Here is a 57,671-nt window from a genome sequence, read left to right as displayed (position 1 = left end):
ATCAGAAGTCTCAAGAATTTTCAAATATCGTTAAGATTGGGCGTACACATTTACAAGATGCAACGCCGTTAACTTTAGGTCAGGAATTCAGTGGTTATGTATCTCAACTCGATCATGGGTTAAAACGTCTAGAGCAAGCTTTAGAGGGGTTATATGAATTGCCATTAGGAGGTACAGCTGTCGGGACAGGTCTAAATGCCCATCCTGATTATGCTATAAATGCAGCAAAGAAATTGGCTGAGCTTACGGGTTTACCTTTCGTGACTGCACCAAATAAATTTGAAGCACTAGCTGGACGTGATGCTGCAGTATTTGCTTCTGGCGCACTGAAAACACTTGCTGCGAGTTTAAATAAGATTGCCAATGATATTCGTTGGTTAGCGAGTGGTCCTCGTTGTGGTTTTGGGGAGATTCGTATTCCTGAAAATGAACCAGGTTCGAGTATTATGCCGGGTAAGGTGAATCCTACTCAAAGTGAAGCCATGACGATGGTTGTTGCGCAGGTTTTGGGTAATGACACGACAATTAATATCGCTGGTGCTTCAGGTAATTTTGAACTAAATGTTTTTATGCCGGTTATTGCTTATAATTTACTGCAATCAATTCAACTGCTAGGTGATGCATGTAATAGCTTTAATGAGCATTGTGCTGTGGGGATTGAGCCAAACCAAGATAAGATCGATTATTTCTTGCATAACTCATTGATGCTAGTGACTGCGTTGAATCCTGTGATTGGTTATGAAAACGCGGCAAAAGTTGCTAAGACAGCATATAAGGAAGGTAAAACACTTAAACAAGTTGCTGTAGAGCTGAATTTAGTCACAGCTGAGCAGTTTGATGAAGTCGTTGTACCTGAGAATATGGTTTCACCTAATGTGAAGTGATTTCGATTTGGTGAATTTTATGATTTGAATGTTGATAACATATATTGACAAGCAACTGTCTTTAATATATTGACCAATTATTCATTTCAGAATACTATTTATAAAACGACCTTTCATACGTCACTTAAGGCTTTTACAAAGGAGACAATCATGAATAATTATAAAGCTCGTCTAATCCTTGAAGAAGGCTATGGATTAGGTTGAGACTCATTTAAATTTGTGTAATAAAAAAGCATCCATTAGGGTGCTTTATTTTTGAGTAAAATAAAATTGAATTACTTTTATACTTATCTTCTGATAATTCCATATGTCACTGTAATTGCTTATTTTTATATTTATCGTAGAGATAATTTCTTTATTAAGATTAGAAGTAGTAATCAACTCCTTCTCATCTTAATTTTATTAGGTATCACGTTTGTAGAAATATTAATTTGGAAAAGTTTTTTTGAAGATTATAAATTTCTAAATTTTGATATAGAGAATACAGATGGGCAGTTTAAAACGACAGCATTAGTTACGGTTTTAGCAGCTATAGCTGCCGTTTTTGGTTGGATTTTTACTTCAAGGGTGCAAATTATAAACACTATAAGAAGTCATTCAGTACAAGTATTGATGAATAGTAGGAATTCTACTGCGTATATTGCTAAGGTTGATATTGCAACCAAAATAAGAAGGAATTTGGGGAAGGATCAAAACGTAGAGTCAAAAGATAAAGTGCAATTGACTAGAGAAAAATTTAATTCATTGGAAGATGAGGAAAAATCGGCTGTAACATATTTATTAAATTTTTTGGAATTTGTAGCAATTGGAATCAGGCATAACAACTTAGATGAAGACTTAATAAAAAGTAGTTTCAAATCAATACTTAAAGCTAATTACAACCTCTTCCAACCTGTAATTGAATATTTAAGAGATATTGATAGTCCTAAAATTTACAATCAACTCGAAATTTTGCATAAAAGGTGGGAAGAGAACAAAGAACCAGAATGTATCAATTGTAAGCAAGGTATTGATGATGAAGTTCAAAATAGAAAGAAACATAAATTTAATAATCTTCGGAACATTACATTAACAATTTTAACGGGCTCAGGGTGGCTAATAATGATAGCTATTATGAGATTAATAGAGAAATTAACGAAATATTCAACAGAGGAAGATTTATTATGCGATAACTGCAAAACATTAAAAAAATAAGTAAAAACTTCATCACATAGTCATGTAATTATTATGAGATTGATTAACTCGTCGCAATTGTTAAAATACACATTGCTTTTAATTGCTGTTGTATCAAAGTTCTTATCTTAGACTTAAGACAGCCAATCTACGGAAATTTTCAATGCTCGATATATATTTAACAGATGTTCAAAAAAATGTTCAATTTCAAGATTATCCAGGTGAACATCCTGTTAAATTTATTCTTAACTTTAAAAAAATCTTCCCAAGTATTATGGAATTACTACTTCCTGTTCTACCTAAAGATGAAAATCTAGAAGACATGACATGGGAATCAACAACAAAAGATTTTGAAACCTTCAAACTCCTAGTGACAGGTTGGGGTGTGATTGAACTGCGTCTGAATGCCATTACACAATTCAAAAATCGTGAATTTGCAGATCAGCTAGTAAAAACTGCTCAACAAAAAAGAGCAAAGTTTTCTAAAGAACAACCTAAGCTCAGTACGGTAGATTTAGACTATTTGTTCATGCATGAAGTTCATACGGCGATTGATGCTGAATTAGTAGAGTTAGGTGAAAAATTCTATTTGCCAACCTTACGCTCCCTATGGAAAAACCAAGTATCGGCTCAGGTTCTTGAGGCTAAATTTTAAGCTTACATATGCCAAGACAAGCCCTCTATTATGGAGGGCTTTTTACTGCTGGGTAAAAAAAATACGAATAAAATCAAATCTTCTAATTAGGGTTCAAAATGGATAGATGTTGGTCTGATAAATGCTTAATGTAACACTACAACATATTTGATTTGTTGAATATTTAATCTTAGGTTAAGTATTTCTAATGAATTAAAAGTCAGAGTATTGTATTTCCCCGAGGAAATATCAAAGGATTTCAGAAAATGTCGAATAAATTTTTAGATTTAATTAAAAAACGCCGTACGATTTATGCTTTAGGAAAAGCAGTTGAACAATCTCCTGAGTACTTAACAGATCTTATTCAGAATGCGATTAAACAAAGCCCATCATCTTTTAACTCTCAATCTTCACGTGCGGTGATTTTATTTAACGCTGAACATGAAAAGTTTTGGAGCTTTGTGAAAGAGAAGCTAAAGTCATATGCGAAGGACGAGGCGAGTGCAGCGAAAACTTCTGCAAAAATGGATAGCTTTGCTGCGGGCGTAGGAACTGTATTATTTTTCGAAGAAATGGATACGATCACTGACTTACAAGAGAAATATTCTTCGTATGCGGAAAACTTCCCAATTTGGGCGGAACATTCAACAGCAATGGCACAGTTTGCGGTTTGGACAGCTTTGCATACAGAAGGTTTAGGTGCAAACCTTCAACATTATAATCCGATTGTAGATGATCAAGTCCACACTGAATGGACTGTACCAGCTTCGTGGAAACTAAGCGCACAATTGGTATTTGGATCTAAAGAAGGTGAAGCTTTCGATAAAGGCTATATTGACGACGCCACACGTTTTAAAGTGTTTAAATAAAATATGGAAAAGCACTCATTGGAGTGCTTTTTTAAACCCATAAATAGCCTAAGCAATATTCATATTTCGAACTTTTTTCCCATGTAATACATAATATAAGACAATGCAAAATAACGTCCCAATAGCACTATATAAATAGAGTTGTTGGTAACTGATCAAATCTAAAGCTAAACCTAAGAAATAAGGACCGAATCCCAAACCTGCATCTAAAAAGATAAAGTAAGTTGAGGTTGCAAATCCCATTCGTTCCAAACTAGTACTTTTCACTGCAATCGTTTGGCAAATTGACTGGATATTACCGTAGCCTAAACCTAATAATCCTGCGCAAATCAACAAAAGGCCCGAACTGTTAGCTTGGCTCAACAAGAAGAATGCAAGTGCCATAATGAGAAAGGCCGGATACATAATTATATTTTCGCCTTTCTTATCCATTAGTGGTCCCGTAATAGGACGAGAGAGCAGAATCGTCAACGCATAAATGAGAAAGAAAAATGATGCTGCTTCAACCAGATCAATTTCTTTGGCATAAAAATTAATAAACGATAGAACACCAGAGTAAAAGAGGGAGCTTACCAACATGATCAGAGCAATGGGTAAGGCGCTCTTTTCAATATATTGAGATAGAAAACTATTTTGTGTATGAATCTGATCAGGTATAGAAGGAACCTGATGCACTTGAGGAACTTGAATAAATAATGCTGTAATTAAACATAAAACTGCAAGGATTGAAGATAGGGCAAAAATAATGTTGTAACTGACATGAAGCATTAGCCAGATTGCCAAAAATGGTCCAATTGCAGTTCCTAAAGTACTACTCATACTGTAGTAACCTATACCTTCACCACGACGGGTTGCGGGAATAATTTGAGCGATAATTGTGCCAAATACGGTGGAGGCAACCCCCATCATAAAGCCATGCAAGAATCGAACGATTAATAAAGTTCCAACCTCTAAATGGAGAAAATAAAAGCCTGAAAATATGAGAAATCCAGTGAGTCCGACCAGCATGGTGACTTTAGAACCGAATTTAACGAGGAATTTAGCCACCAATAAACGACCAATCAGTGTACCCACAATAAAAAGTCCTGATACTAAACCAGCCTGCGCCGTCGTCGCTCCAAGTTCTGCTATCGAAAATCCCACAATGACAATGACGAGAAGATAAAAAGTCAGTACCAATTGAAAGTTAATTAAACTGACCAAAATAAAGTTACGTGTCCAAAGAGGCTGATTAACTTGATTTGAGGAAGTACTCATAACTCCTCCACGATATTTAAGCTTTTATCACGCTCTAAAATAGACAAAAACAGTTGAAGTGTCTCAGCACTTTGAGCAATGTCTTCAGGATTTACTTGATTCAAAAACTGTTGTTCAAATTGATCAATCTGAATTGTACAAATTTGATAAAGATCTCTACCTTTTTCGGTTAATTGAATTAATTTTTGGCGTTTATCAGATGATTCTAAAAACTGAATAACATCTAATTTATGTAAAGTATTAATGCGTTTTGCAATTGATGGTTTAGAAACATTGAGTTCATGAGCCAAATCAATTGAAGTGACGGAGTCATGATCATAGATATGATAAATCAACTGCCACATTGAATAGTTCAGTTGGTATTGAGCCAAGATATCATTTAAACGGTCACTAAAGAGTCGCGCACTTCGCAGCAATACGACACGGAATTTGAGAGAGTTTTGCATATAGTTAACCAAGCTAACTAGTTTGTTGGCTTGAATTTACGCTCAATTATTAGACGAATCAAGCGTAATGCACTTATTGATAATCAGGGTACTGAAAATATTAGCTTTTTTGTTTTCTAAAAGTACTTGGTCGAATAGGACGGGTCCCGCGCCAGAGACCTCGTTTATTGCGTTTTGCACTATCTTGTAGCGAGATCATATATTTTAATTGCTTTGGATCACGTATGTATTCTTCGTAAACCCACGCACCACCACGCCTCACTAATTCTTCATTCATATTCTTGCGATAGCGGTAGACCACACCCACGCAACGTCCATAACGATCAATATCCGTGATTTTTACACGAACAATTTTACCTTGAACCATTTTCTTAACTAAGCGTTGGGATTCAAGCCCGTAACTTTGATTAGATTCAGGCGCATCTACAAAAGCAAAGCGTAATTTAGTTTTAGAACGTCTTAGATTCAAACGATGGCAGGAGAGAGTGTCACCATCACTCACCGCTGTAACACGGCACCAATAAGTTTTTCCTTTTTTAAAAGGTTTAAATACTTGAAGAAGATAAATTCTTACTTGTCTAAAAATGATAAGAAGTAATAAGCATAAAATCGCACCTAGCCCAATAAGCCATGATGCAGGGAGTTGATCAAACATAGAAAACGCAAGAAAAAACAAGCCTTAATATGATAAATCAACTCGAAGTGAGTGTTTGATTCAATATTGAACAGATGGTATTTACACATATTTTCAAGAAAATAGCCTAAGTTTCATCTTCTATCACCGCTACAAATAGCCTAAGCATAAATTTTATTAATTTCTGAAATTAAATACTGAAACTTTTGATGCGATGCTAATTGTGAATTCCAATAAATTCCCATTTTCATTAAAGGCAGTTCAATAGGGAGTTCAGAAATTTTTAAATCTTGAGGTAATTTCAAATTTTTTAAAATACTAAAAGGTAAGGTTAGCAATGTGTCAGGATACTCCTTCAAAATTTGTAGTGCTGTTGAATAGTGTTGACAGCGTAAAAAAATATCACGTTGAATATTCAACTTTTTAAAATGTAAATCTTCAATAAGCACACCAGAATGCCTTGATGAAACACCAATATGTTGGGCATGTTTATATTGTTCTAAATTTTCGATGGTTGTCAAACCACATATGACAAAGCGATCATTCACTAAAGGGGTAAAATAAATTTTCTCATCAACTTTCTGTTGAAGATCGACCACTAAATCAAGTTGCTGTGATAATAAATCTTTTGCCCAGTTAGTTCGATCTAACTTGATACTTTGAAACCGTGTCGCCAGTCCAAGATCACGAAAATGACGAATTAACTGCGGAAAAATCAAAGGCTCAATTTCATCATGAATTGCTATACGAATAGATTGAATCGTCAGTGGATCAAAAGATATATGATGAGTCGAGATATGCTGAATTGCGATTAATGTTTCTTTTATTCGTGGATAAATTTGATGTGAAAAGGGCGTCGCAACCATCTTTATACCACTTCGGATAAAAAGATCATCTTTCAATTGTAATCTTAATCGCTGTAAAGCGTGACTAGCTGCAGATTGTGTAATACACATCAAATTTGCGGCTTTGCTGATACTTTGATGTTCGTATATCGCAATAAATAATGGATATAGATTGATATCAATGTGTGAAAAAGCGCTCAGATCCACAGATTCCTGATGAATTCTATTCATAAAGTAATATTTAAATAAATCATTTTATTCATAGTAGATTTCAAGCTATGTTGATGTAAAGCGTGATGAGAATATAGTTTGAGGGATTAATGTTTGAATTAACGGAAAAAGCTAAACACTTTTACGATTTAGCACAACGCTTTATTCAAGACGAAATAGAGCCTATAGAACAAGAATTTTGGCATAAAGTTCATCAATTAAATCCAAGTGATGATTGGACATCATGGACGTGGCCAGCAGAACTTGAAGTACTCAAACAAAAAGCTAAATCACAAAATCTGTGGAATCTTTTTTTACCAGACCCAGAATTTGGTCAAGGTTTAACAGTTCAAGAATATGCACACATTGCTGAGTTAACTGGCCGTAGTTTATTGGCTCCTACAGTTTTCAATTGTAATGCGCCAGATAGCGGTAATATGGAGTTAATTTGGCGCTATGGCTCAGAACAACAAAAAGAACAATGGTTAAAACCTCTCTTAGAAGGAAAAATTCGATCCGTATTTTGCATGACTGAACCAGAAGTTGCTTCTTCAGATGCAACGAATATGCAAGCTACTGCTGTAATTGAGGGAGACGAAATTGTTCTAAATGGACGCAAATGGTGGTCGTCGGGCTTAGGCGATCCTAATGCAAAACTCATTATATTTATGGCACATACACCAGACGCACATAAAGGTCGACATCAACAACATTCAATGGTTTTAGTTCCAGTTGAAACTGAGGGCGTAAAAATTGAAAGAATGTTACCTGTATTTGGTGATTATGATGCGCCACACGGTCATGGAGAGGTGACCTTTAATAATGTTCGTGTTCCAGTCACTCATATTATTGGTGGAGCAGGTCAAGGGTTTGAGATTGCACAGGGGCGACTTGGTCCAGGACGTATTCATCATTGCATGCGTTGTATCGGTGCTGCAGAGAAATCATTGGAATTAATGATTGATCGTGGAATGCAAAGAAAAGCATTCGGCAAGGAAATTTTGAAACTTGGTGGTAATTTGGAAAGAGTCGCGGAAGCGCGTGTTGCCATCGATCAAGCACGTCTCTTGACCTTATATGCGGCATATAAAATGGATAAACTGGGCAATATGGCTGCACTCACTGAAATCTCTGCAATTAAAGTCGTTGCACCTAGTGTTTTGGAAAAAGTTGTCGATATGGCAATGCAAATTCACGGCGGTGCAGGTTTATCTAGAGATACGCCATTGACAGGTTTTTTTGCACAAGCGCGTGCATTACGTTTGGCAGATGGGCCAGATGAGGTGCATAAAGGCATGATTGCAAAATTGGAACTTGCGAAACGTGGTTTTTCAACTCGTCATTCTCAATAAGATGAGTACTCGATTTAAGGAAGAAATATGTCAGTTATAGATACAGCAGGGCAAGTCAGACGTGGTGAAGAGCTCGATATCGTTTCAGTCACAACCTGGTTAAATCAAAATGGCGTGGAAGTGATTGAACCTGTAGAAGTTACACAATATTCTGGTGGAGCTTCGAACTGGACATACCGGCTCAAATATAGCAATGCAGATCTGATATTAAGAAGACCACCCGCAGGAACCAAAGCCAAATCTGCTCATGATATGGTTCGAGAACATAATGTTCAGAAAGCTTTAAAAGATCTATATCCAGTCGTGCCCAAAATGCTGGCATTATGTCAGGATGAATCTGTACTCGGATGCGATTTTTATGTGATGCAGCGAATAGAGGGAATTATACCAAGGGCAAAGCTTCCACCAGAACTAAAACTCACTGAATTTGATGTGCATCAGCTTTGTATAAATGTTTTAGACAAATTGATTGAATTGCACCAAGTTCCTTATCAAGGAACACCACTTGAAAAAATTGGAAAAGGTGAGGGTTACTGCCGTCGTCAGGTCGAAGGTTGGGACAGTCGCTACGAAAAAGCCCATACCATCAATGTACCGACCTTTAAGTTTGTACGAAATTGGCTTAAAGACAATATTCCTGAGGATTCAACCAACTGTATTATTCACAACGATTGGCGTTTTGATAATGTCATTTTGAATCCTCAACAGCCTACTGAGGTCATTGGGGTCTTGGATTGGGAAATGGCGACAATTGGTGATCCACTTATGGATTTAGGATCAGCCTTAGCATATTGGGTTGAAGAAAACGACAATATGATCTTTAAATCGACACGTCGACAACCTACACATCTTAAAGGCATGTTTACACGTAAAGAAGTTGTGGATTATTACCTAGAAAAAACAGGACTAAAGCCATCTAACTGGACGTTCTATGAAGTATTTGGAATCTTTAGATTAGCGGTCATAGCACAACAAATTTATTATCGTTATTACCATAAACAAACGGATAATCCTGCATTTAAGGATTTTTGGATTGTGATTCATGCATTACATATTCGTGCTTTAAAACTCATAGGTATACAAAAGCTTGAAGCAAATGAAATTGCAAAAACTTATCTCGCAAAATTACAGGATATTCTGCCAAGATGACGACAATATATTTGGTCAGACATGGTCAAGCTTCATTTGGTGCTGAAAGTTATGATCAGCTTTCTCAGAAAGGTGAAGTTCAAGCACGAGTATTGGGACAATATTTTCAAAAGTTACTACAGGAGCGACCCTATGTCTTAGCTGGCTCGATGAAACGTCATCAGCAGACGGCGAATATCTCTTTGAATGAGTGTTTTCCTGATAGTCAGATTGATATCGATCCACATTTGAACGAGTTCAATCATCAACAAGTGTTTGCAAAATATGAACCACGTTTTGCAGATCCTGCATTACTTAAAAAAGATGTTGGTCAAGCGGTAGATCCTCGTGCCTATTTAGGAAAAATTTTTGAAGGTGCAATTCAACGTTGGACCAAGGGTGATCATCATCATGATTATGATGAAAGCTGGCCTCAATTTCAGCAAAGAGTACTTCAAGGCTTGAACAAACTATGTGTACAACTTGAAACAGAAAAACCTCGTTATGCCGTAGTTTATACGTCTGGTGGTGTCATATCTGTCGTTGCAGGGCATTTACTTGGTTTAAGTGCAGACAAAATTTTTGCATTGAACTGGGCAATCACCAATACCAGTTTTACCACCTTGAGATTGGTTGGTACAGAACCACAATTACTCAGTTTAAATGAACATCATTATTTAAAAGAACAAGATCGTGATTTGCTCACTTGGATTTGATCAAGGCTATATGCCATAGAGAGAAAATGGAATGAACAAAACTATATTAATTACAGGTGCAAGCTCAGGTATCGGTGCTGGGATGGCACAAGAGTTTGCAAAAAAAGGATATAACCTAGCGATCTGTGCTCGTCGTTTAGAAAGGTTGTATGCTTTAAAAGATGAAATAGAACAACGCTATCAGGTAAAAGTAAGTGCGAAGGTATTGGATGTCACGGATGATGAGCAAGTCTTCCGTGTATTTAAAGAGTTTAAAGATGAGCTAGGCAATATCGATCGAGTGATAGTCAATGCTGGTGTGGGCGAAGGACGTCGTATCGGTAAAGGTAATTTTGCGATTAATAAAGCAACAGTTGAAACTAATTTTATTTCTGCGATGGCACAATGTGAAGCAGCGGTCGAAATTTTTAGATCTCAAAATTCAGGACATTTAGTTGTAATATCATCGATGAGTGCTTTGCGTGGTATGCCAAAACATCTTACAGCTTATGCTGCCAGTAAAGCGGGAATTGCGCATTTAGCCGAAGGGATTCGGGCTGAACTTCTTGGAACACCAATTAAAGTTTCAACGATTTATCCTGGTTACATTCGAACTGAAATTAATGAAGGTGCTGGAAAATTACCTTTTGAGGTCGATCAAGCCACAGGATCACGACTATTAGCTGAAGCAATCGAAAAGCAACCAGTCAAAGCATATGTACCAAAGTGGCCATGGTTGCCATTGGGTTTTGCAATGAAGGTTTTACCGCTTCAGCTCGTCAATAAGCTGAGTTAAAAGAACGTCTTATAAATCCCACATTTAGTGGGATTTATTTTTAAAGAAATATTTCAAAGCATCTTGTATGACGATTTGCCAAACGGCATATGAATGTCCGCCTATATATTCTTGATAGTGAACATTGTGTCCCTGATCGATTAAATCCTGAGCGACAATCGGAGAGGTTTCTAGAATGCTTAAGCTATTATTTTGTCTCGAATATTCATAGCTATTGGCTGAAATATACCAATTGAGTTTCTTTGTATTGTCTAATGTTGAAGCTCTGATGAGTTTACTCATACCATTGATTGTATCGTTTGGATCAGATTTCCACCAAAATGAACCAGAAAGTGGCACGACGTGACTAATATCATTGGACGTTTTTAACGCCAAATAAGCAGAACTCAGACCACCTAAACTTGAACCCAATAAGACTGTTTTGTTGTGATCACGTTGGTAGGGCAAATATTGACTCATCCAAGGCAATAATTCTTCTTGAAAAAACTGTATGTATTCTGGATTGGGGCTAAGTTCTTTAGCACGTAATTGATCATTAGGATGTCCCACAAAAACAGCCTGTATAGGTGGGAGTTGCTGTTGTTGAACCAACTGATCTAATATCTGGGGAACTTTAACTAAATGCGCATATTGCTCACCATCAAAAAAAATCAGAGTGATATATGATTTTCCGACTTGAGGTGGAGTTGCATAAATCTGAATAAGACGATCATTTCCCAAAACTTTACTTTTCAACACGGAAGAAGTTAATTGTTTTTCACTTTTTTCAGCCATTTGAGTTGGATCAATAAAATTGGGCGCTCGACTGAGTTTTGCGATATTTTCATTCCTCAGCGTGGTATTCGTTTTTAAGGCAATGTTTTTAGAATCAAACCACTTATGAGGATTGAAAGGGTCGAGTTGTTGTACCTTTAAAATAGATCGACGCTGATCTCGTGATTCTTTTAAATTTGGGTTTAAATGTGGGCAGTAATTTGATAAATATCCATCGATATTCGGCGAATCCACAGCAAAACTATAACTTCCGATAAATCTTGAATCAACAATACTTTCTTTAAACCAAATATCAGTACCTTTAAGTCGAGTTAACCACTCATGATCATTACTCGGACCACCGATTAATCGCACATTGTGTTTTGCACCACGATATAAATAAATGACACGTTGGTGTGTTTCATTAAAATGTTCAATTATTGGGGTTTGATTTTTACGAATTTCCGACCAAAATTGATCGAGGAGATGATTTTTTTGATCAGGATGCATCTGAATCTTGTTTTGGATTTGCTGAAGCACCTTACTTTTGGGATCCATATCCTCACATGCAGGGGCATAAGGTTGAGTGCTGACTTGTAATGAATGATTTACAGATAGATCAGCACTTACTGCGGAACTCATTAACATCAATATAGAAAAAAATTTGATAGGATGATTCATGGATTTTAGCTTTGAATTAATCATTGTAAATGATAATTATTTTCAATAATAAATAGCAATGAAAATATTAAAAAATCGTTTAAAATAGGAAATATCAAAACCTAAAATCAAATACATGTTTCTTAAATTAGCGACAATCGCACTCATTCCAGCTTTACTTGTGCAAGGTTACCAAGTCAAGAAAAATACACCTCGTTTAGCAGAAGCTTTGGGGGAAAGAAATGGTTTGGTTGGGAATGGCCCTCAAATATCAATTTTAATTTTAGGTGATTCAGCTGCTGCTGGTGTGGGTGTGCAATTTCAAGAAGATGCGTTAAGCGGAACATTATTACAGGAACTTAGAGATCATTTTCAAATTCGCTGGTCATTAATCGCAAAAACTGGAAATTGTACTTCAGATGTGATTCGAACTATACATGCTATTAATGACGATCAGTTTGATATTGTAGTAACTTCGATAGGGGTCAATGATGTAACACAGCTCATCTCACCGCAAAAATGGATCTGCCTACAAGAACAATTATATTCACTGATCGCTGAGAAATTTTCACCCAAGCTCATTATCGCGACTGGAGTTCCACCGATGAATGAGTTTACTGCATTACCAAATCCTTTAGCTTGGTTGTTTGGAAAATATGCCCATCAAATGAATGTTGAATTGGAAAATTGGATTGAACCACAACCAAAATTTGAATTGGTTAAATATGATTTGGATGAGTATAAACAACTCAATTTGAAGATGGCTGAGGATGGATTTCATCCAAGTAAAGAAATCTATCAGCTTTGGGCAAAAAAAATTAGTTCGATTATTCAAAATCACTTTAGATCGAAAAGTTAGACCGAAATTTGATATGACTGATATCGAAACACATCCACTTGAGCCATTTGTACCTCATCAAGCCAAATTGCTCATGCTTGGCAGTTTTCCTCCGCCGAAAGCAAGATGGAAAATGGATTTTTATTATCCGAATTTTCAAAATGATATGTGGAAAATATATGGGTTGATCTTTTTTCAAGACTCTCATTATTTTCTAGACCGTGAAAATAAACAATTCAAAGAGCAAATGCTGAAAGATTTTCTAAATGAGTTGGGCATTGCAATATTTGATACAGCCTATCAAGTACGGCGTTTGAAAGACAATGCCTCAGATCAATTTCTAGAAATCGTTACACCGACAGATATGCTTCTATTGCTTAAAAAAATTCCATATTGTCGAGATATTATGACCACAGGTGATAAAGCAACTGAGACCTTATTAAAGTCAATGAATGCATCTGTACACACTAAAGTTAAAATGGGTACAGTCGTGGATCTGCAATTTGATAACAAAGATATCCGAATCCATCGTATGCCATCTTCTTCAAGAGCTTATCCTTTAGCTCTTGAAAAGAAAGCCGAATACTATCGTGAACTTTTCCAGTCAATTGGATTAATTTAACAACCTGTTAAAGTCAATCGAGATGCTTATTACACATCATAATCTACATAATCCCACAAGTTTAAACGTGATTTAATTTCTTTACGAATATGTGGAAGCATATTGAGTAGAGTACCATCAATCCATAAAGATAATGCTTGAGCAGATAATTCTTGTCCTTCTTCATCAACTAAGCGGGCACCCTTCACAATCACGAGCGTTTGTTCTGAGACAGAGGTTTCAATGCCTTTGAACAAAACTTGTAACTCATGACCATTGTCTAAAATTAACCAAGCCAATTCAATTTGAACATTATGGTTAGATTTTAACGTGATAGAACCTTCAACTAAGTCTTCATCAGTAAGGCAATCATAATCAACACTAATTTTAGCTAAATACCATTCATGCTGAGATAAATCTTCAAGTGATAAAAAAGGGGTGAGTATGTCGTTCAGATTATACTGTCGACTAAGATCAAAAAATTGCATGGGAGTAGAGTAGAACCAAGGGTTCAAAAAATAAAACGTGAATAATAATGCAATTTATCCTGGTTGTACAAACCAGTCACAACAAAGAATTTACATCATCCATTCGATTGGGAGATAGGACAAAGACTTGAACATAAATCTCTGAAAACGAGTCGTTTCAGGGTCATGATCATGTATTAACTTTTCTTCACCTCGTTGTTCTTCCCATCTTAAGTTTTGATGGGCATCCAAATGTAGTTGATAGGCAACTTTGGGAAGATTTTCATCTAAAGATTGAGATATCTCTGTTTTAAAATCGGCTGACTCAATGATCAGTCCAAGTTCAGTATTCAAATACGCTGAACGTGGATCAAAATTGAATGTTCCAATAAAAACTTTATCATCTACAGTAAAAAATTTAGCATGAAGCCGCGACGCATTTTTTCCTTTCGCAGGAATAACATTACCCATCATAATTTCATACCAAGTCCGATCAGACCGTTCAATATAAGGTTTAAACTCGTAAAGTTTTACATCTGACCTTAAGAGTGAGGTTCGATATTTTTGATAAAATGCATGAACAATCGGGACATCATTTGCCAAATATGAGTTTGTTAAAACTCGAACTTTGACATTCTGCTCACTCAATTGTTTGAGTAAAGACTCACCATGAACAGTAGGAACAAAATAGGCAGACACCAAGTTTATTTCTTGAGCAGGTTTCCCCATAATGGATTTGAACTGATTAATCAGCAGTTCATGAGATTGAGCTTTCGCTCTGATTTTATTGGGGCTGTCTGCAACAAAATGAGCTTTAGACCAACGAATAGGATGTTTTTTTAAATTTTCTTCTAAAAAACGTTCTGCTTGATCAATACGTTTTTTAGTTTCAGCACCTTGAAAATTTTGCTTGGTTGAATAATGCGATCTTAAATGCGCTAATTCTTTTTGAGACTCAGGAATTATTTGCTGAATATCATAACTCAGCTCATCATTCCAAAATCGGTGAAACACCGTGTTTGCAGCTGAAACTGATTGACCTGCAAATAAAATATCCATATCCGCGAATTGAAAATTGTCACTGGCATCAAAATATTCATTACTGATATTACGCCCCCCAGTAACAGCAATCGCTCCATCAGCAATAATCAATTTGTTATGCATTCTATGATTGATTTTATTAAAGCGAAACACATAATCCAAAACTCTAAAGCTGCGAAATTTGTAGGGATTGAATAGTTTAATTTCGATATTAGGATGTTTAGACAATGCACTTAAGGTCGAGTCTAATTGAGTGCCATTTTGATCATCAATTAATAGTCGAACCTTCACATTACGATCAGCTGCTTTGAGTAGGTCAGACAATAAATGCTGACCTATCACATCATTTTCCCAGATATAATACTGTAAATCGATCGTATGTTGCGCTTCACGTATTAAATGAACACGTGAAGCCATACTCATAAAAGGATCATGAAGCGGTAAGAATGCAGTTAAACCTTGTTCAATATTGCGTTTTGTTTCTGGTGTATTGCTGAGCCAATGTGTGGTATGAGGTTGGATTGGGGCTTGTTTTATACTTGTATTCATCGCCAAATTACATCCAGTTAAAATAAAGAATGTGAGTAAACACAATATATATCGCAACATAAGCATCAAAGCTGTCGTTCCTAAATCTTATTATTCAGTTGTATGGCTATAATATCATCAATCAAATAGTTGAATGTTTTTATCAAAAGCGGTTACTGTAACTTATCTGTTAAATCTTAATTTACAAAGGAAGTTTTCATCATGAAATCTCGTGCAGCGGTGGCATTCGGTCCAGGTCAGCCATTACAAATTGTTGAATTAGATGTTGCTCCACCACAAGCTGGTGAAGTATTGGTGAAAATTACGCATACAGGTGTTTGTCATACTGATGCATTTACACTTTCTGGTGAAGACCCAGAGGGCGTATTCCCTGCGGTACTGGGTCACGAAGGTGCAGGTATTGTGGTTGAAGTTGGTGAAGGCGTAACCAGTGTTAAACCAGGTGATCATGTCATTCCGCTTTATACTGCAGAATGTGGCGAATGTTTGTTCTGTAAATCAAATAAAACAAACTTATGTGTCTCTGTACGTGCCACTCAAGGTAAAGGTGTAATGCCTGATGGAACGACTCGATTCTCTTATAACGGCGAACCTATTTACCATTATATGGGGTGTTCAACATTCAGTGAATACACAGTTGTTGCCGAAGTATCGTTAGCAAAAATTAATCCTGAAGCAAACCCTGAACACGTTTGTTTATTGGGTTGTGGCGTAACGACTGGTATTGGTGCGGTTCACAATACTGCAAAAGTACAGGAAGGCGACACTGTTGCTGTATTCGGTTTAGGTGGTATTGGTTTAGCAGTTGTTCAAGGTGCTAAACAAGCCAAAGCTGGCCGAATTATTGTAGTGGATACTAATCCAGAAAAATTTAAATTGGCTGAGCAGTTTGGTGCTACAGATTTCCTCAATCCTAAGGACTATGATCAACCTATTCAACAAGTCATTGTAGAGATGACTGGATGGGGTGTTGATCATTCATTTGAGTGTATCGGTAATACAAACGTAATGCGTTCAGCGCTTGAATGTGCACACCGTGGTTGGGGGCAATCTGTCATTATCGGTGTGGCTGGTGCAGGTCAAGAAATCTCAACTCGTCCATTCCAATTAGTGACTGGACGTAAATGGATGGGTACAGCATTTGGTGGTGTAAAAGGTCGTACTCAATTACCAAAAATGGTTGAAGATGCGATGAAGGGTGACATTCAATTAGAACCTTTTGTTACTCATACTATGGGGCTAGAAGACATTAATAAAGCCTTTGATTTAATGCACGAAGGTAAATCAATCCGTACTGTTGTACATTTTTAATTGAGCAATAAAAAACGGGCGATATGCCCGTTTTTTGTTTTTAAGCGGTAGCTTTCAAAACTTCTGCAATTGATTCAGCCACATAATCAATATTATTCAAGTTTAATCCTGCTGCGCACATACGACCACTACGGACTAAATAAATACCATATTTATCTTTCAGAATGTCCACTTGTTCACCAGTCAAACCTGTATAACTGAACATACCTTGTTGTTTCACTAGATAGCTAAAGTCACGTTCAGGTAGAGCCGCACTCAATTTAGAATTTAACAATTCACGCATTTTAATAATACGTTCACGCATTTCTTGTAATTCAGCTTGCCATTGAGCGGTTAGATCTGCATTGTTTAACACGTTTTCAACCAATAATGCACCTGTGCTTGCTGGACTAGAATAAATACGGCGTACAGTTGCTTTTAATTGTCCAAGGACTTTTTGAGCAGTAGCTTGATCATCACAGACAAATGTTAAGCCGCCGACACGCTCACCGTACAGTGAGAAGATTTTTGAGAATGAATTACTCACAATGAAATTCATACCTGATTTATCTAAAGCACGAATAAGATAAGCATCTTCTTCAAGACCTTTACCAAAACCTTGGTAAGCAATGTCAAGGAATGGAATAAGGTCATTCGCCTTAAGCACTTCGATCACTTGATCCCATTCTGTTGGCGTTAAATCTGCACCAGTTGGGTTATGGCAGCAAGGATGAAGCAAAACAATACTTTTCGCCTTAAGTGTTTTTAATTCCTCAAGCATTGCTGGAACGTTAACGCCATTTGTTTCAGCATCAAAATAAGGATAGAAGTGAGACTGGATACCAGCGCCATTAAAAATTGCGATATGGTTATCCCAAGTTGGCTGACTTACCCAGATATCTGACTCAGGAAAATATTTTTTCAGAAAATCAGCACCGACTTTAAGTGCGCCTGAGCCACCAAGTGTTTGAATCGTGACAGCACGACCATCTTTACGCGCTTGACTATCAGGACCTAAAACTAATGCTTGAGTCGCTTCGTTATAAGATTTCAAACCATCCATTGGTAAATAAAGTTTAACTTTATCGTTGCTTGGTTCAATATTTTTGTACGCAGCTTTGACCGCATTTAACTGAGGTACAATACTGTCTTCATTATAATATAGACCAATACTCAAATTCACTTTTTGAATACGCTCATCTTTACTATATTCTTCCATGAGTGAAAGAATAGGGTCACCTGCATAAGCATCTACATGATGAAACATGGTCTAAATTTCCTAAAATGTTCAAAGTAAAAAGTTTAATCGGATAATATATATAATTTCCGCACGATCACAAGATCGAATTACAGGACTAATTTTTATAAAACTCAATACTTTTACTTATAACCGAATTTTTTTAATTGTCTTTAATGTGCTGAATTATATAAATAAAAATTAAATTAACACCAAAATACAAACTCAACTGTTAGAATTTGAATCACATTTTTTAAAGCTATTTGAGTATATACATGCGACTAAATGCTGAGATCACCAAATCAAATGCGAATCAACGTCAACCTGCTCTTGTTCTGATTCATGGTCTTTTTGGTAGTTTATCCAACCTAGGCATGCTCGCGAGAGCATTTCAGGAAACGCATGATGTCATCCAAATTGATTTGCGTAATCACGGTATATCACCTCATTCTGATCAAATGAGTTATCAACTTATGGCGCAAGATGTTATAGAAACTTTAGATGATATGAATGTGCAACAATTTCACGTCATTGGTCATTCAATGGGGGGAAAAGTTGCCATGTGCTTAACAAACCTTGTACCACATAGAGTAGTTAAATTGATTGTACTTGATATGGCACCCATCGCTTATGAACAATCTCATCATGATCAAATTTTCTACGCTTTAGAGGAAGTTCAAAAAGCTCAAGTTGTTTCAAGAAAGGAGGCAACCGAGGTGATGCAGAAATATATTAATGAAATTGGCGTTATTCAATTTCTGCTCAAATCTTTCCGCAATGGACAATGGCTATTCAACTTAGATGCACTTAAACAACAATATTTTCAGATTTTGTCATGGGAACGTCTTAATCCGCAATCGAATGAAACTTTGTTTTTAAAAGGAGAATTATCAGATTATATCGAGCGCGATACCGATCTGATCAGGTTCCAATATCCTCAAGCTAAATTTATGACGATTGATGGCACTGGACATTGGTTGCATGCAGAAAAACCAAGTGAGATCATCCAAAACATCAAAGATTTTTTATAATAATTTAATAATAAGTTTAGATTATTTTTGTATTAATCCATACCTACTTAATATAAGTAGGTATTTTTTTAATTAAAATCAGAATTATTTAATTATAAGATATCAAATTATCAAATAAATTCATTATTGTGTCGTATTTCATTATTTTTTATGCATTTTGTCTATTTAATATTCACAAGTGAGAAAAATTATGTATCATGCAGAAATGGTATTTGTATTAATTTAATCTATTTAAGTGTTATTATTATCACGTATTTTTAATTTAATGATGATTATTAATCACTATTAAACCAATTTAAATACTGATTAATTAAATACTAAAATTTTACGCTAATTTATGTATTCGTCATTTTGATGGGTTGTTATTTTCGAAGAGGTGAACTATGAGCATTCTGGATCTGAATAGAGCTGATCATTTACAGTCCAAAGCTGTGCCTTTACATCTAACACTGTCAGATGACTTTAAATTTGCACTCGATTTACTGCCCAATTTGATATGGGTCAGTCACACCAACTCAGGCTATTGTAATCTAGCGCTCAAGCAGTATATCGGTGCCGATACGCAAACCTTGCGTGACGTAGACTGGCTTAAATTTGTGCACCCTGATGATGCTGAACATCTTTATCAGATTTGGAACGATGCTCAAAAAAATGGTCAGAAATTTGAAAAAGAGTGTCGTATAAAAAATAAATCAGGTGAATATCTTTGGTTCTTAATGCTTGCTGAACCTAAGGTGATTCAATCCAACCAGCAAAATTGGATGATGAGTTGTACAAATATCCATGATCGTACAATCAAAATGCGTGAAACTGCCGAAGCCTTGCGTGCCAATACAGATATGCTCGATGTCAGCGTGGACTGTATTAAAATTATCACACCAGATGGCAAGCTTGAACACATGAACAAATCTGGATGCATGGCATTACTGGGTCAAGATCGTGTTAAGAAATTTGGAATGGATTGGTTAACGCTGTTACCACCTGAAGTACGCGAGCAAGGGGCAAAGGCGATTAAAACAGCAGCTCGAGGGAAGAACGCCCGTTTTGCGGGGATGAGCACACACGGCGATACTGTGATGTATTGGGATAATATTTTAACACCTGTGCATGATGAACAAGGAAATACGACCAGTATTCTCTGTGTATCACGTGATATTACCCGTCAACGTGTTGCCGAAGCTAAACTAAAAATCAGCAGTGAATATGATGATCTAACTGGTCTGATGAATCGTCGTGCCTTCATAAATAAATTAAAAGCGGCGATTTCACAAGCAAATCGTGAGAAAACACTTATTGGTATGATGTTTATTGATCTCGATCATTTTAAAAACATTAACGATACTTTAGGTCATCCTGCTGGAGATCATCTACTTAAAGTCTTATCTAAACGTCTGCAAAAGAGTTTGGATCGCAAGTGTATTGTTTCACGTTTAGGTGGAGATGAATTTGCAATTATTGTCTCAGGGATGACCTCAGAAGAAGAATTGCATAAAACCACACAAAAAGTGCTCAAACAAAATATCGCACCCATCACTTATGCAGGAAAAGTGATTAATAGTGGGATGAGTATTGGATGTGCCATTTATCCTAAAGATGCTCAAGATGTATTCGGATTGATGAAATGTGCGGATACCGCATTAAATGATCTTAAAGAAAAAGGTCGTGGTGGGTATCGTATGTATGATAACGAAATGTTTGCACTTGCTGAAAAGAAGATGCAACAACTTGATACTGCTCGCTATATCATTCAGGACAATTTAATCGAACCGTATTATCAACCTAAAGTTCGCTTAGATAATTGTCAGTTAATCGGATTTGAAGCTTTGATGCGTTGGCATGATGCACAGCAGCAACTTCATTATCCAGCTTCAATCTCAGAAGCGTTTAACGATTATGAGCTGGCCAGTAAAATCAGTGAAATCATGCATGAAAAGATTTTCAGTGACATGGCGGATTGGATGTCTAAGGGCGTTCAACTTGTACCGATCTCAATTAATGCCTCTCCAGTTGAATTCATGCGTGACAATTATGCAGAATTGTTGATTCAACGTTTAGAACGACATCAAATTCCTGCTCATTTAATCGAGGTTGAGATTACAGAACATATTCTGTCTGAGCGTGGAGTGGAATTTGTGATTCGAGCACTACAAAAGCTCAAAAATTATGGTCTTCGAATCTCATTGGATGATTTCGGAACCGGTCATTCTTCAATGACGCATTTAAGAGATTATCCTGTCGACTGTCTCAAGATTGATTATGCTTTTGTGAATCGAATGAATGAGGAGAAGTCAATCAATTCAATTGTAGAGGGCATTGCTAAGCTCGGACCTATTCTGTCATTGGATGTGATCGCAGAAGGTGTCGAAACATGCCAACAGCTCTTAAGTCTTCAGGATGTTGGCTGTGCATATGGTCAAGGCTTTTTATTTAGCCAAGCGATTTGTAAGTCTGAGGCTGAGCAACTGATGCTCAAACAAGTATGTGCTATAAAAGATTGGCTTCCTACAGATAAGCAATAAACCATTGATATATTTGAGTTATGATTGATATAACGATATTTTTTATATAAATTGCTTGTCAATCAGTCTATTTATGCGTATTTTACTTTTAAGGGTTATATTTTAGATAATTTGATGAAAACGACACACTTGATTACTAACGCTTATTATTATTTTTGGCAATTTAACATCTAGTTGCCTAGACGCGTTCGGGCAACAAAAATGTTGCCCATCAAGTTTATACCTGATTGGCAACACCAATCAGGTTTTTTTTCATCTCAACAAATATAGGAGCATCTCATGAAAACATTGAATACTTTTTATTTTAGCAACGGTTATTGGTTCTATTTTAGTCAAGAACAAAACCCAGCCAATAGACACCTCACGCTCAAATAAAAGATAGGGCAATTGCTGCCCAAAGGAATTCAAGATGAATGCAATTAATTCTCAGCTTATAACCACGGCTCAACATACTTTAGAAAAAAAATTAAGCTTACCATTAGAACTAAAATCAACTTTATCTGTTAGTCCGATAGTTTCACTTCAAATTCGTCAACATCGCCAAACCATACAAGATATTTTAGCTGGTCATGATCCACGTTTAATGGTCATTACTGGTCCATGTTCGATTCATGATCCTAAAGCAACCCTCGAATACGCACAAAAATTAAAACAACTGCAAGAACAAGTCAAAGATCAGATTTTCATCGTGATGCGTACTTATATTGAAAAACCCCGCACCACTGTAGGATGGAAAGGCTTTTTATATGATCCAGATTTAAATGGTTCAGCAGATATGCAAAAAGGACTTGAACAGTCTAGATCGCTCTTCATTCAAATTGCTGAAATGGGTTTGCCATTGGCTACAGAAATCTTAAGCCCAATGGCAACAGGATATTTTGATGATTTGATTTCATGGGGTGCGATTGGGGCGAGAACAAGCGAGTCGCAAATTCACCGCGAAATATCTAGCCATATGCCTTATAGCATTGGGTTCAAAAACGGTACAGATGGATCAATCCAAATTGCATTGGATGCGATTCAGTCCGCTTCACAGCCGCATCAATTTCTTGGTTTAAGCCAAGATGGTGGTCCAAGCATTTTATCTTCAAAGGGTAATCCGCACGCACATTTGATCTTACGTGGATCGAATCAGGGTACAAATTACCAATTCGCTGAAATTAAAAAGATTCAAGAAAACAATAACCATGTATTACCAGCTTTGATTATTGATTGTAGCCATGGGAACAGTGCTAAAAATCCATTGAATCAACCTGCTGTATTAAAGCAAATTGTGAATGAACGACCTCAAACACAAGTCCGTGGCGTCATGCTAGAAAGCTTTTTAGTCGATGGCAATCAGAAAATTTCTGATCACATGACTTACGGTCAATCAGTGACTGATGGATGCTTGGATTGGTTAAGTACAGAGCAATTGATTTTGGATGTTGCTCAACAACTCTCCTAATATAATTCGTAAAAAAGAACCCATGAAATATGGGTTCTTTTTTTTGCCTTTAAGATTTGAATGTTTGTTTAAAGCATTAAATATTTGATGAAACAGCTGAAATAACCTTATATTTCTATTAGTATTTTAAGTATTTAATATTTATAACTTGGGGAAATTAATGTTCAGTAATGAATTACTTAGCGAAGCTCGGCAATTCATGTTCAGATTGCTTAAAAGCGTTTTTGACCATGAGGGATCAGATTTATTTATTTCAGCTGATTTTCCTCCAAGTATGAAACATCAAGGTTCAATGAAGCCTTTAAGTTCTCAAGCTTTGACTGCAGAAAAAACAAAACTATTCGCTTATAGCTTAATGAATGAAAAACAAAGAGCAGAATTCGAGAGTGAATTAGAATGTAATTTTGCCATTAATGTCCCAGATGTATCGCGCTTTCGCGTGAATGTTTTTCAACAGCAACTTAATGTAGGGATGGTCATTCGTACCATTACCTCTGAAATTCCAAACTTTGAAAAGTTGAAATTACCAGAAACATTGAAAGATGTGGTGATGGAAAAGCGAGGTTTAATTCTAGTGGTTGGTGGCACTGGATCGGGTAAATCTACCTCACTTGCTGCCATGATTGATTACCGTAATGAGAACTCAGCAGGGCACATCATTACTGTAGAAGATCCAGTTGAATACGTGCATAAACATAAAAAATCAATGGTCACTCACCGAGAAGTCGGAGTGGACTGTCACTCATGGCATAATGCGCTTAAAAACACACTTCGTCAGGCACCAGATGTAATTTTAATTGGCGAAATCCGTGATACGGAGACCATGGAGCATGCGATCGCTTTTGCAGAGACTGGTCATTTGTGCCTAGGCACGTTGCATTCTAATAATGCCAATCAAACCTTAGATCGAATTATCAACTTTTTCCCTGAAGAACGGCGTAATCAGTTGCTTATGGATCTTTCATCAAATATGAAAGCCATTATTTCTCAACGTTTAGTTCGAACTGAAGATGGTGTCGGACGTAGAGCTGCTGTAGAAGTCATGCTAAATACACCTTTAGTTTCGGATTTGATTTTGAAAGGTAACTTTCATGAGTTGAAAGAAATTATGACCAAGTCTCGAGAACTGGGGATGCAAACATTTGACCAAGCATTGTTTGATTTATATAACGAAAGTGCGATCAGTTATGATGAAGCCATTCGTAATGCTGACTCTAAAAATGAATTACGTCTACAAATTAAACTGAAAAGTACACGCATCCGAGAGAATGCTGAAACGTCTTCACAAACCTTCAGTATGTTTGATGAAGATGCAGAAAGCTAATTGAATAAAAAAAAGCCTTCATCTGAAGGCTTTTTTTGGAAAAATTTTTAACTATCTAGACCGCTTTTACTTTAGTTTGAACAACGAAGCGGTAAAACAGCAAGCTTAATAGCGTCAATATTGCGCATAATATATATGCAATCGAATACTGATAGTGTGTGATCACAATCCCTAAAATAAAAGAACCTAATGCGATGCCAATGTCGTAAAAGGTGTAAAAAGTTGAACTCGCATGTCCAACACGTTCACGTGCTACAGCTTGAATGGCTTGCGTTTGAAGACATGGCTGAGCAGATCCAAAGCCTATACCAATAAAGACAGCAGATATCAATAATCCGGCAGCAGAATGAATTTGGCTTAGAATGAATAGCCCAATGCTAAAGCTCACAATCGCTGGATAGACAACGTAGGCAGGACCCTTGGAGTCATATAACTTTCCTGTGAAGGGTCTTAGGAGCATCATGGAAACTGCAAAAACAGCAAAAAATAAACTCGCATAGGTCAATAAATTTTTTGATTCAGCATATGTCGAGATAAAAGACATGATACTTGCATAAGAAAATGAGATGAGCATCGCCATCATCGCAACAGGTAAAGCTTTAATCTCAACAAAATCATGAAGACTAATTTTTGTTTTGCGCTTAAAAGTTTGAAATTGTGTCTGGATCGGAATCAAAAAGCAGAACAAATAACCAATAAAAACAATTGCAGCTAAAAGGGTAGCCACTGGAATATATCCCCATGGTTGAATGAGAATCAAGCCCAACATGGGTCCTAGTACAATGGCAAGATTGACTGACATGACAAAATAGCCCATGCCTTCACCTTTACGCTGATTTGGAATGAAGTCATTGACGATTGGTATCATGGCAGTGGTCAAAATACTAAACCAAATTCCTTGTAGTAACCGAATGACCAGTAATAGGGTTAGATTATCAGCAAAGATATAAGCGAAAGAGAGCAGTACAAAAAATGACTCAGAGATATAAAGTGCTTTTTTAAGCCCAATCTTCTCGATAATGAGACCGGTAAACGGTCGTATTGCGATCGATGAAGCTAGAAATAAAGTCAGTGCAAGCCCAGCTTGGGTAATATTCCCATTTAAATCATTCAGAATATAAATTGGCAATATCGTTGTCTGAGCAAAATAAAAGATGAAAATAAATAAGTTATTAATTAGACACAGAATAAAAGATTTATTCCATAGATGCTCAGCATGTATAGAAGACATAGACAACCTTGAAATATTGAACCATTAAAAGCTTCAATCTGTGCCAAATAAAATTATTTTTGGTTTTGGTCAGCAATGAAGTAGGGAGAGAAGTTGAATTAATTATAATCAAATTACATGAAAATTACAGCAAAAAGTGAGCCATTCATCCGAAAATGTATAAATAAAAAACCAGTCCGTAGACTGGTCATAAATATTACAAACCTGATTCATAATCTGTATTTGAGAGAAGTTGTTCTACATCTGCCAAATTAGATGGTTTGATTTTGTAGATCCAGCCTTTGCCATAGGGATCATCATTTACAAAATCTGGATCATCTTCTAGATTTTCATTAATTTCTACAACTACACCACTTACAGGAGCATGAATATCAGAAGCTGTTTTCACAGACTCAACTACACCCGCTTGTTCACCAGCAGTCAATTCACGACCTACTTCAGGTGCTTCTACATAGACAAGATCACCCAATGCATCTTGTGCGTGATCTGAGATCCCAGTAACAACGAGATCACCTTCAATACGTACCCATTCGTGTGTGCGAGCATATTTAAGCTCTGAAGGATGATTCATCACGACTCCTCAATTCGATTTGAAAAATTTTCTTGTGTTATACAGTGTTTTATTTAAAAACGAAAGTTCTATAAATATGGATCTTTACGCCAACTGCTTGGACTTCGACCACTCCAACGTTTAAATGCACGACTGAAATTCGCAACATCTGAATAACCGAGTTCATCTGCGATTTGTTCAAGTGAATAGTCAGTACGTGACAGTAGGGAGGTTGCATGACGATATCGAACTTCATCCACTAAGGTTGAAAAAGAAGTTCCTTCTGCAGCCAACTGACGTTTCAGTGTACGATCAGACATATGCAGGCGATCTGCCACATTTTCAATACTTAAATAGTGCTGTTCAGAATGTGTCAAAATATCGCGAACACGCATTGAAATTCGACGGCGTTCTCCAAGCTCTGATAGTTCTGCTTCACACTGATTAATTGCAATTTGACTGGCAATCGGATCTGCGTTAACCATCTTCAAGCCTAAATAACTTTTATCGAAACTGGCAAGAAAATGAGTCTGGTCAAAATGAATAATCGTTTTAGGGTGTAGACGACTGATGTATTTGTCAAAGCCTTCAGGTTTAGGAAAGTCGAAATTAATTTCGCCATACAAATCATTTATGCCTGTCAGTGCTTTTGCCATGGTAATGACACCAAAAGTCAAAGCCATGACAATTTCAGTTCTCAGCGGTTCAAGATCAATATCACATTGTAACTGCAAAGAAACTTGTTCTGTAAATGTCGAAAAATGAAATTGCAGAAAAGGCATACGCAGTTGTATAAAGCGGTTGGCTAAAATAAGTGCATCAGTAATCTCATTCGAGGTCATAATGGCATAGCCAATAAAACCATGGATAGAAATCCGCATTTGGTTACCAAGATGATAACCAAGAGAACTTTCACCTGTCATTTTGCGCGCGAGAATAATCATCTCATTCGCTACATGGAGTGGAATTCTAAATTCAGGATCGGCAAGTTGCTCGTTGGTGAATCCAAAGGGAGCGAATAGCGACTCAGCACTATAACCCCAACGAGAAACAACATCTAAAAGTAAGAGTCCGTAAACACCTGGAATGCCTAAATCTGGGCGAACTGAAACTGTTTTCATGTGCGATTCATTGCTTTACACAATTTTTTTCATAATTTTTGGTGAAAATAATACTGACATAAATTCCAGATAGAAAATACCAATTTTGTCGGACAAATCTAGTGTGAAACCAATGTTTAAGCCTTAAAAACGACAATTTTTGTGGTTGAAATCAACAAAACATCACCATGCTGATTTTTTGTTTGTGTGACATAGCTCACAATTCCGCGATCTAGCTTTGTTTTAGAAGGATTGATAGCAACAATTTCAACTTCCACATGCAAACGATCACCTGCACGAGCTGGTTTTGGCCATCTTAAGCTTGACTCTGAACCGATAAGCCCCTTGGCAATTGGAAAACATTCAGTCCAGAGACGCATGGTAATGGCTGAAGTTTGCCAACCACTGGCTGCGATACCTTGAAAAATAGGATGATCTTTTGCAGCCTCTTCATCAGTATGAAAGACTTGAGGGTCATATTTTTGTGCAAATTCTTTAATTTCTTCGAGTGTTAACTCATATTCACGACTTTTAAACTGATCACCCACTTTTAAATCATCAAGATAAAGCATCTTCGTCTAATTCCTTGTCTTTCACTTTTTGTTCAACTAAAAATCCACCCGTTTGGCGTTGCCAAAGTTGGGCATAAATTCCATTCTGTTGAATCAGCTCATCGTGAGATCCTTGTTCTACGATATTTCCTTGATCCAAAACAATTAATCGATCCATTTGAGCGATTGTTGAAAGGCGGTGTGCAATTGCAATTACCGTTTTACCTTCCATCAGGTCATCAAGGCTTGCCTGAATCGCAGCCTCCACTTCTGAATCGAGTGCGCTGGTTGCTTCATCTAAAATCAAAATTGGAGCATCTTTTAGGAATACCCGTGCAATTGCTATACGCTGTCTTTGCCCACCAGATAATTTTACACCACGCTCACCTACATAAGCGTCATATCCTGTCTGACCACGTAGATCTGTAAGCTGTGGAATAAACTCTTCTGCTCGAGCTTTACGGACAGCTTCATACATTTCTTCATCAGTCGCTTCAGGTCGACCATATTTAATATTCTCAGCAACACTTCGATGCAGCAAAGAAGTATCCTGCGTCACGAGAGCAATGTTTTTTCTTAAACTATCTTGGGTGACTTCATCAATCGCTTGGCCATCGATATAAATTTTACCTTGTTGGGTTTGATAAAAATGAAGTAGTAGTTGGATCAGTGTCGATTTTCCAGCACCAGACCGACCGACAATTCCAATTTTTTCACCCGGTTTAATTTCTAAATTCAAGTGATTAATAACATTTTTTTGATTATATGCAAAGCTCACATTATCAAATTTAATCGCACCAGAGCGTACCTCGAGTGGCAGTGCAGCTTCTTTGTCTTGAATTGCTATTGGTTTGGCTAGCGTGGTCATCCCATCTTGGATGGTACCAATATTTTCAAATAAGGCTGAAGTTTGCCACATCATAAAAGAAGCCATACTATTCAGCTTTAAAATCATGGCTGTCGTTGCGGCGATCACACCGATGTTTGCTTCACCAATAAACCAAAGCCAAACTGCTGTACCTAAAACGCCAAAGAATAAAATTGCGGTCAGTAGATTAATGCTAATTTCATAAGCAGTTCCCAGACGCATCTGGGTATACACCGTCTTCATAAAAAGTTGCATAGACTCTTTGGCATATTGGCTTTCACGACCAGCATGTGCAAACAATTTTACTGTTTGTATATTTGTATAAGCATCAGTCACACGACCAGTCATCACCGCGCGTGCATCAGCCTGCTTTTTTGAAATTTTTCCAAGTCGCGGGATAAAGAAGGATGCCGCGCCAATGAATAAAATCAACCATGCCATCAGGGGAATAAGGAGAAGAGGGGAGACGTTTCCTAAAACCACACTGATGGTAATAAAATAAATCACCACATAAGTAACGATATCCCCCAAAATTACCCAAAATTCACGAACTGCAAGTGAAGTTTGCATGACTTTAGCTGACAATCGACCTGCAAAATCATTGTGAAAAAAGTCTAAACCTTGAAGAAGTAATAAGTTGTGAAAACGCCAACGCAAGCGCATTGGAAAGCTACTGAATAAAATCTGATGCCTTATGATTGATTGCAAACTTGCAAAGAAAATATTAGCAAGTAGAAAACCAGACAAAATCATCAGATTTGTTTGGTTATTTTCGAGAAAATTTTGAGGCGTCGATGCGGACAACCAATCAACTAAATGACCAATTTGAGAGAAGAAAATAGCTTCAAATGAAGCTGTTGCTGCAGTAAATAACACCAACACCAAGAGATAGCGCTTAACTCCTGATGCTGCTTGCCAAACAAATGGAAAAAATTTCTTCGGCAAGGGCTGATTTAAATCTTTGGATGGATATGGATCAACGAGTCTTTCAAACCACTGCAGCATACGACTAATCTTAATTCATCTAATCAAAACTCAGTTTACTGTGTCTTGAGGAATCTTGAAATCATTCCCAGAAGGAATCTGGAATATTTTTAATCCAAACTCAGGAAGAATCGCCAAAAGATGATCAAAAATATCGGATTGGATCGCCTCATAAGCCACCCAAGCTGTCGTATTTGTAAAAGCATAAATTTCTATAGGCAAACCTTCACCTGTCGGTTGTAATTGACGAACGATTAAGGACTGATTTTGTGCAATACCTGGATGATTTTTTAAATAGTATTCAATATATGCGCGGAATGTTCCTAAATTGGTTAAACGACGTTGGTTATTGACCCCATTATTTGCATATTGCTGATTAAAGTTTTTTAACTCAGTTTGTTTCTCATCCAGATATTTTTCTAAAATCAGAAATTCTTTAAGTTTGCTGTATTCCATTGCAGATAAGAAGTGAACACTATTTTGATCGATATAGAGTGCACGTTTAATACGACGAACACCTTGCTCTTGCATACCTCGCCAGTTCTTAAAAGTATCTGTCACCAAACGATTGGTCGGAATAGTGGTATAGGTCTTATCAAAGTTTTGTACGGTCACCGTATGTAATGACATATCAATGACATCGCCATCCGCATTTAAGGTTGGCATTTCAATCCAATCACCAATCCGAACCATGTCATATGAAGAGATTTGAACTGAAGCCACTAGAGATAGAATTGTATTTTGGAAAACCAGCATGAGCACTGCTGCCATTGCCCCGAAACCTGCCAATAGCGTGAAAACATCTTTTTTAAGAAATGTTCCTATGACCATCAGTGCACAAACAACAAAAATAATGAGTTTAACTAACTGTAAATAACCCTTAATTGGCTTATTGTGAGATTTAGGATTACGTTGATAAATAATATTAAAAATGGTGAGAAGCTGACTAATTGCCAAGGCAATGGTTAAGAAAATGAAGGCTTGTGCAAACATCTGAATCAATGTAATGACTTTTTCAGACAGGTGAGGAACCGTCACAATTCCATTCATAATCACCAATGCTGGGACAATGTTTGCAATTCTTCGAATAACGCTATGTTCCGCTAAGACATCACTATAACTAAAACGTAGTTTGCTAATAATTTTGCGAATACCACGGACGACCACTTGTTTAGCAATAAAATTTGCGATAAATGCAATGAGAATAAGAATGCTCAGAGAGGTCAACATCTCTAACCAAGGAAATTGATCTGACCATTCTTGGATTTGAGTTACAAAATTTAATCTGTCCAACTTGATCACCTCTAAATGAATTGGTATTAGCTTAATGGTTTAAGTTATTAAATTTATTAGAGTTAACGTTTATCAAACAGAATAGATTAAATTAATTACTTGAAATAAATTTTATGAACTTCTATTTTAAATAAAATTAATGTGAATTAAGTCACACTATAAAATTTCCTAGATTATCGTCATTACATTTTTAAATTATAAAGCTTATCTTGTAACCAGATTTTTTTTCATTCTCAATCTCACTGTATTCTTAACCTACACGAAAGGTCCTGAAAGAAGCATTATTGAGCTTGTTCATTTTCAGCATTTTGAAAATGAAAAAATAATATGAGAAAATCAATCCATTATTTTTTTTAAGCTCTCCAAAACAACATCGATTGAAAAAAATCAAATCAGAGAATAAAAGACGAGCGCAGAAAATTGATAGAGTCTTCTCGTGATGGTTGGACGCAGCAATATGACCTAAAGCATCTTAATCATGAATTTATACCCGCTACACCGCAATCTGAATCACACATCAAGCGTAAAAAAAGCCTAATAAATTAGGCTTTTGAGGAATTCACCACATTAAATCATCTGGAATAACATAAGCTGCATATGGATCTTCCTCATCTGTAATAGCCTCATTTTTCTCAGCATTATTCACAATAATAAATCCTTCGACTTTTTCATTAATCCGCTCAGATAACGCTCTTGGTAGAACAGCATAACCTGTTTGATCTTTGGCGATAACTAATGTACCTGCCACGAGTGCATTGTAAACTTGTTGATTAATATAAATTTTCTTAATTTTATTTTCATCAACGAACTGGTAGCTGATTTCACCATCAATATCTTTGATTTTATGCTGACCAATCATTTGCACTACTGCTGCACGTAATGCTTTTTCATCTTGCTGGCGTTTGATTTCAAGATTAAGACTCTGATCTTTTTCTAATTTTTGCTTTAAATCTTGTTCAATCTTAGCTTTAATCTCAGCTTCATTGCTTTGACCCGTGCGTTGCTCATGCACAGCTTGTTTAGAAAGTTTTTTAGCCTTTTTTTGATCGACTAAACCAGCTTTGAGCAATTGTGCTTGCAAGGCATTTTTTACCATGAGTAATACCAACTACGATTTTTGAAAATAACAATGACGGAAATATAAAATCCAATAGATCAGGGTCAGTAAAAAACTTAAACCTGCAGGAATTAAAAACGCTTCTAATTGTAAATAAGGATAGCTGAATGCCGCAACAGTACTGCCAATAATAAAACCAAATAAAATCACTAAATGCAAAATAACTTTTCTGGATTCCGTTGTAAGACCTCTTACAAAATATCCAAATGCTAGACCAAGATCGGTTAAGACACCAGAAAGGTGAGTCGTGCGAATAATCGCACCTTTATAATGACTTACCATGGCATTTTGTACACCCATCGCACAACATGCCCATAGCAGTGCATAACGAGGATAATAGGGAATAAATACCCAACAGAGCAGAATAAAAAAAGTCACTAAACTCAATGGTAGACCATATCTGCGTCCGAGTTTAAATTGACTATTCCCCAATATCAGACCGCTAAAACTAGAGCCTAAAACATAACTCAGGATAATAAGAATCAGAAAAAATACAGCTTTGAAATCATGGTCAATAATACCGATCGCAAGCAGACTTGCATTGCCTGTCATATGTGAAACTGACTGATGTAATAGAGAAATGAGACCCAAAACGTTGATCATGCCTGCATTTACCGCAAGCATGAAAGCCCCAAATTGTACCCAGTTTGGAAGGAATTGAAATGGCATATCTTTCATTCTAAAAGTTTATGCCATGAATATATTATTTTGAAGGAGCGCGATCAACCGCAGCAGTAAACAATACATCTGTAGATGAGTTGAGGGCTGTTTCAGTTGAATCTTGTAGAACACTGATCACCATACCGATGGCTACAACTTGCATAGCCACATCTGGTGAAATATTGAATAAGCCACAAGCGACAGGAATCAATAACAGTGAACCACCCGCTACACCTGAAGCACCGCAGGCAGAAACAGTAGCCACAACAGAAAGAACAAGCATTGTAGTAAAGTCAACGGAAATACCAAGTGTATTCACCGCTGCTAATGTTAATACAGTAATCGTTACTGATGCGCCCGCCATATTAATTGCAGCTCCCAACGGGATTGCTACACTCGCTGTCGATTCATTCACTCCCAAACGCTTGGCAAGATCCAAGTTCACCGGAATATTTGCTGCTGAACTACGGGTGAAAAATGCGGTGATCCCACTTTCACGTAGACATTGAATAACCAATGGATAAGGATTTGAACGCGTAACAAATGCCACCATAATTGGATTAATTACAAGTGCAACAAAGAACATAGTCCCTAATAGAACAGATAATAATTGTGCATAACTTGCTAAGGTTTTAAGACCTGCATCTGCAAAAGTAACCGCAACAAGTCCAAAAATACCGAAAGGTGCAAAACTGATGACAAGACGAATCACGTGATTCACGGCATTCGCAGCATCCGTCAGACACTGTTTTGTGGTGTCTGTGGCATGACGAAATGCTATACCAAGTGCAACAGCCCAACCCAAAATCCCAATAAAGTTTGCTTCACTTAATGCAACGATAGGATTCGCAACAAAACTGAGTAATAAATTTTTAAGAATTTCAGTCAAGCTGCCAGGTGGCTGTAAATCAGCTTGCGCAGCGACATCTAAGAAAAGAGTGCTTGGAAATAAATTACTCACAATGACAGCAGTTAACGCAGATAAAAACATACCTACGGCATACATCATCATAATGGGTTTGATTTTCGCACTGCTGCTATCACCAACTTTAAAGTTTGCAATCGAAGAAAGGACCAAAACAAAAACTAGGATTGGTGCAACAGATTTAAGGGCTTTAATAAATAAATCACCCAGCAAGCTTAATTGTGGTGCAACTTGAGGGAAAAATATAGCCACCAAAACGCCCAGAATAATGGCGATAAGGATTTTGGTGACTAAACTCAAACGTGCTAGAGCAGTGAACATAACTGAACCTAATAATGCCGAGTCTGGCTTAAAATCGGATAAATAAGTCGGGTATTCTATACTTAAAAATGATTTTAAATATAAAACTTATTCATAATAAAAATTAAGTGAATCAAATCACTGGATTTTTTTTGATAATTCTTATTTAAGAATATCAAATTCTTATGCAAAAGATGATTTATTTTCGCTGAAATGCGGGTCTAATTCATATACTGCTTGGAAATGAGTGAGGTATATTTTACCTGTCAGATGTTGTATCCAGTTGGTTGAATTTAAGCGATCCATAACAGGACCTTTGACTTCGCTTAAGTGTAGTTGAATATTGAGTTTAGATAACTCAGAATTCATTTCCTCAAGAGTCTCTAAAGCTGAGTAGTCAATATTACTGATACTGGAACAGTTAATGACAACATGTTGAAGCTCATCATGTTGGCTAACTTCTGAAATAATAAATTCCTTCAGGGTGTTTGCATTGAGAAAACTCAAATTTTCATCAATTCTCACCGAAACGAGCCTTTTACTGGTAATGACTTGGTGCCTTGAAATATTTCTAAAATGCTGCGTGCCTTCAATGAGACCAATCACTGCAATATGTGGACGGCTAATTCTCCATAACAGCAACACAAATGTTGAAATAATACCCACCATTAAGCCTGTCGTAATATCTACACACAGCACTCCTAAAAATGTGAGTGCCATTGCTAAACCATCTGCTTTAGAATATTTCCAAGCCGCTATAAAAGGTTTAATTTCAACAAGTTTCCATATCGACACAATGATTGTTGCAGCCAATACTCCTAAAGGTAAATATTCAAATAGGCTTGTAAAATATAGACTGACCACAATAATAAGTAGCGAGGATAAAACCCCAGCCATAGGTGTTTTAGCACCAGCATCAGCATTGACCACTGTACGTGATAAGCTACCAGTGACAGGAAATGCGCCACTGATTCCAGCGCCAAAATTTGCAACACCGAGCGCAACAAGCTCTTGATTACTGTTCAAATTGCTACGTGATTGAAAAGCCGTAGCTTGCGCGATCGAAATAGATTCAACGAAACTCACCATAGCGATCATTGCTGCACCAGGAAGCAGTATTTTCACCATGTCCCATGTCCAGTACGGCATTTGAATAGGGGGTAATCCACTTGGAATTTCACCTACTGTTTTAATTCCATAGGCAGTTAAATCAAAGGATTGAACCAGTAAGATTGAAAATAGCACTAAGCATAACGGTAATGCTTTTTGTACAAATTGCATTAATTTTTGATGATTTGAAAATGCTGGAATTTTAAGTAATTGTGGTAAATAAATGAGCGCTAAAATTGAAGCTAAACCCAAAGATAAGCTGGCCAAATCATATAAAGAAATGTATTGAGCCAAACTCGTAAAAAATTCGATTAAATTACTGGATTGCAATGGAATATTAAGAATAAATTTTATTTGACCTAATGCAATTAAGACAGCTGAAGCAATGATAAAACTCTTAATCACAGGATGGCTAATGAGACGAATCAAAAAACCAAATCTAAATAGCCCCAATAAAAATGAAATTATGCCAACCATTACTGCTAGCAAATAGGCAGCTTGAATATAGACTGGTGAACCCACTTCATATAATGGCTGTAATGTAGCAAAAGTCATCATGGAGATTAATGCAACTGGACCAATTGAAAGGGTAGTACTCCCTCCAATCAATGCATAAGCAATCATAGGGATAATACTGGCATATAACCCCATAATTGGAGGTAAGCCTGCAATCATGGCATATGCCATGCCTTGTGGTACAAGCATTGCAAGCACGATCACAGATGCAAGAAAATCAGATTTAAAATCTTGAGTATTGTATTTTTTTAACCATTTCCAAGCTGGGATGATTCGTTCCACAGAATGCTTCGTTAAATCCATACAAATCTCTAAATCACATTTATATATATATTATGCATAAAAAGTGATAAACAAGCACTGAGTATTGTTGATAAGGATCATCAAGAATTTGATTAATGATCCTTAGCGTATGAATTTAATCGAATATTTTTTTAAAAGGTTGTATCTGTTCAAGCTGATAAGCGAGATCTATCAGTAAACGTTCTTGTCCCAAATCAGCAGAAAGCTGAATACCTATCGGTCTTGAATCTAATTTGGTCATACCCATCGGCAATGATATCGCTGGAGCACCTGCGATATTTTGAATAGGTGTGAATGCTACATAATTCCTTAAATGCTCAAATAAAACATCAAATTCGAGTTGAGGTGAAAGATATCCAATTTGAGGCGAAACATGCGCTAAAACTGGCGAAAGGATGACATCATATTGTTGGAAGATTTGTTGATAGATGCGCTGGATTTGCTTTAAACGGTACAGAAATAAAGGGGTTTTATAGAAATTTTTCTTGTACAAGTTTGCAAGCCCAACTGTTAGATGATCTAACTCATTCACGTTAAAATCTTTGCCAAGTAGCGGTTTTCCAAACTGTTGAATCATATATGATAAAAAACCCCAATAGTGGCTGAAATCATCTACAAACGAATCTGGAATAGGAAGTGAAAATTCTTCAATATGATGACCTAAATTCCTGAGTAATTGAGCAGTAGACTCAACAGTTTGACGGGTCTCAGCATCAGTATTGGTTTGTAATGAATCATAAACAAGGCCAATCCTTAAAGGTTTGTTGGATGGATGCTGGATTAAGCCCATTTCGGGTAATTTTTTTGGCTTATATTGTTTTTCCATTTCAGTAAAGAAAAAGGCGGTATCCCGCACAGAACGTGTTAAAACACCATCTGAAACAAGGTCAATTGGTAAATACTGCGAACCTTCATTTGGATACCAACGACCACGTGTCGGCTTTAAACCAACTAAACCGCAATTTGCTGCAGGAATTCGTATCGAACCACCACCATCATTAGCATGTGCAATTGGTACTACGCCTGATGCAACGAGTGCCGCAGCTCCACCTGAAGAAGCTCCACACGAATAATCAGTATGCCAAGGATTGCGTGTGTAATCCCCAGACTTAAATTCTGTTGAAGCATTTAAGCCAAATTCAGGCATTTTGGATTTACCCAGTGCAATTAAGCCTGTATCTAACATTTGTTGAGTAATTTTAGAGTTTTTGATCTTTTCCTTGGATTTGAACGATGTTGATCCTTGTTGCGTAGGAAAACCAATTAGATCCAAATTATCCTTAATAAATGTAGGGATTGCAGAAAAAATCTGATTTGGTTTAAAAGTAGGCGATTTAAGTATTTGTTCGAAGTTTTCGAATTCAATTGCATTTAGCAGAGGATTTACGAATTTTGCGCGTTCAATCGTAGCTCTTAAAACTTCATCAATTGAGATGTCTTTAGATTGAATTCTGTTTGAGAGCTCAATCGCATCACTTGTACCTAATATATCATCCGTGAAAGCATGAATTCTTTTTTGATTATCCATAATCGTTTTTCTTTAAAATTGACTAAGCATATGTATACACATGAAATATTGATTTGTCGATTGACCAGAGATTGATTCGTCACAATTTCGCATAATGTATATTATGTTAAATAGGATATCTTAAACAGCACACCAATACTACCTATCGTCTTGTTACATGACATAAAACAACTAATGATTAGAATTCAATTTGAAAAATTAAAAAAACTAAAACACAATCTGTAATTTTGAATGATTAATTGCGCATAGAAAGCAATGCTCTCAATTTTTAACTAGCTCAGGTTATAATGCTCATCTTACACAATTCAGTTGATCTACTATGAACACTTCCAATGACCCTTTACATGGCAAAAAACTTGCTGACATTTTAGATGAGTTATTGGATTACTACGGAGGCTTTGAAGGATTAAGTCGTAAAATTGAAATTCGTTGTTTTTGCATCGACCCAAGTGTTAAATCATCTTTACGATTCCTACGGACTACACCATGGGCACGTGAAAAAGTAGAAAGCTTATATTTGTATGTTCTCCGTCAAAAAGCTAAACAGAAATTGTAGCCAACAAAAAAACTCACGCTATGTTTAATCTTTTAGACCCAATCGTAGAATAGCCTTAATGAGTATCTATCGTTTTGTTGACAGCGTGTAGTTATGGGTGGAAGCCCCACTCTCCTACTACATAGGACAACGATCAATCATCTAAATCCAGTCTTATCAAGTCTAGAGCTAAAAGCTATAATATGTTTTTAAAAAGTTTTAGATCATATGCTCGAACTCATTCACTCATATCCTCAAGCCAAATTGGTGAATACTTTCCAAGCATTAGCGAATGAAGTTTTTGAAGACCCTGTCAATGCTTTATGTTGGTATAGGCATTTAGATTACAATTTCAAAGAAATCGTTGAAAAACTTACACTCATAGAAGATATTACTGAAATTTCCATCGCACAATTAGAGCAACTCAAACTTTCAGACTCTGCAAGCAAAGCGAGAGACGTTATTATTAATGATATAATGTTGCTCACCGAATTGGGTGCATCGCCGTCTTTAAACTTAGTCAAAGAATATCAGCGTGATGAAGAATTGGATTTTATCAGCACTGATGTATATTCTTTTCATGTAGATCGATCGCCATTAGCAACGGATACATATCTATGTACCTATTACGGGGCGGCTAGCGATATCATTTCCAATGATGAGGTTGAACAAAAAATTCATATTCCAGAAATCCGTCAAAAAATTAAATCATTGTTTGATGGCGAAGACCATGAGTTTGAGGATTTTCTTGAAGAGACCTATATGGATCTTCACTATCAACCTAAAAATGGTGCAACACCTTTAAATTTAGGAATTGGTCATCTCTGGCGTTTGGCTGTAGATCATCCTGATCAGAAAGTACTTCCTTGTGTTCACCGTGCTCCAAAAGAAAATGCAGGAGAACTCAGATTACTCTTAATTTGTTAAGGAATTCCTTGCTCAATTTAGGCGAGTAATTCTTTTTCAGCTTCAAATGGATTAAAGAAATTACACCAAACGATTGGTCCTAAACTCATCTCCGAATCAGTAAGTAAACATTGATCAAAATTTTGGATTAATTGCTCTTTATCCATCTCTTGTCCAATTAAAACAATTTCCTGTCTAGCATCACCCGTTTCTGGATGCCAACTCGATTCAATTTCCTGAATAGATTGCGTATCTTGTGGCCATTCCTCTTGTGGTACCGAAGCCCACCAATATCCTGCTTGACCATGCCGAGCCATACCTCCAGCTTGTGACCAAGCCATAGCCATTGTTGGTTCCGCAGCAAGCCAAAAAAATCCTTTTGAGCGTATAACACCTTTCCATTCTGAATGAATAAAATTGTAAAAACGTTGTGGGTGAAAGGGTCTTCTTGCTCTATATACGAAACTTTCGATTCCATATTCTTCAGTTTCAGGCTTATGCTCTCCTCTCAACTCTTTTAACCAACCAGGTGCTTGTGAGGCTTCATCAAAATTAAAAAGCTGTGTGTTGAGTATTTTATCGAGTTCAACCTGACCAAATGTAGATGACTCAATTTTTGCTCTAGGGTTAAGCTTTTTGAGAATCGCATAAAGCTGGGACTTCTGATGCTCATCGATTAAATCAGTTTTGTTTAGAATAATAACATCACAAAATTCGATTTGATCTATCAGTAAATCCACAACAGTACGTTGGTCAAATTCTCCAAGTGATTCGCCACGATCATGAAGAAGATCATATGAACGATAATCACGTAAAAAATTGAATGCATCGACTACGGTCACCATGGTATCTAAACGAGCGTACTCATTTAGAGATACGCCGTCTTCATCTTCAAACGTAAATGTTTCGGCTACAGGTAGAGGCTCTGATATTCCGGTAGATTCAATGACGAGTTGATCAAATTTTTTCTCTTCCGCTAATCGTCTTACTTCTACTAATAAATCTTCTCTCAAAGTACAGCAAATACATCCATTACTCATTTCAACGAGTTTTTCTTCCGTTCGTGATAATTCCGACCCACCTTCTCTGACTAAAGCAGCATCAATATTGACTTCTGACATATCGTTCACAATTACTGCGACACGTTTTCCTTCTCTATTATTTAAAATATGATTTAAAAGTGTGGTTTTTCCTGCACCAAGAAATCCAGATAGCACAGTGACAGGTAATTTATACGGTTGTGAAGAATCAATATTTATGGTGAGTTACTCGTTTTCATGTTCAACCACATCATTTGATCGCTTATTGCAATCAATGAATGATCTTGATTTTTGATGTAACTAAATCATAATTGTTATGTTATAACATTTCAAAATGTTTAATGTTTAGTTAAACTTAAATAAAATTTATTTATAGTGATTCTAAATTGTATTCATCACTGTAGAATCATAAGTAAAACTAAAGAATCTATGTCTTAATTTTTATAATCATATGAGCATATAACAATGAATTTAATCAATCTTATTATTCGTACCACTTTAAGTACTTCTCTGTTACTTGGAGTTTCGAATACGTATGCCGTGGTTGCAGGCGGAATGGTTTCTACTGACTACCATTGGAACAATATTCCTGCTAACGGCTTTGCAATACTTGAAAATCAAATCATCATTACCAATGAGCCAGGAAATGATGGTAATACATTTTGGGCCAATCAATTTTCTATCAAGCATGGAGATGGTGGCTATGTTGGATTGCAACAACGAAGCAATGATCAGAAATATTTAAATTTCTCAATCTGGAAAGCGACATCTTGGAAAACAGGATACCCTGCGTATTGCAGACAATTCGATCACGAAGGTGATGGCGTTCAATGTGACTTACCTTATGAATGGAAGGAAGGAACGAAATATAATTTTAAGATAGTGAAAAATAATGACAGTACAGTCTCAACCTTTGTTAAAGACATGAGTACTGGTAAACAACTTGAAATTGCAAAAATCAATGTGCCACAATCTTGGGGTGGTTTTGACAGCCTAACTACATTTACCGAAAATTTCAGACAACACAAACAAGCCAATGGCATTTATGGCTATAACAGCTGTGCTGATGTTCATACATCTGTTTCTGCGACCTATCCTGCAATAGCAAATTCTTCAATCAAGTCTAAATCACAAACGACTAAAACTTATGGAAACTGTGTACAAGTGGCATCAGCGCATTGCACGGATGATTATACTTGTATTTCTACTGTGAATAATGCCAATTATACCCAGCAAAAACCTTTCATTTTGAAAAATGGTGCACGAGGTTTTTGTGCAGATAGCTTGAATGGTGGTCAACAAATGGGATTGTATTCATGTGATCTCAACAACGGTAATCAACGTCTGAGTACGGATCACACCCATCGCTTATATTTAACTCATCGGGATGCGTGTTTGATGGGCGATGATAAAGATAATTTTGTTAAAGTTGCGCCGTGCAATAATGATAGTAGTCAACGATGGATGTATAGCCCCCATACAAGCCAATATATCAACTTAAAAACAGGTCTATGCCTTGATGCCTCTGATGGTGCAAATAGTATGGCACGCCTACAAATGATTGGATGTCAAAGCAATAATTCATATCAAACGTGGAAAATTACACGTTAACTTATTAAATTCAGAGCTTTAGCATTTAAAGCTCTGAATTTTAATGCTGAAATTTTAATTTTTTTGCTTTCTTTGAGTGACTCGTACTAATTTTAGTACAATTTGATATCTAAATTAGAGATTTTACTCATAGATAAGCCAGCTCACTCAGGTTAAAAGCATTCTTAATACTGGCTCAAAAAGCGAAATAAGTTCAATGATTTTAGGGAGATATTTGTCTAAGGTATATTTGTAATATTGATGACAGCAATAAAATAAAAACAATTAAAAATATTCTTCATAAATCTTTGCTATTTTTCCGATAGCGCCGTTAATGATGAGAACAAAATTCTTCAAAATATTAAAACTTAATAAATGAGATTAGACGTTTAGTTGTTTATCTCTTAAGATAGAAATCAAAAGCCCTATTTTAATATTGGAGAGAATCAAATTCTAACCTCATGTATAATATGAACATTCATAGTTCTATTTTTTCAGTCCATTGTCCTTCATGAATTATAAATTATAGGATATCTAGTTGATTTATGAATTTGGCTGAAATCAGTTAATACTTGAGCATAGTCATCTATGTAACATCAAAAAATCTTAGTGAACTTTTTTCACAAGAACTATTTCTAAATAAATTCTTGAAAAAAAATTGCGTAAAATTTTACTCTCATCGTCATATCCATGAACTATTTTTGGTCAATCCTTACTTCTATCACTCATTAAATAAATAATAAGTTGATAAGTTTTTTTACTAATAATCTTTGATATGCCGATATTTTATTTATTGATGAGTCTAATTTAAAAATTACACTTTTGCTTAGGCTATTTTGGTATTCAAAATTTAAGCCTAAGCATTTGAAGATTTTCTTAAATTAGAAACTATAGGTGAAAGCCACAACACCTAAATTCTTCTGTTTTTCGTTATAGCGGTTCTTACCACCAAAAATATATTGTCCACTCAATCCGAGTTCTGGTGTCAAGGCATAATCTAGCCCGATAGATGAGAAGCGATAAGCAAATTCTCGTTTTGTATCACCGAGCTCTAGACCTTCATATTTCCCATTATCATTAAAATAGCTCGCTGCAGCACTTGCTGTAGCAGATAATTTATCATTGAGTTGGTGGGTATATATTACGTTTAGATAAGTATCCCCTTGGTTTGCATACACGACATCATATGAATATGCAGATAAACTGGTTGATAAAGAGTTTTTATCATTGAATTGGTGTGTGGCAGTTATCCCCATTTCATTGGAAGTTGTATTTGACGCGTTCGGATAGAAATAAGTGGCATTCCAAATATTCCAATTTGTCCTACCAGTATCAAAACTGTAGCCGACAATAAAGTCGTGCTCTAATTTATCAGTTTTACGGCGCTTATCACCTTGAAGTTCAGCATAAGAGTAGCCTAGTGTAGAACCCCAATACCCGACATAGAAGTTGTTATAACTGAGGTTTAGACCTGTTTGAATTGCGAGGTCATCATTTTCTGGTGCATTTGTTAAACCACGTGAAATGTATTTGGAGGTTAATGTGACATATCCATCAAATTGAATTGGTGAATTTGTTTCTTGATTCGTAGAATTTGCATAACTGGGTAAAATAATAAAGCTAGCAGTGCTCAACAACACTGCTTGAGTCGTTTTAATCATCATAAAATTTATAATTAAGAAAATGAGGGTGAAGTTTCTGCACGATAAAATGGTGCATCTGAAGGGGTTAAAGCAGGTCGATTACGAATGTGATCTGCAATCTTCTCGGCCATCATGATCGTCGTTGCATTGAGGTTACCAGTAATAATCAGCGGCATGATAGAAGCATCGACCACTCGCAACCCATCTATTTCATGAACATGACCGTAACCATCTACAACAGATAAATCATCTTCACCCATTTTACAGCTACACGAAGGATGATACGCTGTTTCTGCATGATTTTTTACAAATTCATCAATTTGCTGATCTGTTTTTAATGCTGAACCTGGACTAATTTCTCTACCTCGATACTGATCTAGTGCAGGCTGATGCATAATTTCTCGTGTAATTCTCACTGCATCACGGAATTCGCGCCAATCTTGTTCAGTGCTCATGTAGTTAAATAAAATGCTCGGATGATCAAAAGGATTTTTCGAGGTTAAGCGAATTCTTCCTCTTGACGGCGATCGCATAGATCCAACATGTGCTTGAAAACCATGTTCATTGATTGCATTGGTACCATTGTAGTTAATTGCAATTGGTAAAAAGTGATACTGGAGATTCGGCCACTCAAACTCATCACTAGAGCGGATGAATCCACCTGCTTCAAACTGATTGCTTGCACCAATTCCTTTACCCAAAAACAGCCATTCAGCGCCAATTTTAGGTTGATTATACCATTTTAATGCAGGGTAAAGACTGATGGGCTTCTTACATTGGTATTGAAGATACATTTCTAAATGATCTTGCAAATTTTCACCCACTCCCGGTAAATCTTGCACAACCTTTACATCCAGTGACTCTAATAATGACTTAGCTCCTACCCCTGAACGCTGTAAAATTTGAGGTGATGCAATAGCACCTGCGCACAGCAATACTTCTCGCTCAGCATAGACCTTGCGTAAATTAGTTGCATCTTGACCAAGAATGTACTCAACACCGATAGCTTGTTTTTTTTCAAATAAGATTCGATTGGTTGTGGCAAGCGTAATAATCGTTAAATTCTGACGACCTTTAGCCATATCTAAATAGCCACGAGCGGTGCTGGAACGTCTGCCTTGAGGTGTCACCGTACGATCCATTGGACCAAAGCCTTCTTGTTGGTATCCATTTAAATCATCCGTACGTGGATATCCAGCTTGCACACCCGCTTCAACCATTGCATGAAATAACTCATTATTGTCTGACTTTGGCGTAGCAACACTTACTGGGCCTTGATCACCGTGATATTCATTTGCACCAATATCTCTAGACTCTGCTTTTTTATAGTAAGGTAAACATTCAGCATAGCGCCAATGACTGAGTCCTTTCATTTGAGACCATTGCTCTAAATCCATGGCATTCCCACGGATATAACACATACCGTTAATTAATGATGAACCACCTAAACCTTTACCACGTCCACATTCCATACGGCGGTTATTCATATGTGGTTCTGGATCAGTCAAATATGCCCAATTATAACGTCGACCTTGTAAAGGATAAGCCAAAGCAGCAGGCATTTGAGTTCTAAAATCTAAACGGTAGTCAGGACCACCCGCTTCAAGGAGCAGAACTTTAATATCTGGATCTTCGGTGAGTCTCGCTGCAAGTACATTCCCAGCAGAACCTGCACCTATGATAATGTAATCATATGTCATAGTGTTCTCCTTAGGCTTTAAATACAGATTGAAATGGACTTAATTCCACTTGTACCGATTTGATTTGCGTGTAGTGTTGTAAAGTCGTTAAACCATTCTCTCTTCCTACACCAGAATGTTTATAGCCACCGACTGGCATTTCAGCTGGCGATTCACCCCACGTATTGATCCAACATATACCTGCTTCAATTTGGTGGATGATTCGATGTGCTTTGACAATATCAGGGGTAACCACGCCAGCAGCCAATCCATAAGAAGTATTATTAGCGCGACGAATCACTTCTTCTTCTGATGTATATGTCAAAATACTCATCACAGGACCGAAGATTTCTTCTTGAACAATGGTCATCTCATCTCGACAATCACTGAAGATTGTAGGCAGTATAAAAGCACCATTTTTTAAATGATCATCTGTAGCTCTAGAACCACCACACACTAAACGTGCTCCATCGCTTTTAGCAGAATCGATGAATGCCAAAATTTTATTCATATGCGCAAAGCTAGATACTGGTCCAAAATTTGTTTCTGGATCGAGCGGATTACCTAAGCGGATATAAGGAATACGTTCTAATAGCTTTTCTTCAAATTTTGGCTGTAATGATTCTGGAATAAACACTCGTGTCCCATTCGTACATACCTGTCCAGAACTATAGAAATTTGCCATCATTGCAATATCTGCAGCTAAGTCTAAATCAGCATCTTCACAAATAATTAATGGTGACTTCCCACCCAACTCCATCGTGACTTCTTTAAGACTCGATTCAGCAGCTTGAGCCATCACTTTTTTTCCAGTGCTCACACCACCAGTAAATGAAATTTTCGCAATATCTACATGCTGGCTTAAATAGGCACCAATATCACCGCCCCCTGTTACAACATTGAATACCCCATCTGGCACTCCAGCTTCGGTATAAATTTCTGCCAATTTAAAGGCTGTTAATGGGGTAATCTCGCTGGCTTTGAAAATCATTGCATTCCCCGCCGCCAAAGCAGGTGCTGACTTCCATAAAGCAATTTGAATTGGATAATTCCATGCTCCTATACCAGCTACAATTCCCAAAGGTTCACGGCGTGTATAGACAAATGAATCTGTTCTTAAAGGAATCTGTTGACCCTCGAGTACAGGTAAAATTCCAGCGTAGTATTCGAGTACATCAGCACCTGTCACAATATCTACAGTCGATGTTTCACTATAGGCTTTCCCACTATCTAAGGACTCAATGGTGGCAAGTTCATCATTTCTTTCACGTAAAATAGCTACAGCTTTATTTAAAATTCTTGAACGCTGCATAAAAGTCATTTCTGCCCAAATTTTCTGTCCTTGTTGGGCAGATAGAATGGCTTGATCCACATCCTGTTGAGAACATGCTTGAATGGTCGCAAGAACTTGACCCGTGGCTGGATTAATCGAATCAAAAGTTTGACCTGATTGAGCATCGACGAATTGTCCATGAATATAAGGACGTTGTAACGGGAATTTATTCATACGATTAGCCTCAGATATAGTAAATATTAAAAATTATTGTGTAAGTTGCTGCTGGATAAAGGCATGGCAAAGACGGATAGAAAGATCGGTATCAATCTCACTTCTTGTTAATGCGCCCCTTAACCAGAACCCATCAATTAATGCGGCCAACCCTTGGGCTGCTTGTTCAGCTTTTATGGGGCTTAAACGTTTTAAAAACTCATGTTTTAAATTTGAATGTAGCCGACAGTGATTCACTTGCTGTAATCGTTGTAGATCGGGTTGATGCAAACTAATAGCCCAAAACGCGAGCCATACTTTCATCGCGGCTTGATTGGTCTGAGGAGTTGCAAAATTCGCTTTAACAATCGCCATTAAACGATCTTCTGGAGAATGCCCAACCTCTGATTTTAGATCCCTTACACTTTCTCCAAGTTGCTGTAGTAAATAGCGCATGGTTGCCTCAATCAATCCATTCTTGCCACCAAAATAATGACTAATAATGCCCGTGGAGACACCTGCTCTTTGCGCGATCTGTTGAATGGATGCATCAGCAAAACCGAGCTCATTCACAGTGGAGAGAGTGGCATCAATCAATTGTTGACGACGAATGGGTTGCATACCAACTTTTGGCATAAGATGACCTAAACCTACAGGAGATTATAATCAGCGTTTATCAATAAGAACGCTGTAACATTAGTAAACGTTTTTTTAATTGAACGTTCAATTAATAAAAATTATAGTACTATTACTTCCATGATGTACAGCTCAGTTTGTTTTGTATTTGCAAAAGTTTGTAATTGTGGATCAAGCAAGCTTCTATCAGGATATAAATCGAACTGCGCTGTAGATCATTTCATTACTCATTGAATGGTCACTGATTTATGCATAACAAAAATGATCAAACGCAGGATAGTTTGAATAAGGTCGTGTTCTATGTATCAGCATCATTGATACTTTTGTTTTCGATCACCACAATTTTGTTTAATGAAGCTGCTAATAACGTCATTACACAAACCCTCAATTGGGTAAGCAGAACCTTTAGTTGGTATTACCTGTTGGCTGCGACACTCTATTTTGTCTTTATTGTATTTATCGCATGCTCTCGATATGGCGAAATTAAATTAGGACCTAAACACTCTAAGCCTGAATTTAGTTTATTGAGTTGGTCTGCAATGCTCTTTTCTGCGGGTATTGGTATTGATCTCATGTTCTTTTCCGTGGCTGAACCTTTATCGCATTACATGAACCCACCTGTGGGCGAAGGACAAACCTTTGAAGCAGCACGTCAGTCTATGGTATGGACCTTGTTTCATTATGGTTTAACTGGTTGGAGCATGTATGCATTGGTTGGTGTAGCCTTAGGTTACTTCAGTTATCGTTATAACCTTCCCCTTACGATCCGTTCAGCTCTCTACCCTATTTTTGGAAAAAAAATTAACGGCCCTATAGGTCATACTGTAGATACAGCAGCCGTCTTAGGTACAATTTTTGGTATCGCGACTACCTGTGGTATTGGTGTCGTACAACTCAATTATGGTCTTCATGTTCTCTTCAATCTACCTGAAAATTTGTGGATTCAAGCTGGTCTAATCGGGATCGCAGTGGTTATTACTGTCATCTCAGTAACGGCAGGTGTGAATAAAGGGATTCGCGTACTTTCTGAAATCAATATCTATGTCTCGATTGGGTTACTCCTCTTTATTCTTTTGATTGGTAATACAGAATTCTTACTCGCAGGCTTAATCCAAAATTTAGGTGATTACCTCAGTCAATTCCCGAAATTGAGTTTAATGAGTTTTCCATTCGAACAACCTAAAGAATGGATGAACAGTTGGACGCTTTTCTTTTGGGCTTGGTGGATTGCATGGTCGCCATTTGTCGGTCTGTTTTTAGCACGTATTTCTCGTGGTCGTACCATTCGTGAATTTGTATTTGGTACATTGATTATTCCTCTACTATTTACACTGACTTGGCTATCCATCTTTGGAAATAGTGCGCTTCACAATGTAATTTTTGATGGCAATGCGCAACTCGCAACAACCGTTTTAGAAAATCCAGCGCATGGTTTCTATGACCTACTTGCACAATATCCTGGTTTTACCTTCTTAGCCGGTATAGCAACAATTACAGGATTATTATTTTACGTTACTTCTGCAGACTCAGGCGCTCTTGTTTTGGGTAATTTCACGACAAAATTCACCAATATCGAGCATGACTCTCCAAGATGGCTCAGCGTATTTTGGGCTATAGCCATTGGTTTACTCACCTTGGCGATGCTGATGGCAAATGGTATTACTGCCTTACAGAACACAACCATCATCATGGGTCTGCCTTTTAGCTTTGTCATATTCTTTGTGATGGCGGGTTTATACAAATCCTTGAGATTGGAAGATTTCAGACAAGCCAGTACTAGCTTAAATGCCGTGCCAGTCGTGGGCAATGTGGATATTCTCAATTGGAAAAAGCGACTCAGTCGCGTAATGCTGCATCCTAGCCATGAACAAACATTAAAAATGTTAGATGATGTGTGTAAACCTGCAATGGATGCCGTGGCACAGGAACTTTTATCCAAAGGTGTCAAAGTCGATGTGAATACTAAGCCTCTTGAAGATAATGCTGAGCTTTATCATTTGGACCTCATTATTCACTTGAATGAAGAAGAAAATTTCGTATATGAGATTTGGCCCGTTCGTTATGACACCCCTAACTTTAGTACCCGTGCTAAACGAACAAAGCGTTATTACTATCGTTTAGAAAGTTACTTGTTTGAAGGTTCGCAAGGTAATGATTTAGTCGGTTACAACAAAGAACAAGTGATTAACGACATTTTGGACAAATATGAACGTCATATGATGTACCTTCATATTAACCGCATCAGTCCAGGTAAACGTCCACAATTTCCTGATCGTGACATTTAGTTAGTAGTAGCTCATCTAAACAAGGAAAATGACCATGTCAGAAAGTCTAAACGCCTTTGCTCTATTTTTTTCGTTGCTTAATCCCTTTTTAATGAGCATTTATATGCTTGGGATTATTCGAAATTCAGATGCAAAAGTTTTTAATATGGCGCTGATCCAAGGTAGTTTAATTAGCTTTGTGGTTTTTGTCATTTTTGCTAAAACAGGTGAAGCTTTTTTTAATGATGTACTTCATGCACGATTTGAATCTTTCCAAATTTTTGGTGGGATCATTTTCTTGGTGATTGGTTATCGTTATGTATTTGAAGGTGCTGATACGATTGGGGTCATGCGTGGAGCACCAAACCATTTGGCTGGTACGATCGCCATGCCATTTATGATCGGTCCAGGAACGATTTCTGCATCTGTGATTACAGGCATTCAATTAAGTTTATGGCAGACGATCACAGTCATCTTTATGACCTTATTCTTAACCTGTAGTCTTTTGATATTAATGAAATATTTGCATGATAATTTACAGCATAAATATTCTAATTATATCGACTTATATGTAGATATCGTGGGTCGTGTTGCTGCATTGCTTATCGGTACGATTGCCATTGATATGATCGTAACTGGTGTTACTGGGATCATCTACGGCTAATTGAAAGTTGTTGTTAATATTTATAAAAAAGGAGTCTTAGCATTGACTCCTTTTTTAAACCCTAATATTTAGAATCTATATCCGATATTTAAACTATACACCGTTGGATCTACATCCACACTTCCTACCTTTTCTCCATTTACTTTTACATCAGTTTTGATATCCGCATATCGGATATCAGTACCAACACTCCATTGAGGGTTCAATTGGTAATCTACGCCTATTTGACCAGCCCAACCAAAAGAATCTGAGAGATCGAACTTATCACCACTATATAATCGGTCATTAAAAAAATAGGTGTAATTTAAGCCCAGACCCACATAAGGTTGTAACTTTTCATTGGGTAAGAAGTGATATTGCACACTGAAAATTGGAGCTAAATGTTTTGTTTTTGCGACTTCATTACCAGCAACATTAATTTTATGCTCTGGTGGCAAACCGACTAATACATCAAATGCGATATTTGGTGTATAAAAATAAGAGATCGTACCAGTGACTCCCCAAGCATCATCTATTGTGACGGGTGCTGTTCGATTAAAAATACTACCTGGAGAAGATGTGGGATCAATATTGCTAATCGCACCTCTTATCTTCCATTTATAATCTGCGCTGTGCGCATTAGTACTCAATAAAATCGCGAATAAACCAAAACTTAATTTATCATTCATATCATTACCCATTTTTTATAAATATCTGAAATTTTGAAGATTGTTAATCAATTGAATTGAATGCTTTAGATCATATCGATAATTCTTTTTGATGGTTATTTTTTATTCTGATTTGTTTTGATGATTTTTTATTTAAGAAAATTTATTCAATTTAAATGGATTTTTGGAATATTGTTTTTAATTTAAGTGAGGAAAGAACATACGCCTAATTTGGATTCCAATCAGTAATGATGAAACAAGAAACAAATCTTATTGACCTTACCACAATGGGAAGGTTTAGAATGATCATGACCTTATTTCAATCAGCATATGGAGTTAAGTATGTCATCTACTTCAACTAAATCTATTCAAATCAAAATTGAAGGAATGACCTGTGCTGCTTGTGTAAGCCGAGTTGAAAACTCATTAAAAAAAGTCGAAGGTATTCAAAATGCCAGTGTGAATCTCGCCACTGAAATAGCGCAAATTGAGTTAACAACAGATGTACAAAATCAACAAATCATTCAAGCCGTAAATAAAACAGGTTTTAACACTAAAAAATGGGCAACAATAAAATTAAAAATTTTAGGCATGACTTGTGCTGCATGTGTGAGTCGAGTTGAACGTTCTTTACTAAAAATACCTGGTGTATTAGCAGCACAAGTAAGTTTGGCGACTGAGACAGCACGCATTGATCTACTTTATCAAGTTCCTGTTGATCAAGTTATTGAGCGAATTGAAAGATCAGGGTTTGAAGCTGTACTTGAACAAAAAGCAATCACAGCACTTCCAGATCGCGAACTTGAATCAAAAAAAATTCTCAAGCATTTTATTATCGCACTTGTACTCAGTTTACCTATATTTATCATTGAAATGGGGTCGCACCTCTTGCCTTCATTTCATCATTTTATAAGTACTTACATCAGTCAAAATCAGAGTTGGTTATTCCAATTTATTCTTGCGACTTTAGTTATTTTTATACCTGGACGGCATTTTTTCACACAAGGTATCAAGTCACTGATAAATTTACATCCTGACATGAATTCTTTGGTGAGTTTAGGATCAGGAGCTGCCTATTTATATTCTATTGTTGCTACGTTCTTTCCAAGTTTATTGCCACAACAGTCAGTACATATCTATTACGAGCCTGCAACACTCATTATTACATTTATTTTGTTAGGCAAATATCTAGAAGCACGAGCTAAAGGTCGAACTTCTGCAGCGATTCAACATCTGATTGGCTTACAACCTAAAACAGCGCGAGTTAGAGTATCTGACCTCCAGACTAAAGATATATCGATTGATAAAATTACAATCGGTATGCAGGTTGAAGTTCGGCCTGGTGAAAAAATTCCTGTAGATGGCGTGGTTATTTCAGGTGAAGGCTTTGTAGATGAGTCAATGATCAGTGGAGAATCTTTTCCAATCCACAAATTGATGGGTTCAGAAGTTGTTGGTGGAACCCTCAATCAAAATGGATTTCTTGTCATTGAAACCAAACATTCTTCTGAAAGTAGCATTTTATCTTCAATTATTCAGTTGGTTCAAAATGCTCAGACACAAAAGCTCCCCATACAATCTTTAGTCGATAAAGTCACCTTATGGTTTGTTCCAGTTATCCTCTTGATTTCGATGATTACTTTCATCGCGTGGCTGGTGATTGGACCTGAACCTAATCTGAGCTATGCTTTGATTAACGCCGTTTCTGTTTTGATTATTGCATGCCCTTGTGCGATGGGACTTGCAACCCCGATGTCGATAATGGTTGCGACGGGACGTGCTGCTGAACACGGAATTTTATTTAAAAATGCGACTTCACTTCAAAAACTTCGAGAAATTTCAACATTTGCATTTGATAAAACTGGAACATTAACAATAGGGCAACCTGCGATTAGTCATATCGAGATTTTCGCACCATTTACACATCAACAGGTTCTACAAACTGTTGCATCCGTTGAATATCATTCCGAGCACCCAATTGCTAAAGCGATTGTTCAATATGCATCCGATCATCATGTAAAGATGATCGAAATTTCAGAATTTAAGAGTATTTCAGGATTTGGCATTCAAGCACAATTGAATGGTCAGGATATTAAAATTGGATCTGTAGAATTTATTACTCGAGAAAATGCAAAGATTTCTCATGCACTCTCTCACCATCAAAGATTACTAGATGAAGCTCAAACACCCATCGCGGTCTCCATCGATGGTGAGCTTGCATCAATTATTTTAATCACGGATCAATTAAGACCTGAAACCTACGAGGTTATGGCTCAACTTAAAAAGAACGACAAGCACATTGCTTTGATTACTGGCGATCATCAAAATGCAGCGCAATATGTGGCGAATCAACTCAATATCAATGCAGTTTATGCACAGGTCAAACCACATGAAAAGTTAAACATCGTTGAGACCCTTCAAACGCGATATGGAAATGTTGCTTTTGTTGGTGATGGGATTAATGATGCTCCTGCACTTGCGCAAGCTCAAGTCGGTATTGCGATAGGTTCAGGTACAGATGTCGCCATTGAAACGGCTGACCTTATTTTAATGTCATCAAATTTGAATAACTTATCTAAAGCCATCAAATTGAGCGAAATGACCATTAGAAATATTCATCAAAATCTGTTCTGGGCTTTTTTATACAATATTTGTCTGATTCCGATTGCTGCAGGCGTACTTTACCCCTTGACTGGTATCCTGCTCTCACCTGTTTTAGCCGCAATCGCAATGGCACTTTCTTCGGTATTTGTATTAGCGAATGCCTTAAGACTCAAAACTTTGAAATTAAATTAGCAGCTTAAAATAAAGGAAAGATCATGAATATTGGCGAATTAGCACGACGTTCAGGCTTAACTGCTAAAATGATTCGATATTACGAAAAAATCGATCTCATTTCTGTTCCGATCAGAAGCGCTAGCGGTTATCGTGTTTACACAGAGCAAGACCTTTCGACTTTAAGTTTTATTAAACATGCTAAAGATCTTGGTTTTTCGATCGATCAAATCAAAAGTTTAGTTGAGCTTTGGAAAAATCCTGACAGAAAAAGTGCTGATGTGAAAAAAATTACAGATCAACATATCCATTTTTTGACAGAACAAATTCATTCGATGCAATCAATGATTTTAAAATTAAAGGCTGCGAGTCAGATGTGCTCTAATGATTCGACTTCAAACTGCAGTATTCTGAATAAAATTGAACATATTCAATCGTGACAGTGATAGATGTTAACTAACGCAAGAGGTTATTATGAAATTATTTATTGAAAATATTAGTTGTTCGGGTTGTGCTAAAGGTGTCACTGCATCTGTATTGTCACTTGATCCTAATGCAAGCGTCAATGTAGATGTTGCCAACAAAATTGCTGATATTCGTACAACATATAGCTTTGAAAAAATCACTGAAGTTTTGACTGAAGATGGTTTTCCTCCTAAATTAAAAGATTAAATTGGCATAAAAAAGGCGAAACAATGTTTCGCCTTTTTTTGTAAAACGCATACCGAAGTATGCGTTTTTTAAAGAATTAATAAATGATTTGACCGTTTTGAAGTAACTGCTCCAAAGTCAGATCTGAATTTTGAGGACCAATATTCAGCAATTGAGTAGCTTCAAATTGTGTACCTTCACCATCGCGATCGATTGAAATTACAGAATCTTTAACAGTGATATATTTACTTAAGATTTCCGCAACTTGATCAATAGATTGTGTTGAGAATGTACTTGAAGTGTTAGCATCAACAAATAGTTTAGATACATCAATTACATCGACACCTGCTTCGAAATCTGACCACATATCAAAACCATTTCCACCTGTTGCATCATCGGCTTTCTCAAGTACGTCGAAGATTAATGTATCAGCACCAGCACCTAATGTGAAAGTGTCATCACCAGCAGTACTTGTAACAGTTTCATTGTATTGCGAACCTTTGAAATCGACACCTACATTGATTTCAATTACACCGGTTTTTTTCGTTCCATTGATACTTGTGACGGTGTATTCAAATACTTCTGTACCGTATTTCCACTCAAAATCATTTAAATCGGAATTAAACTCTGCTTTACGAATATATTCATAAGTACCATCTACAAATACTTTCAAATCTCCATATTGTCCAAATACCATTAAATAATTCTCTGCTGTAGAATTCACCACATTTTCATTATTTAATACATAATCAGTTTTACTGTCCGTCAATTGCAGTTTTTTTCCACCAAACTCGACCGTGACATTTGACTGACTATCACCATTGTAAATGTAAGAGTTTTCTAACAGATCTTTTGATTGGTCATTCAGTATGTTGCCTTGAGCGGTTCTGTTAACAAATGCAATTGTTCCATCTGAATTAACAGTATAGTTTATAATTTCTGGTTTATAAGCTTCAGGATTTAGAACATAAATCTTAGATTCACCATACGTCACATCATAGCTAACAACATAGGAACCTGGTGGGGTTATCTCTAAAACTAACTCATATTCACCAGCTTCTAAATTTTGGAGATTAATATTTTTGATCTCAAATTGTGTTCTATCATTTGAAATCTTGTTAGCTCCATTAGCCTCATTAACAGGGTTTCCAAATTCATCAGTTAAAGAAATTTTGCTTGAACTATCACCTTTTTTGCGAAGATAAACACTATAAGAACCACTTTGCTGACTGAGGCTTTGAATTTTTGAAGACAATAAAATATCACCAATTTCCAGAACACTATGATTTTTAATATCAAAGGTGTTAAGTACAATCACTTTTTTACCACTACCAGACGTGGAACCAGAATTTTCATTCCCTGCAACAATAGTTTCATTATCTACTGTAACTTTTGAATCTTGTGAAGTCGGATTAGAGAAATTAAGATCACTAAGTTTGACATTTAAAGTAGAAGTGACGATTTCATTATTCGGACCTTTCAATGCGTAAGTGAATGTATCCACATCTCCGACTTTACCTGAATGATCAGCATTCAATTGATAAACATAGCTGCCATCATCTTTGACAATGAGCTTTCCATATTTACCTTGAACCTCTTTTGAACTTGGAACTGGTTTGCCATTGACTTGATACACTACAAATCCATCTGTAGATTCATTTCCAAGTTGACCTTCAGCTGATAAACCACCATCCATTTTAAAAGTTTCGACAGTGTAACTATCAACTTTTAAACGTAAAATATCTCCAACACTCAGTCCACCTTGTTCTGTTGAAAGGAATACTTTGTATTTACCCTCAGGCAAAACAAGATTCATGTTTTCGTTAGACTTTCCAGCACCAGTTACCAACGCGACTGTTCTATACCATTCTTCTTTTTGAAGATATAGATCCCATTGTTGGGTTAAATCATTAAATTTGTATACCTGAAGATCAACTTGCATTGATCCCAAACCAATGACGTGACCCGCTTCCGAACTTAATGAAATATTGTGAATCTCATTTTCTTTAACATCGATTTCAAGTGGATTTTTAATTTCGGCAACATTAATACCTGCGATTGGTCCCACACCAACACTGATTACACCGCCTTGATCATACGTTGTCTTAAACGCAGGATTATCTTTAATGTAATTTGACTCAGAATTCACAATATTGACCAATACCTCTTGGAATTCAATGTCCAATTCCTTAATTTTTTGTGCAATATCAATTGTCAGTTTCGCTGTAGATGGTTTACCTGTTTGCGGATCTACAATTGTATAAGAGATGATCTCTTGTTGACCCCATAATTCAGTTACAGCCAGTTGTTCAGATGAGTTCAATTTGCTTGAATCAACGGTATATGTGTAAGTACCATCCTGAGCAAATACAAACTCACCGAATTTACCTTGGACTGTCGTTAAGCCATCAATGATTTGAGACTCCACTCCATCAATAGATACACTCTTTAATACTGGCGTACGATTAATATCGTAAACGTCTTGACCATTTTCCGAATCTGTATTTTCAGATCCATTATTAACATCACGAATCAGATTCCCAGATATAGAGCCGCTAAAATCTACTGCTTTGGTAAAATCGTACAATTTATGATCTAACAAACCTAAACCGTCACCACCGAGTGCACTAACACCACCATTATTCACCAAAGAGATACGATATTCGCCTTGTTCATCAAGCGTAATTTGACCTTGTTTTTTTCCACCTAAGAAAGCTACAGTCAACCAATCATCATAATTTTGTACAACAACCCATTGATCAGTTCCTGGGATTTTCTTCTCAACTTTCAAGTCAAAAGTCTGACCGACTTTGATACCGCCAGCAGTTCCCTCTAGTGATAACTCGTGCTTAGTACCTTCGACGACTTTGAGTGTGAGGTAAACTCCCTCTTTGCTTACTAGAGTTTTAGGGTCGGCAACTTCAGATGAAAATACTGAATTTAAGACACCAACATCTGCTCCTGATCCCACACCAATATCAGCAACACCAAAGCCAGTGGCTTTTACTAAATATCCCTCGACAGTTTTATCTGGGTAAGAATCCTTAAGAGAATAAATAATACCTTCTTCTTCATTTTCCTCTGGTAATTTAATTGTATCAAATACAAGTTTCGTATCATTATCAACTGCTTTAATGATGACACTGTCATATTCTATTTTCGCTACTTGAGCTTTTTTCACGGCTAATTCAAGTGCATCTTTGGCTTCAATAAAATCTTGTGCAGAAGCCTCTGGCTTGCCCACAAGATTTTTTGCATTTTCAATTGCTTGATTAAGAGTAGCTTGGATGGAGTCTGGTAAATCAGCAACTAGTTCAGCTTTTACTATCTCATCTTTTAATGCTTCTTCAGCTGCATCCTCAATCACTTCTTCCGCTTTAGCTTTCTCTACTGCAGCGTCTAAAGTATCTTTAATTTCAGCGAAGTTTGCACCTTCTTG

Annotated in this window: 49 protein-coding genes (1 of these 49 running past the window's edge); 23 read left to right on the top strand and 26 right to left on the bottom strand. The window is 36.7% G+C overall.

What is annotated here, in order from left to right:
- The 4 genes from fumC to AC1M9D_RS07700 all read left to right on the top strand — a co-directional run.
- A protein-coding gene (fumC, locus tag AC1M9D_RS07715) for a class II fumarate hydratase (protein WP_035267804.1) crosses the window boundary here: on the top strand, positions 1-884 show its 3' portion. It extends 511 nt beyond the left edge of the window; the window shows 884 of its 1,395 coding nt (coding positions 512-1,395); the start codon falls outside the window, past its left edge; its stop codon occupies positions 882-884.
- 255 nt (positions 885-1,139) lie between these two features.
- The gene (locus AC1M9D_RS07710) at positions 1,140-2,078 is read left to right on the top strand and encodes a DUF4760 domain-containing protein (protein ID WP_481611877.1); all 939 of its coding nucleotides are present in this window, start codon (positions 1,140-1,142) and stop codon (positions 2,076-2,078) included.
- 142 nt (positions 2,079-2,220) lie between these two features.
- On the top strand, positions 2,221-2,712 hold the full coding sequence (locus tag AC1M9D_RS07705) for a hypothetical protein (RefSeq protein WP_481594627.1): 492 nt from the start codon (positions 2,221-2,223) through the stop codon (positions 2,710-2,712).
- Positions 2,713-2,957: 245 nt separating this feature from the next.
- Positions 2,958-3,560, top strand: a complete 603-nt coding sequence (locus AC1M9D_RS07700) for a nitroreductase family protein (RefSeq protein ID WP_481611876.1) — start codon at positions 2,958-2,960, stop codon at positions 3,558-3,560.
- Positions 3,561-3,608: 48 nt separating this feature from the next.
- Here the strand turns inward: AC1M9D_RS07700 and AC1M9D_RS07695 are convergent, their stop codons facing one another.
- From AC1M9D_RS07695 to AC1M9D_RS07680, 4 genes are all read right to left on the bottom strand, one after another.
- Positions 3,609-4,817: an MFS transporter gene (locus tag AC1M9D_RS07695; RefSeq protein WP_481592602.1), complete on the bottom strand. Its 1,209-nt coding sequence runs from the start codon at positions 4,815-4,817 to the stop codon at positions 3,609-3,611.
- Entirely contained in the window at positions 4,814-5,263 is a 450-nt protein-coding gene (locus tag AC1M9D_RS07690) for a MarR family winged helix-turn-helix transcriptional regulator (RefSeq protein WP_481611875.1), read from the bottom strand. The genes AC1M9D_RS07695 and AC1M9D_RS07690 overlap by 4 nt, the downstream gene beginning before the upstream one ends.
- Before the next feature lie 100 nt (positions 5,264-5,363).
- A complete protein-coding gene (locus AC1M9D_RS07685) occupies positions 5,364-5,918 on the bottom strand; it encodes a thermonuclease family protein (RefSeq protein WP_481592600.1) in 555 nt (184 codons plus the stop codon).
- Between the two features lie 140 nt (positions 5,919-6,058).
- Positions 6,059-6,973 carry a LysR family transcriptional regulator gene (locus tag AC1M9D_RS07680; RefSeq protein ID WP_481592599.1) on the bottom strand — a complete coding sequence of 305 codons (915 nt, stop codon included), beginning with the start codon at positions 6,971-6,973 and terminating at the stop codon, positions 6,059-6,061.
- A gap of 89 nt (positions 6,974-7,062) precedes the next feature.
- On the opposite strand from AC1M9D_RS07680, the gene AC1M9D_RS07675 reads away from it, so the two are divergent.
- From AC1M9D_RS07675 to AC1M9D_RS07660, 4 genes are read left to right on the top strand one after another with little or no spacing between them, the layout of a single operon-like run.
- Entirely contained in the window at positions 7,063-8,304 is a 1,242-nt protein-coding gene (locus AC1M9D_RS07675; protein ID WP_179997995.1) for an acyl-CoA dehydrogenase family protein, read from the top strand.
- Positions 8,305-8,331: 27 nt separating this feature from the next.
- Complete coding sequence (locus tag AC1M9D_RS07670; RefSeq protein WP_481611874.1) at positions 8,332-9,453, top strand: phosphotransferase family protein; 1,122 nt, start codon at positions 8,332-8,334, stop codon at positions 9,451-9,453.
- On the top strand, positions 9,450-10,148 hold the full coding sequence (locus tag AC1M9D_RS07665) for a histidine phosphatase family protein (protein ID WP_481611873.1): 699 nt from the start codon (positions 9,450-9,452) through the stop codon (positions 10,146-10,148). Before AC1M9D_RS07670 ends, AC1M9D_RS07665 begins: the two co-directional genes overlap by 4 nt.
- A gap of 31 nt (positions 10,149-10,179) precedes the next feature.
- Entirely contained in the window at positions 10,180-10,923 is a 744-nt protein-coding gene (locus AC1M9D_RS07660; protein ID WP_481611872.1) for an SDR family oxidoreductase, read from the top strand.
- A 24-nt stretch (positions 10,924-10,947) separates the two neighbouring features.
- Here AC1M9D_RS07660 and AC1M9D_RS07655 read toward each other — a convergent pair whose 3' ends face one another.
- The gene (locus AC1M9D_RS07655; RefSeq protein WP_481611871.1) at positions 10,948-12,318 is read right to left on the bottom strand and encodes an alpha/beta hydrolase-fold protein; all 1,371 of its coding nucleotides are present in this window, start codon (positions 12,316-12,318) and stop codon (positions 10,948-10,950) included.
- Between the two features lie 154 nt (positions 12,319-12,472).
- On the opposite strand from AC1M9D_RS07655, the gene AC1M9D_RS07650 reads away from it, so the two are divergent.
- Together AC1M9D_RS07650 and AC1M9D_RS07645 are read left to right on the top strand one after the other, a co-directional pair.
- Complete coding sequence (locus AC1M9D_RS07650; protein ID WP_481611870.1) at positions 12,473-13,195, top strand: SGNH/GDSL hydrolase family protein; 723 nt, start codon at positions 12,473-12,475, stop codon at positions 13,193-13,195.
- A gap of 13 nt (positions 13,196-13,208) precedes the next feature.
- Positions 13,209-13,796 (top strand): uracil-DNA glycosylase family protein, encoded by a 588-nt coding sequence (locus AC1M9D_RS07645; RefSeq protein ID WP_481594634.1) that lies wholly within the window; start codon positions 13,209-13,211, stop codon positions 13,794-13,796.
- Positions 13,797-13,825: 29 nt separating this feature from the next.
- Here the strand turns inward: AC1M9D_RS07645 and AC1M9D_RS07640 are convergent, their stop codons facing one another.
- Both AC1M9D_RS07640 and AC1M9D_RS07635 read right to left on the bottom strand, forming a co-directional pair.
- Complete coding sequence (locus AC1M9D_RS07640; RefSeq protein ID WP_179997989.1) at positions 13,826-14,263, bottom strand: hypothetical protein; 438 nt, start codon at positions 14,261-14,263, stop codon at positions 13,826-13,828.
- Between the two features lie 90 nt (positions 14,264-14,353).
- The gene (locus AC1M9D_RS07635; protein WP_481611869.1) at positions 14,354-15,898 is read right to left on the bottom strand and encodes a phospholipase D family protein; all 1,545 of its coding nucleotides are present in this window, start codon (positions 15,896-15,898) and stop codon (positions 14,354-14,356) included.
- Positions 15,899-16,033: 135 nt separating this feature from the next.
- Between AC1M9D_RS07635 and AC1M9D_RS07630 the strand changes: the two genes are divergently transcribed.
- Positions 16,034-17,143, top strand: a complete 1,110-nt coding sequence (locus tag AC1M9D_RS07630) for an S-(hydroxymethyl)glutathione dehydrogenase/class III alcohol dehydrogenase (protein ID WP_092766302.1) — start codon at positions 16,034-16,036, stop codon at positions 17,141-17,143.
- A 40-nt stretch (positions 17,144-17,183) separates the two neighbouring features.
- Here the strand turns inward: AC1M9D_RS07630 and AC1M9D_RS07625 are convergent, their stop codons facing one another.
- Positions 17,184-18,389: an amino acid aminotransferase gene (locus AC1M9D_RS07625; RefSeq protein ID WP_481611868.1), complete on the bottom strand. Its 1,206-nt coding sequence runs from the start codon at positions 18,387-18,389 to the stop codon at positions 17,184-17,186.
- A gap of 245 nt (positions 18,390-18,634) precedes the next feature.
- Here AC1M9D_RS07625 and AC1M9D_RS07620 point away from each other — a divergent pair, with 245 nt between their 5' ends.
- The 4 genes from AC1M9D_RS07620 (at position 18,635) to AC1M9D_RS07605 (ending at position 24,680) form a co-directional block, all read left to right on the top strand.
- Entirely contained in the window at positions 18,635-19,390 is a 756-nt protein-coding gene (locus AC1M9D_RS07620) for an alpha/beta fold hydrolase (protein WP_481611867.1), read from the top strand.
- Positions 19,391-19,773: 383 nt separating this feature from the next.
- Positions 19,774-21,909: a sensor domain-containing protein gene (locus AC1M9D_RS07615; protein WP_481611866.1), complete on the top strand. Its 2,136-nt coding sequence runs from the start codon at positions 19,774-19,776 to the stop codon at positions 21,907-21,909.
- Between the two features lie 409 nt (positions 21,910-22,318).
- On the top strand, positions 22,319-23,356 hold the full coding sequence (locus AC1M9D_RS07610; RefSeq protein ID WP_481611865.1) for a 3-deoxy-7-phosphoheptulonate synthase: 1,038 nt from the start codon (positions 22,319-22,321) through the stop codon (positions 23,354-23,356).
- A gap of 160 nt (positions 23,357-23,516) precedes the next feature.
- The gene (locus AC1M9D_RS07605; RefSeq protein ID WP_481592588.1) at positions 23,517-24,680 is read left to right on the top strand and encodes a PilT/PilU family type 4a pilus ATPase; all 1,164 of its coding nucleotides are present in this window, start codon (positions 23,517-23,519) and stop codon (positions 24,678-24,680) included.
- Between the two features lie 55 nt (positions 24,681-24,735).
- Here AC1M9D_RS07605 and AC1M9D_RS07600 read toward each other — a convergent pair whose 3' ends face one another.
- The 11 genes from AC1M9D_RS07600 to AC1M9D_RS07550 all read right to left on the bottom strand — a co-directional run bounded on the left by AC1M9D_RS07600 (position 24,736) and on the right by AC1M9D_RS07550 (position 37,716).
- On the bottom strand, positions 24,736-25,911 hold the full coding sequence (locus AC1M9D_RS07600) for an MFS transporter (protein ID WP_481594641.1): 1,176 nt from the start codon (positions 25,909-25,911) through the stop codon (positions 24,736-24,738).
- A 196-nt stretch (positions 25,912-26,107) separates the two neighbouring features.
- Positions 26,108-26,482, bottom strand: coding sequence for a glycine cleavage system protein GcvH (gcvH, locus tag AC1M9D_RS07595; protein WP_035267502.1), 375 nt, complete (start codon positions 26,480-26,482; stop codon positions 26,108-26,110).
- Positions 26,483-26,550: 68 nt separating this feature from the next.
- Positions 26,551-27,582 carry an AraC family transcriptional regulator gene (locus AC1M9D_RS07590; protein ID WP_179997980.1) on the bottom strand — a complete coding sequence of 344 codons (1,032 nt, stop codon included), beginning with the start codon at positions 27,580-27,582 and terminating at the stop codon, positions 26,551-26,553.
- Positions 27,583-27,698: 116 nt separating this feature from the next.
- The gene (locus AC1M9D_RS07585) at positions 27,699-28,133 is read right to left on the bottom strand and encodes a MaoC family dehydratase (protein ID WP_035267505.1); all 435 of its coding nucleotides are present in this window, start codon (positions 28,131-28,133) and stop codon (positions 27,699-27,701) included.
- On the bottom strand, positions 28,120-29,985 hold the full coding sequence (locus AC1M9D_RS07580) for an ABC transporter ATP-binding protein (RefSeq protein WP_481594644.1): 1,866 nt from the start codon (positions 29,983-29,985) through the stop codon (positions 28,120-28,122). Before AC1M9D_RS07580 ends, AC1M9D_RS07585 begins: the two co-directional genes overlap by 14 nt.
- Before the next feature lie 30 nt (positions 29,986-30,015).
- Positions 30,016-31,257, bottom strand: a complete 1,242-nt coding sequence (locus tag AC1M9D_RS07575; RefSeq protein ID WP_228143075.1) for a mechanosensitive ion channel family protein — start codon at positions 31,255-31,257, stop codon at positions 30,016-30,018.
- A 559-nt stretch (positions 31,258-31,816) separates the two neighbouring features.
- Positions 31,817-32,353 carry a DUF2058 domain-containing protein gene (locus AC1M9D_RS07570; RefSeq protein WP_481592584.1) on the bottom strand — a complete coding sequence of 179 codons (537 nt, stop codon included), beginning with the start codon at positions 32,351-32,353 and terminating at the stop codon, positions 31,817-31,819.
- A gap of 12 nt (positions 32,354-32,365) precedes the next feature.
- Positions 32,366-33,043 carry a YoaK family protein gene (locus AC1M9D_RS07565; RefSeq protein ID WP_180027852.1) on the bottom strand — a complete coding sequence of 226 codons (678 nt, stop codon included), beginning with the start codon at positions 33,041-33,043 and terminating at the stop codon, positions 32,366-32,368.
- Positions 33,044-33,077: 34 nt separating this feature from the next.
- Entirely contained in the window at positions 33,078-34,280 is a 1,203-nt protein-coding gene (gene sstT, locus AC1M9D_RS07560; RefSeq protein WP_481611864.1) for a serine/threonine transporter SstT, read from the bottom strand.
- A gap of 162 nt (positions 34,281-34,442) precedes the next feature.
- Positions 34,443-36,188: a SulP family inorganic anion transporter gene (locus AC1M9D_RS07555; protein WP_481611863.1), complete on the bottom strand. Its 1,746-nt coding sequence runs from the start codon at positions 36,186-36,188 to the stop codon at positions 34,443-34,445.
- Positions 36,189-36,303: 115 nt separating this feature from the next.
- Positions 36,304-37,716 (bottom strand): amidase, encoded by a 1,413-nt coding sequence (locus AC1M9D_RS07550; protein WP_481611862.1) that lies wholly within the window; start codon positions 37,714-37,716, stop codon positions 36,304-36,306.
- A 319-nt stretch (positions 37,717-38,035) separates the two neighbouring features.
- Here AC1M9D_RS07550 and AC1M9D_RS07545 point away from each other — a divergent pair, with 319 nt between their 5' ends.
- Together AC1M9D_RS07545 and AC1M9D_RS07540 are read left to right on the top strand one after the other, a co-directional pair.
- A complete protein-coding gene (locus AC1M9D_RS07545) occupies positions 38,036-38,272 on the top strand; it encodes a VF530 family protein (RefSeq protein ID WP_035268632.1) in 237 nt (78 codons plus the stop codon).
- Between the two features lie 207 nt (positions 38,273-38,479).
- Entirely contained in the window at positions 38,480-39,178 is a 699-nt protein-coding gene (locus AC1M9D_RS07540; RefSeq protein ID WP_481590044.1) for a DUF1826 domain-containing protein, read from the top strand.
- Positions 39,179-39,195: 17 nt separating this feature from the next.
- On the opposite strand, the gene zigA is transcribed toward AC1M9D_RS07540, so the two are convergent.
- A complete protein-coding gene (gene zigA, locus AC1M9D_RS07535) occupies positions 39,196-40,416 on the bottom strand; it encodes a zinc metallochaperone GTPase ZigA (protein ID WP_481611889.1) in 1,221 nt (406 codons plus the stop codon).
- A gap of 246 nt (positions 40,417-40,662) precedes the next feature.
- Between zigA and AC1M9D_RS07530 the strand changes: the two genes are divergently transcribed.
- A complete protein-coding gene (locus AC1M9D_RS07530; protein WP_481611861.1) occupies positions 40,663-41,808 on the top strand; it encodes an RICIN domain-containing protein in 1,146 nt (381 codons plus the stop codon).
- An 860-nt stretch (positions 41,809-42,668) separates the two neighbouring features.
- Here AC1M9D_RS07530 and AC1M9D_RS07525 read toward each other — a convergent pair.
- From AC1M9D_RS07525 to betI, 4 genes are read right to left on the bottom strand one after another with little or no spacing between them, the layout of a single operon-like run.
- The gene (locus AC1M9D_RS07525) at positions 42,669-43,448 is read right to left on the bottom strand and encodes a TorF family putative porin (RefSeq protein WP_481611860.1); all 780 of its coding nucleotides are present in this window, start codon (positions 43,446-43,448) and stop codon (positions 42,669-42,671) included.
- A gap of 14 nt (positions 43,449-43,462) precedes the next feature.
- Positions 43,463-45,130 (bottom strand): choline dehydrogenase, encoded by a 1,668-nt coding sequence (betA, locus tag AC1M9D_RS07520; protein ID WP_481611859.1) that lies wholly within the window; start codon positions 45,128-45,130, stop codon positions 43,463-43,465.
- 10 nt (positions 45,131-45,140) lie between these two features.
- The gene (gene betB, locus AC1M9D_RS07515) at positions 45,141-46,616 is read right to left on the bottom strand and encodes a betaine-aldehyde dehydrogenase (RefSeq protein ID WP_481611858.1); all 1,476 of its coding nucleotides are present in this window, start codon (positions 46,614-46,616) and stop codon (positions 45,141-45,143) included.
- Positions 46,617-46,649: 33 nt separating this feature from the next.
- Positions 46,650-47,231 carry a transcriptional regulator BetI gene (betI, locus tag AC1M9D_RS07510; protein WP_481609663.1) on the bottom strand — a complete coding sequence of 194 codons (582 nt, stop codon included), beginning with the start codon at positions 47,229-47,231 and terminating at the stop codon, positions 46,650-46,652.
- Positions 47,232-47,479: 248 nt separating this feature from the next.
- On the opposite strand from betI, the gene AC1M9D_RS07505 reads away from it, so the two are divergent.
- Both AC1M9D_RS07505 and AC1M9D_RS07500 read left to right on the top strand, forming a co-directional pair.
- Positions 47,480-49,516, top strand: a complete 2,037-nt coding sequence (locus tag AC1M9D_RS07505) for a choline transporter (protein WP_481611857.1) — start codon at positions 47,480-47,482, stop codon at positions 49,514-49,516.
- A 34-nt stretch (positions 49,517-49,550) separates the two neighbouring features.
- Positions 49,551-50,159, top strand: coding sequence for a MarC family protein (locus AC1M9D_RS07500; RefSeq protein ID WP_481611856.1), 609 nt, complete (start codon positions 49,551-49,553; stop codon positions 50,157-50,159).
- 68 nt (positions 50,160-50,227) lie between these two features.
- Here the strand turns inward: AC1M9D_RS07500 and AC1M9D_RS07495 are convergent, their stop codons facing one another.
- Positions 50,228-50,827 (bottom strand): OmpW/AlkL family protein, encoded by a 600-nt coding sequence (locus AC1M9D_RS07495; protein WP_481611855.1) that lies wholly within the window; start codon positions 50,825-50,827, stop codon positions 50,228-50,230.
- Between the two features lie 309 nt (positions 50,828-51,136).
- On the opposite strand from AC1M9D_RS07495, the gene AC1M9D_RS07490 reads away from it, so the two are divergent.
- The 3 genes from AC1M9D_RS07490 to AC1M9D_RS07480 are packed head-to-tail and all read left to right on the top strand — an operon-like array spanning position 51,137 to position 54,253.
- Positions 51,137-53,602, top strand: coding sequence for a heavy metal translocating P-type ATPase (locus AC1M9D_RS07490; RefSeq protein ID WP_481611854.1), 2,466 nt, complete (start codon positions 51,137-51,139; stop codon positions 53,600-53,602).
- 23 nt (positions 53,603-53,625) lie between these two features.
- Positions 53,626-54,021, top strand: a complete 396-nt coding sequence (cueR, locus tag AC1M9D_RS07485) for a Cu(I)-responsive transcriptional regulator (RefSeq protein WP_035268660.1) — start codon at positions 53,626-53,628, stop codon at positions 54,019-54,021.
- A gap of 34 nt (positions 54,022-54,055) precedes the next feature.
- Positions 54,056-54,253 (top strand): heavy-metal-associated domain-containing protein, encoded by a 198-nt coding sequence (locus AC1M9D_RS07480; RefSeq protein ID WP_481611853.1) that lies wholly within the window; start codon positions 54,056-54,058, stop codon positions 54,251-54,253.
- A gap of 76 nt (positions 54,254-54,329) precedes the next feature.
- Here the strand turns inward: AC1M9D_RS07480 and AC1M9D_RS07475 are convergent.
- A partial coding sequence (locus tag AC1M9D_RS07475; protein WP_481611852.1) for a type I secretion C-terminal target domain-containing protein occupies positions 54,330-57,671 on the bottom strand: 3,342 nt, incomplete at its 5' end.

It is taken from the genome of Acinetobacter sp. ANC_7682 (assembly GCF_056779795.1).
Note: the sequence above shows the minus strand (reverse complement) of the source record. Positions and strands in the feature narration are given on the sequence as shown.

Coding starts and splice junctions, on each gene's coding strand:
- AC1M9D_RS07705 (WP_481594627.1), top strand. CDS start 2,221: ATGCTCGATATATATTTAACAGATGTTCAAAAAAATGTTCAATTTCAA.
- AC1M9D_RS07700 (WP_481611876.1), top strand. CDS start 2,958: ATGTCGAATAAATTTTTAGATTTAATTAAAAAACGCCGTACGATTTAT.
- AC1M9D_RS07695 (WP_481592602.1), bottom strand. CDS start 4,817: ATGAGTACTTCCTCAAATCAAGTTAATCAGCCTCTTTGGACACGTAAC.
- AC1M9D_RS07690 (WP_481611875.1), bottom strand. CDS start 5,263: ATGCAAAACTCTCTCAAATTCCGTGTCGTATTGCTGCGAAGTGCGCGA.
- AC1M9D_RS07685 (WP_481592600.1), bottom strand. CDS start 5,918: ATGTTTGATCAACTCCCTGCATCATGGCTTATTGGGCTAGGTGCGATT.
- AC1M9D_RS07680 (WP_481592599.1), bottom strand. CDS start 6,973: ATGAATAGAATTCATCAGGAATCTGTGGATCTGAGCGCTTTTTCACAC.
- AC1M9D_RS07675 (WP_179997995.1), top strand. CDS start 7,063: ATGTTTGAATTAACGGAAAAAGCTAAACACTTTTACGATTTAGCACAA.
- AC1M9D_RS07670 (WP_481611874.1), top strand. CDS start 8,332: ATGTCAGTTATAGATACAGCAGGGCAAGTCAGACGTGGTGAAGAGCTC.
- AC1M9D_RS07665 (WP_481611873.1), top strand. CDS start 9,450: ATGACGACAATATATTTGGTCAGACATGGTCAAGCTTCATTTGGTGCT.
- AC1M9D_RS07660 (WP_481611872.1), top strand. CDS start 10,180: ATGAACAAAACTATATTAATTACAGGTGCAAGCTCAGGTATCGGTGCT.
- AC1M9D_RS07655 (WP_481611871.1), bottom strand. CDS start 12,318: ATGAGTTCCGCAGTAAGTGCTGATCTATCTGTAAATCATTCATTACAA.
- AC1M9D_RS07650 (WP_481611870.1), top strand. CDS start 12,473: ATGTTTCTTAAATTAGCGACAATCGCACTCATTCCAGCTTTACTTGTG.
- AC1M9D_RS07645 (WP_481594634.1), top strand. CDS start 13,209: ATGACTGATATCGAAACACATCCACTTGAGCCATTTGTACCTCATCAA.
- AC1M9D_RS07640 (WP_179997989.1), bottom strand. CDS start 14,263: ATGCAATTTTTTGATCTTAGTCGACAGTATAATCTGAACGACATACTC.
- AC1M9D_RS07635 (WP_481611869.1), bottom strand. CDS start 15,898: ATGCTTATGTTGCGATATATATTGTGTTTACTCACATTCTTTATTTTA.
- AC1M9D_RS07630 (WP_092766302.1), top strand. CDS start 16,034: ATGAAATCTCGTGCAGCGGTGGCATTCGGTCCAGGTCAGCCATTACAA.
- AC1M9D_RS07625 (WP_481611868.1), bottom strand. CDS start 18,389: ATGTTTCATCATGTAGATGCTTATGCAGGTGACCCTATTCTTTCACTC.
- AC1M9D_RS07620 (WP_481611867.1), top strand. CDS start 18,635: ATGCGACTAAATGCTGAGATCACCAAATCAAATGCGAATCAACGTCAA.
- AC1M9D_RS07615 (WP_481611866.1), top strand. CDS start 19,774: ATGAGCATTCTGGATCTGAATAGAGCTGATCATTTACAGTCCAAAGCT.
- AC1M9D_RS07610 (WP_481611865.1), top strand. CDS start 22,319: ATGAATGCAATTAATTCTCAGCTTATAACCACGGCTCAACATACTTTA.
- AC1M9D_RS07605 (WP_481592588.1), top strand. CDS start 23,517: ATGTTCAGTAATGAATTACTTAGCGAAGCTCGGCAATTCATGTTCAGA.
- AC1M9D_RS07600 (WP_481594641.1), bottom strand. CDS start 25,911: ATGTCTTCTATACATGCTGAGCATCTATGGAATAAATCTTTTATTCTG.
- gcvH (WP_035267502.1), bottom strand. CDS start 26,482: ATGAATCATCCTTCAGAGCTTAAATATGCTCGCACACACGAATGGGTA.
- AC1M9D_RS07590 (WP_179997980.1), bottom strand. CDS start 27,582: ATGAAAACAGTTTCAGTTCGCCCAGATTTAGGCATTCCAGGTGTTTAC.
- AC1M9D_RS07585 (WP_035267505.1), bottom strand. CDS start 28,133: ATGCTTTATCTTGATGATTTAAAAGTGGGTGATCAGTTTAAAAGTCGT.
- AC1M9D_RS07580 (WP_481594644.1), bottom strand. CDS start 29,985: ATGCTGCAGTGGTTTGAAAGACTCGTTGATCCATATCCATCCAAAGAT.
- AC1M9D_RS07570 (WP_481592584.1), bottom strand. CDS start 32,353: ATGGTAAAAAATGCCTTGCAAGCACAATTGCTCAAAGCTGGTTTAGTC.
- AC1M9D_RS07565 (WP_180027852.1), bottom strand. CDS start 33,043: ATGCCATTTCAATTCCTTCCAAACTGGGTACAATTTGGGGCTTTCATG.
- sstT (WP_481611864.1), bottom strand. CDS start 34,280: ATGTTCACTGCTCTAGCACGTTTGAGTTTAGTCACCAAAATCCTTATC.
- AC1M9D_RS07555 (WP_481611863.1), bottom strand. CDS start 36,188: ATGGATTTAACGAAGCATTCTGTGGAACGAATCATCCCAGCTTGGAAA.
- AC1M9D_RS07550 (WP_481611862.1), bottom strand. CDS start 37,716: ATGGATAATCAAAAAAGAATTCATGCTTTCACGGATGATATATTAGGT.
- AC1M9D_RS07545 (WP_035268632.1), top strand. CDS start 38,036: ATGAACACTTCCAATGACCCTTTACATGGCAAAAAACTTGCTGACATT.
- AC1M9D_RS07540 (WP_481590044.1), top strand. CDS start 38,480: ATGCTCGAACTCATTCACTCATATCCTCAAGCCAAATTGGTGAATACT.
- AC1M9D_RS07530 (WP_481611861.1), top strand. CDS start 40,663: ATGAATTTAATCAATCTTATTATTCGTACCACTTTAAGTACTTCTCTG.
- AC1M9D_RS07525 (WP_481611860.1), bottom strand. CDS start 43,448: ATGATTAAAACGACTCAAGCAGTGTTGTTGAGCACTGCTAGCTTTATT.
- betA (WP_481611859.1), bottom strand. CDS start 45,130: ATGACATATGATTACATTATCATAGGTGCAGGTTCTGCTGGGAATGTA.
- betB (WP_481611858.1), bottom strand. CDS start 46,616: ATGAATAAATTCCCGTTACAACGTCCTTATATTCATGGACAATTCGTC.
- betI (WP_481609663.1), bottom strand. CDS start 47,231: ATGCCAAAAGTTGGTATGCAACCCATTCGTCGTCAACAATTGATTGAT.
- AC1M9D_RS07505 (WP_481611857.1), top strand. CDS start 47,480: ATGCATAACAAAAATGATCAAACGCAGGATAGTTTGAATAAGGTCGTG.
- AC1M9D_RS07500 (WP_481611856.1), top strand. CDS start 49,551: ATGTCAGAAAGTCTAAACGCCTTTGCTCTATTTTTTTCGTTGCTTAAT.
- AC1M9D_RS07495 (WP_481611855.1), bottom strand. CDS start 50,827: ATGAATGATAAATTAAGTTTTGGTTTATTCGCGATTTTATTGAGTACT.
- AC1M9D_RS07490 (WP_481611854.1), top strand. CDS start 51,137: ATGGAGTTAAGTATGTCATCTACTTCAACTAAATCTATTCAAATCAAA.
- cueR (WP_035268660.1), top strand. CDS start 53,626: ATGAATATTGGCGAATTAGCACGACGTTCAGGCTTAACTGCTAAAATG.
- AC1M9D_RS07480 (WP_481611853.1), top strand. CDS start 54,056: ATGAAATTATTTATTGAAAATATTAGTTGTTCGGGTTGTGCTAAAGGT.